Genomic DNA, 55,727 nt, shown 5'->3' on the forward strand with positions numbered 1-55,727 from the left:
CTGTAGTTCATGGAGGCCGCGCGCGTTCCGGCATCATTGCGGCGCAGCGCGGCGTTGCTGTTCCATGAAACCGACAACTGGTCGTACAGGAACAGCGGAGAATCCAGCGTGAGGCCGGCGTTGATCTGTTCCTTGCCGGTGGACTCCATGCCGCCGTTGTCACCGCCCAGATAGGCATGCCAGCGCTTGCCGCTGCCGGGCTTGATGAGGATGTCGGAGTCGCCGACGCTCGGACCTGGCTCCACGTCTATGGTGGCATCGGCCTGGCCGCCAAGCCGCCGGATGTTTTCCAAGGCCTGGTCCAGATCGCGCTGATTCAGTTCGCCGCCCGGGCCGGTCGGCAGCGCCGTGCGCCACCAGCCCGCAGCGCCCTCGCTCTGGACTGCCGAAATGCGGCCTGGCACGTAACGCAACTGCAACTCGCCTGCGGCCAAGGATTGCTCCGGCACCAGTACGCGCGCGGTGATCAATCCTTGAGCGATGAGCAGCGCGTGCAAATGCTCCTGCAACTTCTTCAAACCCTGTCCGCCCAGGCAGGGGCCGATGGCGGACTCGGCCGCGCGGCGCAGCGCCGACGGCGGTTCGGGGGAGTCCCATTGCACTTCGCGCAGCACGAAGCACCGGCTTTCCTCGGGAAAGACCAGCGGCCCTTCCCCCGCGGCCGGCGCCTCGGGCGCGGACAGGACGTCTGGACGCTGCGCGGCGCGCGCGCGCTGCGCCTCGAGCTCCTGTTCCTGGCGGCGCTGGATCTCGGTGGCGCGGTCAGCGGCCGCGGGCAGTATGGGTTGGGCTGCCAAGGGGGATGCGAACACCGCCAGCAAGGCCACTGCGGTCAGCTTCATATGAAAGCCATTGCTTCTGGATTTTTCTTAATGAAACCGCCCGCGGATGCAGCGATTGCGCCTACCTGCAAAGGTCTGTTCGTTTTCATTTGGGAGGGACTACGTGCAAATGCGCGGTTCTGGTTGTTTGGCGCAATGCACGAATTCTGGTCAGCAAGATTTGTCGCAAGTTAAGCGAATGGCAGGCCGTTCCGCACCAGAAAATTCTGATAGTTGACAGTAGAAGAGCGCTTTTTCGGCCCTCAATGCCCCGCCCGGCGTCCTCGGAAGGCTGTGCCACAATTGCGCCCATGCACCAGGACAACCGCCTACTCCACTCCTCCCTGGCCACTCAGGCCGCGCAGCTCTCCTCCGCCTGGAAAGTCGCTTTCGAGACACGCGCCGTGGCCGACGCGCTGGCCGGCGTGATCGCCCATGTGGACAAGCGCCTGGAAGAAGGCGCGGTGGTCTATCCGGCCACGCCTTTCCGCGCCCTGCACGGCCTGGAGCCGTCGGACGTGCGCGTGGTGATCCTGGGGCAGGATCCCTATCACGGGCCGGGCCAGGCCCAGGGGCTGGCCTTCTCGGTGCCGGACGACTGCAAGCGGCCGCCCAGCCTGCGCAACATCTTCAACGAAATCGCCCAGGAGTTTCCGGGCACCCGCGTGCCGGCCGGCAACGACCTGAGCGTTTGGGCGGAACAGGGCGTGCTGCTGCTGAACACCGCGTTGACCGTGGAAGACGGCCAGCCGGCCTCGCATGCCAAGCGCGGTTGGGAAACGGTGACGGACGCGTTGATCTCGCTGGTCGCGCGCGACCCGTCGCCCAAGGTTTTCATGCTGTGGGGCGCGCATGCCCAGGCCAAGCGGGCGTTGCTCCCGGACAACAGCGGCCACCTGGTCCTGATGTCCAACCACCCCTCGCCCCTGTCCGCCAGAAGGCCCCCAGTACCCTTCCTGGGCTGCGGCCACTTCCTGGCCACCAATCAGTGGCTGACCAACCAAGGGAAAAACCCTATTGATTGGGAGCTGGACAAAAAAATAATTCCCATGCAGGGCGAATTCGGGTTATGATCGCCGCACTGCACAAAACGAGTTCGGCATTTACCGCCTTGATTTAGCGGAAATTTTCGCAGTCTGCCGGGTGACACAGCCCCGGCCCCATGCCGAACATCATCGATTCCTGACCTCCTTTCCTTTCGCCCTGCGTTCCACTCAGTACACGAGAACGCGCCACGCGCACGGTTGATTCGGTCGGCACGATGCTCCATCAACCGTCGCCTGGATCCGGCCGCCTAATCCCCTGGCCCGACCAAGCACTGCGTCGCATTGATTGCGGCAAGGGAAAGTAATGTCTTTCGAAAACCTGGGTCTTGCGCCCGCTCTGTTGTCGGCCATTCAAGACGCTGGCTTCACCTCCCCCACTCCCGTCCAAGCTTCGGCCATTCCGCAAGCGCTGGCTGGCCACGACCTGATGGTGTCCTCGCAGACGGGTAGCGGCAAGACCGCGGCCTTCATGCTGCCGGCCCTGCACCGCATCGCCCAGATGCCCGCCAACAAGGGCGTCGGCGTGCAAGTGCTGGTGCTGACCCCGACCCGCGAACTGGCCCTGCAAGTCACCGACGCCACCGCCACCTACGGCCGCAAACTGGCCGACCTGCGCACCGCCACCGTCGTCGGCGGCATGCCTTACGGCGCGCAGCTGAAGGCGCTGTCGCGCCGCGTGGACGTGCTGGTCGCCACCCCCGGCCGCCTGATCGACCACCTGAACTCGGGCCGCGTCAAGCTGAACACCGTGCACACGCTGGTGCTGGACGAAGCCGACCGCATGCTGGACATGGGCTTCATCGAAGATATCGAGACCATCGTCAGCCGCCTGCCGGAAGGCCGCCAGACGCTGCTGTTCTCGGCCACGCTGGACGGCACCGTCGCCAAGCTGGCCTCGCGCATGATGCGCGAGCCGCAGCGCATCGAGATCGCCGGCGCCAAGGAAAAGCACACCAACATCACGCAAAGCCTGCTGTACGCGGACGATGCCAGCCACAAGATGCAGCTGCTGGACCACGTGCTGCGCGACGCCTCGCTGGACCAGGCCATCGTCTTCACGTCGACCAAGCGCGGCGCCGACGATCTGGCCGACCGCCTGGCCGACCAAGGCTTTGCCGCCGCCGCCCTGCACGGCGACATGAACCAGCGCCAACGCACCCGCACGCTGTCGCAACTGCAGCGCGGCCAACTGCGCATCCTGGTCGCCACCGACGTGGCTGCCCGCGGCATCGACGTGCAAGGCATCAGCCACGCCGTCAACTTCGACCTGCCGATGCAAGCCGAAGACTACGTGCACCGTATCGGCCGTACCGGCCGCGCCGGCCGCAGCGGCCTGGCCTTCACGCTGGCAACGCATTCCGAGCGCCATAAGGTCCGCCGCATCGAGCACTACATCGGCCAATCGATCACCCCCGAAGTGATCGCCGGCCTGGAACCCAAGCGCACCCCGCGCCCCTCGGCTGGCGGCGCCGGCCCGCGTGGCGGCAAGCCGTTCGGCAAGCGTCCCGGCGGCGGCTACCAGGGCAACCGCGAAGGCCGTTCCTTCGGCGGCCCGCGTGGCGAATTCAAGCCGCGTGAAGGCGGTTATCAAGGCAACCGCGAGGGCGGCCCGCGCGAAGGCGGCTACCAAGGCAATCGCCCGTTCGGCGACCGCCCGGCCCGTTCCTTCAGCGATCGTCCGAGCTTCGGCGACCGTCCGCAGCGTGAAGGCGGCTACCAGGGCAACCGCCCCTTCGGTGACCGTCCGCAGCGCGAAGGCGGCTTCCGCGGCGGCGACCGCGATTCGCGTCCCAGCTTCGGCGACCGTCCCAGCTTCGGCGACCGCCCCAGCTATGGCGACCGCCCCCAGCGCGATGCCCGCCCGTTCAGCGAGCGCGGCCCGCGTGAAGGCGGTTTCCGTGGCGGCGACCGCGACTCGCGCCCCAGCTACAACGACCGCGCCAGCTTTGGCGACCGCCCGAGCTTTGGCGACCGTCCGCAGCGTGAAGGCGGCTTCCGCGGCGGCGACCGTCCGGAAGGCGGTTTCCGTGGCAAGCCCTCGTTCGACAAGCGCCCCGGCGGCCCCGCCAAGCGCTTCGGCAAGTCGGCTGACCGCCGCGGCTAATCCGCCCGCTTGAACCCAACACAAACCCCGCGCCTGTCGCGGGGTTTGTTTTTTGGGAAAATGACCGCTTGTCCACGCACCGCCCGACCATGCAACGATCCGCCCCCGCCAACCTGCCCGCCCTTACTCCCGCCGCCCAGGAACACAGCGCAGCCGCTGCCGCGCATCTGCGCGCCACCATCGCCGCCCATGGCGGCTGGCTGTCGTTCGACCACTGGATGGCGCAGGCTCTATACGCGCCCGGGCTGGGCTATTACGCGGCCGGCAACGTCAAGCTGGCCGAGGCCGACGGCGACGTCCGCACGCCTGCCGGCGACTTCGTCACCGCGCCCCAGCTGACGCCGCTGTTCGCCCGCACGCTGGCCCGCCAGGCCGCCCAGGTGCTGCGCCAGACGCAGACCGACGCCGTGCTGGAATTCGGCGCCGGCACCGGCGCCCTGGCCGAAGGCGTGCTGCGCGAACTGGATGCGATGGGCCTGGATCAAACCCGCTACCTGATCCTGGAAGTGTCGGCCGACCTGCGCGCCCGCCAGGCTGAAAGGCTGGCGGCATTCGGCGAGCGCGTGCAATGGCTGGACGCGCTGCCCCAGCGCTTTGCCGGCTGCGTGCTGGCCAACGAAGTGCTGGACGCGATGCCGGTGTCGATCTTCCGCTGGAGCGATACGGGCGAGGTGCTGGAGCGCGGCGTGGCGGTGGACGCCGCGCAAGGCTTCGTCTGGGAAGACCGCCCGGCGCCGCCGGCGCTAGCCGCCGCTGTCGCCGCCCGCATGCCGGCCCTGCCCGGTTACGTGTCCGAGATCAACCTGCAAGGCGAAGCCTGGATCGCCGCCATGGGCGGCTGGCTGGAACGCGGCGCGGCGCTGCTGCTGGACTACGGCTTTCCGCGCAGCGAGTACTACCATCCGCAGCGGGCAGGCGGCACGCTCATGTGCCACCTGCGCCATCACGCCCACGGCGATCCGTTCACCGCGCCGGGCCTGCAGGACATCACCGCGCACGTCGATTTCACCGCCATGGCGGATGCCGCGCTCGAGGCCGGCATGCAAGTCCTGGGCTATACCTCGCAGGCCCGCTTCCTGATGAATGCGGGGCTGATGGATCTGTTGGCGCAACTGGATCCGAGCGACGTGCAGCAATACGCGCAAGCCGTGGCGCCCGTGCAGAAGCTCTTGTCCGAATCGGAGATGGGCGAACTGTTCAAGGTATTGGCGGTGGGACGCGGCATCACCGAACCGCTGGCAGGGTTCTCGCGCGGCGACCGGTTGGGCAAGCTGTAGGAACGCGTGGCGGCCTCATAGGCATGGCCGCCACGTTTTCAGATCCATAGCGGAATCACTGCGCCCGCAGGCGCTCCAGGCGCGCGGCGCGCACCTGCTCCTTGATGCGCGCCGGCTCTCCGGCGCAAGCTTTGGCGATAGCTCCGGCGTCCACGCCGCGCACGATTGCCACGCGCGATTGCCAGGCCGCTCGGTCCACGGAGCGCAGCACGGCCGCCGCATCCAGCAGATCCAGAAAGCGTTCCGGCTTGCGCAGCGCATCGGCGCGCTCCATCAGCGCCAGTTGCGCGTCCGCGGGATCGGCGCCTTGCTCCACCGCGTCCAGCCCCGCCAACACTTCCGGCAACAGCCGCGCGTAATCGTTGCATTCCGTGGGCACGCGCAGGCGGCGGCCCATGGCGTCGCGCTCAGGCGTCAGTCGACACAGCAAGGCATAGCGCCCCGGCAGCGACAGGCCCTGCGCGGCCGCGCGGTCCACATCGGCCGCGGTCTGCTCCACCCCTTGCAGCTCGGGCATCACGCGCGCCAGCGCGCCGCATTGCTGCAGGATACCCAGCATGCGCGACGGCGCCGCCGCCATCAGGCCGCGCGACAATTCCTTCCAGACCCGTTCTGCCACCAGCGCGTCGGCCTCGCCGGCCTCGACCATGCGGCGGCACAGCGCCAGGGTCTCGGGCGCCACCGAAAAATCGGCAAAGCGGGCCGCGAACCGGGCCAGCCGCAGAATGCGTACCGGATCCTCTTCGAAGGCCTCGCCGACGTGGCGGAAGATGCGGTCGCGCACGTCGGCGGCGCCGCCCAGGGGATCAACCAGTTCGCCGTCCTGCTTCTGCGCGATGGCGTTGACGGTCAGGTCGCGGCGGCGCAGGTCTTCTTCCAGCGTGACGTCGGCGCCCGTATAGAACGTGAAGCCCTTGTAGCCCCGCCCCGACTTGCGTTCGGTGCGCGCCAGCGCGTATTCCTCTTTGCTGCGCGGATGCAGGAACACCGGAAAGTCGCCGCCGACCGGCACGAAACCGCGGCGCGCCATGTCCTCGGGCGTGGCGCCGACCACGACCCAGTCGTGGTCTCCGGGCGTCAGGCCGAGCAGCGCATCGCGCACCGCTCCGCCCACGATATAGACCTGCAGGCCGTCCGTGGCCGGATCCCGCGTCATGGGATCGAAGTGCTTTCCGCGCCCAGCGGCACAATGTTGCCCAGGCGTTCCTTCAGGGACTGGGGCTGGCCGGTGAACATGGCGGCGTAATACACCGAGTTGGACATCACGTTCTTGACGTAGGTGCGCGTCTCGTTGAACGGGATGGTCTCGGCAAAGATCGCGCCTTCCACTGGATGCGTGAAGGTCGAGCGCCAGTTGTGCGGACGGCGCGGGCCGGCGTTATAGCCTGCGCTGGCCAGCATCTGCGAACCGTTCAGGTCACGCAGCACCATGTTCAGATAGTTGGTGCCGAGTTCGGTGTTGGTGTCGAAGTCGTTGACGCTGTCGGGCGTGAAGTTGCTCATGCCGATCTTGCCCGCGACCCACTTGGCCGTGGCCGGCATCAGCTGCATCAGGCCGGACGCGCCGACGTGCGAACGCGCGTCCATGATGAAGCGCGATTCCTGGCGGATCAGGCCATAGACCCAGGCCGGATCCAGCGCGATGGCGTTGGCCTTGGCGGTGACGCGGCCTTCGAAGGGCGCGATGAAGCGCTGGCTGAAGTCGAACTCTTTTTCCGTGCGGTCGGAGGTGTTGACCACGCGGTCATAGATGTTCTCGGCGCGCGCCAATTCGGCGGCGGCCATCAGTTGACGATCGCTCATGCCGCGCAGCGTGAAGTTCCATTCCGGCACGGCTTCGGCGCGCCAACCCAGGCGGAAGAGCTGGATCGCGCGGCGCAGGCCGGGGTTGGCGCGGGCCTCGGTGATTTCCTGGTCGCTGAGGGGCGCGGGGCGCGGCGGCACGGTGATGCGGCGGCCCAGTTCCTCGGCAGCCAGCTGGCCGTAAAAGTCGAAGCGGTCGGCAATGCTGGCGTAGGCGGTGGCGGCCTGTTCCTTGTTGCCGCGCGCGGCCTGGCCGCGGGCCTTCCAGTAGATCCAGGACGAATCGGCCTGCTGCGAGGCGGGCATCTGGTCGATGGATTCCATGACCCATTTCCAGTCGATCTTGGGCTGGCGCAAGGCGGCGCGCACCTTCCAGGCGGCGTTGTATTCCGTCATGCGGATGTGGCCGGCCTCGTGGTACCAGTCGTCGGCGCGGCTGTCGAGATTCAGCGCGGCGACCAGCGCGTACTGGCCGCGGACCCAGGCCAGGTTCGACTTGGCCATGGACTTGGACCAGTCCCCGGACTTGCCCCATTCGCGGCGCAGGTAGGAATCCGCCACGCTGACGTCGGAACGCGCCAGGCGCGCCAAGGCGATCGTCACCAGTTCCTTCTCGTTGCGGCCCACGGGTTGACGGCTCTGGCGCGTCAGCCACTTCATGGGGTCCTTCATGAGCTGGTCATAGGTTTTCAGGTCGCCCGGCTCGAACATGTACTGCGCGAACTTGCGCGCGTCGGCGGTCTTGTTGGCTTCGATGGCGTCGCGCAGCTGGGGTTCCAATTGCTCCCAACCCATGATGCCGTCGGCGACCAGCTGGTCGTACAGCGCCCAGCAGGCGCCGCCCGGCGCGAACACGGCCGCGGCCTGCGCCGCCGTGGCGCGCTGCCCGGTCATGTGCTTGGCATCGAGGATGGCGCACTCGATCTGCGCATTGCTGTTCTTCACGGGCGCGAGCTTGCGCACGGTTTCGAAGTCCCCGCTGCGGGCCGCGGCCAGCAGCCAGTCGCCGCGCAGGCGGTCGGCCAGGTAGGCGTCGGAATTGCCGCTGATGAACTTCTGCAGGTCGGCGGTGGGCCGGCCGGTGGCGGGCGGGGTCCACAACTGATAGCGCAGCAACCAATATTCGGGATACATGCCCAGCGGATCCGGCTTGGCCTGCGGCACCAGCGCGCCCAGCACGGACCACTGCTTGCGGTTCATGGCTTCGCGCGCAGCGACCACGGCGGCGAGCGCGGGGGTCTGGGAAGTCGGCGGCAGGCCGGCCAGCACCGCGGGCGGCACGGAAATGGCGGGTTGCGCAGCCTGAACGGCGGGCTGAGGCTGGGGCTGGGTATTGACCGACGCGCTGCGCTGCTGCGCGTCCACCGGCGCACAGGCCGCGGTGAACAGCGCCAGCAGCGGCAGCCAGCGGCGCAGGCCGGGAGCGGCCTCGGTGGCGGCGGCGGACCCGGATTTCCGCGCGGTTTTCTGATACCGTCCGGGTTGCAGAGTCTGTGTCATGCCCTGTCCCTCATACACTGGCCTTGCCGTACGCCAGCATGCCGGCAATCCACATGTTCGTCCGCATGCGTCCGCACATTCGCCATCATTTGTCCATCCCTCTTACAGCCACCGCATGACTACGCAAAATACTCCAGAGGATACCGCAGTACCGCTACGCGCGCGATTGCGGAAACTGCGCGCTGAACTGCCGGAAGATCAGCGTAGCCGCGGCGGCCTGCTCATGCGCGCACGCCTGTTCACCTGGCTGAATGTGGCGCGCGATGAAGCCGTGCGCGCGGGCCGCCCCGCGCCCGCTACCGTGGCCGCCTTCTGGCCCATGGCCGACGAACCGGACCTGCGCCCGTTGCTAGAACAATGGGTGGAAAACGGCGTGACCGTGGCCCTGCCCGTGGTGCGCGAACGCAATGCCCCGCTGGCCTTCCTGCCCTGGACGCCGGATGCCGAATTGCGTGCCGGCCCCTACGGCATCCAGGAACCCGTCGCCGGCGCCGAACTGCTGCCCGACGTGGTGCTGGTCCCCACCCTGGGCTACACCGAACAGGGCGACCGCCTGGGCTATGGCGGCGGCTATTACGACCGCACCCTGGCCGCGCTGCGCGACCGCGGCCACCCGTTCATCGCCATCGGCATCGCCTGGAGCTGCGGCGAGCTGGACGCCGGTTATGAACCCGCCGCCCACGACTTCCCGCTGGACGCGGTACTGACCCAGGACGGCTGGGTGCCCCAGGCGCCGCTGGAACAAGGCGGCACCAGCGGCACCACGCTGCACAGCTTCCGCATGAACTGACGCACCAGTTCTGCTCCACCAGTTTGCACCAATACGGTGCACGACCTATCATAGGGACTGCTGCCGGGCCTAGCCCAGACCCCGGCCGCAGCACGCAGCGCCCGCGCACTTCCGTGCGCTTTCTTCGGCAGCGCCGCCCCACCCGTTCCCCTGGCCAGGCATTTCCGCGCCAGCCCCGCTGACCCCGATCCACCCGCCAGCCCCGGCCAATCCGCGCCTGGCGCCCACGCCATCCCCTGGCCTCAGCCGCCGCGGCGATGGCGCCGCAACGCCCTTCGGAGGATATTGGTCCTCAGGGGCGCCCCCCGCGCGTGCCGGCCAGGCTGGCATGCGGGTTGCTTAATCCATTGCAACCGGCCGGACATTGGCCGGACGGCGGCCGTGCGCGAGCCGGCTGCCAGCACCTGTACCGGAGGAGCCATGAAGGACAGATCATCCCGTCCCGCCGCCTATGACGAAATGCGCGACAGCGCCGGCGGCATACGCTCCCACTACCAGGCTTTCGAGCGCTGGCATGACGAGCAGTCCGCGCAGGCCATGGCCGCGCGCCGCCTGGAAGCGGACCTGAGCTTTCGCCGGGTCGGCATCACGTTTTCGGTGGCGGGCGACGCGGCCGGCACCGAACGCCTGATCCCCTTCGACCTGATCCCGCGCGTCATCCCCGCCGCCGAATGGCGTCTGCTGGAAGCCGGCCTGAAGCAGCGGGTACGCGCGCTCAATATGTTCATCCACGACATCTATCACGGGCACGACATCGTGCGCGCGGACGTGGTGCCCGCCGAGCAGGTATTCCTGAACGCCCAGTACCGCCCCGAGATGCAGGACGTGGACGTGGCCGAGGACATCTACTGCCACATCGCCGGGGTGGACATCGTGCGCGCGGGCGCGGGCGAGTTCTATGTGCTGGAAGACAATCTGCGAGTGCCGTCCGGCGTGTCCTACATGCTGGAGAACCGCAAGATGTCGATGCGGCTGATGCCCGACGCCTTCAGCCGCATCAAGGTGGAGCCGGTGGCGCACTACCCGGACCTGCTGCTGGACAACCTGCGCGAAGTCGCGCCGCACGGCGGCGACGATCCCACCGTGGTGGTGCTGACGCCCGGCATGTACAACTCGGCCTACTTCGAACACGCCTTCCTGGCGCAGCAGATGGGCGTGGAGCTCGTCGAAGGCCAGGACCTGTTCGTCGAGCAGAACACCGTCTACATGCGCACCACGCAGGGGCCGCGCAAGGTGGACGTGATCTACCGCCGCCTGGACGACGACTTCCTCGATCCGCTGTCATTCCGCGCCGACTCCGCGCTGGGCGTGCCGGGTCTGCTGTCGGTGTACCGAGCCGGACGCGTAACGCTGGCCAATGCCATCGGCACCGGCATCGCCGACGACAAGTCCACCTATCTCTACGTGCCGGACATGATCCGCTTCTATCTGGGCGAGGAGCCGATACTGTCCAACGTCCCCACCTGGCGCTGCAACCGGCCCGACGAGCTGTCGCACGTGCTGGCCCACATGCACGAACTGGTGGTGAAGGAAGTCCACGGCTCGGGCGGCTACGGCATGCTGGTGGGGCCGTCTGCCTCGCGCGCCGAGGTCGAGGCCTTCAAGGACCGCGTGCGCGCCAACCCCGCCAATTACATCGCGCAGCCCACGCTGGCGCTGTCCACCGTGCCGACCTACGTGGAATCGGGCGTGGCGCCGCGCCATGTGGACCTGCGCCCCTACGTGCTGTGCGGCAAGGACATCCGCACCGTGCCGGGCGGCCTGTGCCGCGTGGCGCTGACCGAGGGCTCGCTGGTGGTCAACAGCAGCCAGGGCGGCGGCACCAAGGACACCTGGGTGCTGGAGGAGGACTGAACATGCTGAGCCGAACCGCCGACAATCTGTTCTGGATGTGCCGCTACACCGAACGCGCCGAAAACACCGCCCGCATGCTGGACGTGAACCTGCAGATGTCGCTGCTGCCGCAGGACGCGCAGCGGCGCGAAGGCTCGTGGCTGGGCGTGCTGCGCATCTCCGAGCTGCAAGGCCTGTACCAGAGCAAGTACGCCTCCATCTCGCCGCACGACGTGCTGCAGTACATGGTGCGCGATCCCGAGAACCCCTCGTCCATCTATTCCTGCATGCGCGCCGCCCGCGAGAACGCGCGCGCCGTGCGCGGCAGCCTCACCACCGAGGTCTGGGAAACCTACAACACCACCTGGCTGGAACTGCTCAAGCACCTGCACACGGGCTTGCTGGAACGCAACCCGGGCGAGTTCTTCGAATGGGTCAAGTTCCGTTCGCACCTGGCGCGCGGCGTCACCATCGGCACCATGCTGGAGGACGAGGCCCTGTACTTCCTGCGCATCGGCATGCACCTGGAACGCGCCGACAACACCGCGCGCATGCTGGACGTGAAGTTCCATGAACGCGGGTCCAACGGCCACGATAGCCGAACCGAGGGAGCCGGCGCGGCGGCGCTGCAAAGCGAGTTCTACCGCTGGTCGGCGCTGCTCAGCTCGGTGTCCGGCCTGGAGATTTACCGCAAGGTATATCGCGACGTCATCACCCCCGACCGCGTGGCCGAACTGCTGATCCTGCACGGCGACATGCCGCGCTCGCTGCTGGCCTCGATGCGCGCGGTGGCCGACGACCTGGCGCGTGTCTCCAACCAACGCTCGACCGAAACCGAGAGGCGCGCCGGCATGCTGTGCGCGGAACTGCAATACGGTCGCGTCGAGGACATCCTGGACAGCGGCCTGCATCAATACCTGGAGCACTTCCTCGACCGCATCAACGATCTGGGCAACCGGATCAGCCAGGACTTCCTGGTGCCGCTGTCGGCCTAGGCAGGAGAGCAGAATGAAACAGATCATCACCCACGTCACTCACTACCGCTATACCGCCCCGGTCACCTACAGCATCCAGACCTTGCGGCTGACCCCGCGCGACGACGAACACCAGCGCGTGCTGCGCTGGCACATCGAAGCGCCCGGCGAGCTGGACAAGCAAGTAGATGCCTACGGCAACATCACGCATACGCTGACGCTCAACCAGCCGCACACCGACATCGAGCTGCGCGTGGTCGGGCAAGTGCTGGTGGCGCCGCTGGAACGCGGCCTGCTGGGCAGCGAGGACAGCCGTCTGCCAGTGCACGCCTATTGCGTGCAGACGCCGCTGACCCAGGCCGACGACACCGTCATGGCCTTCGTGCGCGACGCGCTGCCGGGCGGTCTGCATACGCCGGACGACGTGCTGGCCCTGGCCACCGCGGTCAGCGACCGCGTCGCCTACGAGCCCGGCACCACCGATGTCACCACCGCCGCCAACCAGGTGCTGGCCATGGGCCACGGCGTCTGCCAGGACCATGCCCACCTCTTCCTGGCCTGCGTGCGCGGCCTGGGCGTGCCCGCGCGCTACGTCAGCGGCTACCTGTACACCACCGCCGAACACGCCGCCAGCCACGCCTGGGCCGACGTCTGGCTGCCCGACGTGGGCTGGACCAGCGTGGACATCACCAACCGCCAGTTCGCCTCGGACTGCCATTGCCGGCTGGCGGTGGCGCGGGACTACGACTCGGCTTCGCCGGTGCGCGGCGTGCGCAGCGGCGGCGGCCAGGAATCCATGGAGGTCAGCGTGCAGGTCCAGACCAGCGCCCAGCAGTAACATCCCGCCAGCCGCGCCGCAATACAATGCGGCGTGGTTTTCCCTAATTCTGATCATGACCTACTGCGTCGCAGCCCGCCTTGATTCCGGCCTGGTATTCCTCGCCGACTCCCGCACCAACGCCGGAGTCGACCAGATCAGCGTCTTCCGCAAAATGACCGTGTTCGAGCGCCCGGGCGACCGCGTCATGGTGCTGATGAGTTCGGGCAACCTGGCGGTCAGCCAGGCGGTGCTGAACGCGCTGGCGCGCCAGCACGACGAAGGCGGCGAAACCGTCTGGAACGCGCCCGACATGTTCGAGGCCACCCGCCGCGTCGGCGCCGCGGTGCGCTCGGTCTATCACCACGAAGCCCCGGCCCTGCGCGAGCAGGGCGTGGACTTCAACGTCAACCTGATCTTCGGCGGCCAGATCGGCGCCGAACGCTGCCGCCTGTTCCAGGTGTATTCGGCCGGCAACTTCATCGAAGCCGGCCAGGAATGCCCGTACTTCCAGATCGGCGAAGCCAAATACGGCAAGCCCATCCTGGACCGCGTGCTGCGTCCCGACACCTCGCTGGACGAAGCGGCCAAGTGCGCCCTGATCTCCATGGACTCCACGCTGCGCTCCAATATCTCGGTGGGCCTGCCGCTGGACCTGCTGGTCTACGACACGCACTCGCTGCGCGTCACGCATTTCGCCAGCATCGACGAGCACAACGAGTACTTCCGCATGATCCGCGGCACCTGGGGCGAACGCCTGCGCCAGGTCTTCGCCGAGATCCCGGACCCGCTGTGGACCAATCCCGACTCGCCCGATTCGCTGGTCCCTCCCAGCCGCGTGCACCAGCCGCTGCGCGCGGAGCCGATGGATGCGCCCGTGTCGAACTATCCGGCGCCGCAGGTGTTGGCTGAAGATCCGGGGAAGGATCAGGCGAACTAGGGGCGGTTTCCGGCAGGAACATGCCAAGCCTCCCAGGCCAGAACCCGGGACTCCGTCTGATACCGCAGGCTTCCGCGCGCATTTATGTGTTCCGGACGCCTTGATCCCTTGCAGCACGACCGGAATCTGCTTTACAGTTTCTTCAACGTATATGCACGCCATATGCCCACCTTCCGAGGCCCGCGCAATTCATTGCTGCGGGCTTTCGTGTTTTTGTGCGGCATGAATCGTTGCCATTTTGAATTTGGGTGCGATCTTTCCATTCACTGAAGGAAAGCCAGCCGTCTCCCGCGCCCTACACTGCTTCGATTCGTATGCAAGCCACGTGTCGGACAAAGGGTTACGTCATGCATTACGTCATGTATCTGGACGAGTTCGGCCACATTGGCCCATTCGTCTCTCGTGATCACGACAAGCACCGGACAAGCCCGGTGTTCGGCTTCGGGGGGTTGGTCCTGCCTGTTGAATCCGTGCGCGAGTTCGCCATCTACTTCTACAAACTGAAATGCCATCTATTGAAGTTCGAACTGGAACGGCAAGACCAACCTGCGTACCGCTGGGAAAAGAAGGGCGCGCAACTCTATACCGTCCGGAATGTTGAAAAGTACCAGCAGTTGCGGACCGCAACGGGGCGTTTGCTGAACCGGATCAGACAGATTGGCGGACACGTGATTTACAGCGGCGAGCAAAAGACAACAGACGCGGCATCGCATCAACCCGCGGAGATCTTCAAGCAGCAATTGCTACGCATAGTCCGGCGCGCGGATCGCTTTTTCTCGGCAAGGCAGGCCACCTTCATGCTTTTGATCGACGAGCAACAGGCGGGCAGCCGATGGCGCGAAATGAATGTCGAAGCCTGCACGCTGGCGATGTTCGAAGATGCCACCGACCGATGCAGAACGCTGGTCGAGCCGCTGATTCAAGGTGAGAGCCACCTGTTCCAGACCCTTCAATGTGCTGACTGGATCTGCAGCTTGGTGGGCCGGCTGTGCGCCTTCCAGGTGGCGTCCGCGCAGTACAGGGACTGGGAGATTTTTCACCGTTACTTTCATGACCGCGTGCAAGCCGCGGCCCTCCCGTGCAGCGGACTCGGTTCGCAGGAAGAGCAGGAAAATCCCCCGCTCATATCGCCTTCCGCGTAAACCCTCCTTTCCAGCAGCCGAAACCCGGCTTGCGGAACCGCGAATTCTCATCCGGGCGCTGTCGCGCCACACTGGTGTCCGGCCGTCATGCTTTGCCTTGGGGGCCCCGACAACACCACAAGGAGCGAGACATGCCCCCTATCTACGCGCGCGCCCTCAAGCGTGCAGCATGGCCCATGCTGGCCCTGTCCTGCCTGGTTTCTGGCACCGCCGGCGCGCAAGGCGCCTATCCCAACCATCCCATTTCGCTGGTCGTGCCGTTCGCAGCGGGCGGGCCGACCGATGTCGTGGCGCGCAGCCTGGGCGCGTCCATGTCCAAGACGCTGGGCCAAAGCATCATCATCGAGAACCGCACCGGTGCGGGCGGCACGCTGGCGTCCCAGCACGTGGCGCGCGCCGCGCCCGATGGCTACACCTTCCTGATCCACCATAACGGCATGGCCACCGCGCCGGCGCTGTACCGCAAGCTGTCATTCAACCCGCTGACGGACTTCGCCTATGTCGGCCAGGTGGCCGACGTGCCCATGACGCTGCTGGGCCGCAAGGACCTGCCCGCGGACGGCATGAAGGACTTCATCAAGTACGCCAAGGAAAACGGCAACAAGATCAACCTGGCCAACGCCGGCCTGGGCGCGGTGTCGCAGCTCTGCGGCATGCTGCTGCAGGAATCGCTGGGCGTGCAGTTCACCACCGTGCCCTATGCCGGCACGGCGCCGGCGATGACCGCGCTGCTGGGCGGCCAGGTGGACGTGCTGTGCGATCAGACCACCCAGACCATTCCGCAGATCAAGGCCGACCGCGTGAAGCTGTACGGCGTCACCACGCTGGAGCGCATCAAGACGCTGCCTGATGCGCCGACCCTGCAGGAGAACGGCCTGAAGGGCTTCGAGGTCAAGGTGTGGCATGGCGTCTACGCGCCCAAGGGCACGCCGCCAGAAGCCGTCGCGAAGTTCAACGAGGCCCTGCGCGCCGCGCTGAAGGATCCTGCCTTCACGCAGAAGATGGCGGAACTGGGCGCCGAGATCGTGCCGGAATCCAAGCAGACGCCGCAAGGCCTGCAGACCTGGCTGCAATCCGAGGTCGACAAATGGGGCGGCATCATCCGCAAGGCGGGGGTGTACGCCGACTGATGGCGCGGCGGGCGGCGGCGGTTGCTGCTGCCCGTTCATGAATATATATTCGCGTGCATGAGTACGAACGACGTAAAAAGCGCCAGGCGCGTCCTGGACATCCTGCAATTCTTCGCCGCGACGCGGGCGCCGGCCACGCTGTCGCAGCTTTCGGCCGGACTGGGCATCCCCAAGTCCAGCTGCCTGGCCTTGCTGGACACGCTGGAAGGCGACGGCTACGCGCATCAGACTGCGGGCCGTTATTACCTCACCCGCCGCTGGCTGAACGAGGCCCGCACGGTGGCCGAGCATGACCAGCTGACCACACGCATCCGGCCCACGCTGGAGGCGCTGCGCGACGAATTGGACGAGACCCTGATCCTGGCGCAACGGTCGGGCGACCAGGTGGTCTACCTGGACGTGGCCGAACCCGAACGCATCGTGCGCTTCACGGCCAGGGTCGGCCAGCAAAAACCGCTGCATGCATCGGCCTCCGGGCGTGCCCTGCTGGGCGCCATGCCGCCTGCCGAACGCGAGGCGCTGGTCGCGCGCCTGCCCCTGGACCGCTATACCAGCAAGACGGTCAAGACCCACAAGCAACTGCTGCAGCTGATCGATTCCGAAGCCCGGCGCGGCTGGCACGTCAATCTGGCGGAGCATCAGGCCGATACCCTGTCGGTTGCCGCGCCGCTGGTGTTGTACGGCGCCGTGCTGGCGCTGGTCGTGGGCGCTCCGCTGGACCGTTCCGCCTCCCGCGCCGACCTCATCGGCCAGACCTTGCTTGCCGCCGGCCGCGAACTCACGCAACGCCTGGACAGCCCGGCGCCCGCCGTGACTGCCTACTAAGGCCAGTCCCTAAAAGGGCTTCCGCCGCTCCGGCCGCCTGGCTGCCCCGAGAGGCGCCTGGCGGCCGCGCCTTTACCTCCCCTTCCTGCGTCCCGCCGCGTCACCCGCGCTGGCGGCGCGCGCCTGCGTCCTCCGCGGCTGCGCAGGCTCCTGCGGGTTTACGACTAGCCAAAACCATTGCCCGCCTTTGTTCATAAATATAAACTTTTGTTCAAGAGTAAGAACGCGGATCGGGATTACCGGTAGCGGCCGCTCGAATTCCGGGCCAATACCCCGGCGCTCTCTACATGAAGGAAAGAACATGGCTGGCCTTTATTACGAACAGTTTTCGCCCGGGCAGGCGTTCGAGCATGCCTGGACCCGCACCCTGACCGAAATGGACAACGTGCTGTTCAGTTCCCTGACGATGAACGTGCAGCCGCTGCATCTGGACGCGCATTTCGCCGCGCAGACGGAGTTCGGCAAGCCCCTGGTCAACAGCCTGTTCACGCTGGGCCTGCTGATCGGCATGACGGTCAACGACACCACCTTGGGCACCACCGTGGCCAATCTGGGCATGACCGACGTGAACTTCCCCAAGCCGGTTTTCGCTGGCGACACCTTGCATGTGCACACCCGCGTGCTGTCGGTGCGCGAGAGCAAATCGCGCCCCAACGCGGGCATCGTCGAGTTCGAGCACACCGCGCTGAACCATCGCGACGAAGTCGTGGCCACGTGCAAGCGTTCGGCCTTGATGCGCAAGCGTCCGGCCTGAGTTTGCCGCCGTCCAGGAGGACCACGATGACCCGCTCCCTGCTGTTCGTGCCCGGCGATTCCGGGCGCAAGTTCGATCACGCGGCCGCCAGCGCCGCCGATGCCCTGATCCTGGACCTGGAAGACTCCGTCGCCCCGGACCAGAAGCCTGCTGCGCGCAAGGAAGTCCGCGCCATGCTGGAACGCGGCGCGGCAGGCAAACAACTATGGGTGCGCATCAACGCGCTGGAGGGCAACGACGCCCTGGCCGATCTGGCCGCCGTGATGCCCGCCGCCCCCTACGGCATCGTGCTGCCCAAATGCGCCGGCCGCGATGGTCTCCTGCACCTATCGCACTATCTGGACGCCTTCGAGGCCACGGCCGGCACGGCCCCAGGCGTCACACGCATCCTCGCCATCGTCACCGAGACCGCGCAGTCCCTGTTCAGCCTGCACGACTACCGCGACGCCACGCCGCGGCTGTGGGGGCTGTCCTGGGGCGCGGAAGACTTGGCCGCCGACGTCGGCGCGCTGCGCAACCGCGAGGCGGGCCGCTACACGGAGCCCTTCCGTCTGGCGCGCTCGCTATGCCTGATGTCGGCCGCCGCGGCCGGCGTGCGCGCCATCGACACGGTCTGCGTCGACCTGGACGCGCCCGAGGTTCTGGCAGCCGAGGCCGGCGAAGCCTTTCGCGACGGCTTCGTCGGCAAGATGGCCATCCATCCGCGCCACGTAGCCGCGGTCAACGCGGCGCTGAGCCCGGACGACGGCCAATTGCAATGGGCCCGCGCGGTCATTGCCGCCTTCGCCGCCAACCCGGGCGCGGGCACCTTGCGGCTGGACGGCAAGATGATCGACCGCCCGCACTTGCGCCTGGCGCGCCGCCTGCTGGGGGAGGACTGAACATGCCCGGACCACTGCACGGCATACGCGTCGTCGACATGACCAGCGTCGGCATGGGGCCCATGGCCACCCAGATGCTGGGCGACATGGGCGCCGACGTCATCAAGGTGGAATCCGCCGAGGGCGACGTGTTCCGTCACGTCACCCCCCAGCGCCATGCCGCCATGAGCCATACCCATCTGAACCTGAACCGCAATAAGCGCAGCGCGGTGATCGATGCCAAGACCCCCGAAGGCCGTGCGCAACTGGACGCGTTGATCGGCGGCGCCGACGTCTTCATCTCCAACATGCGCGCCCCGGCGATGCGCCGCCTGGGCCTGGATTACGCGACACTGCAGCCCCGTTTTCCCGAACTGGTCTATTGCGCCTGCTATGGCTATTCGGAGCAAGGCCCTTATGCGGGACGCGCCGCCATCGACGACACCATCCAGGCCGCGTCCGGCATGGCCTGGCTGCAAGGCGGCGCAGGCGCCGAGGCGCCGCGCTACGTCAATTCCGTGGTCGCCGACAAGGTGGTGGCACTGTACGTGGCCAACGCCGTCACCAGCGCCCTGTTGGCGCGCGAGCGCGGCGCGGGCGGCCAGGCCGTGGAAGTGCCGATGTTCGAATGCATGGTGGCCTTCCTGGCGCCGGAACATCTGGCGGGGCTGACCTTCGTGCCGCCCGAAGGGCCGGCGGGCTATACGCGCCTGCTCAATGAGTACCGCCGTCCGTTCCGCACGCAGGACGGCTACATGAGCGTGGTGCCTTACACCACGCCGCAATGGCAGCGCTTCTTTGCGCTGGCCGGCAACCCCGAGATGGCGCAGGACCCGCGCTACCTGACGCTCAACAGCCGCAGCAAGCATTTTCCCGAGCTGTACAGCTACGTCGAAGGCGTGCTGGGCAAGCGCACCACCGCGCAATGGATCGAACTGCTGGCGACCGCCGACATCCCCTATGCGCCGGTCAACGGCTTCGAGGAACTGCTGGCCGACCCGCACTTGCGGGCCACCGGCTTCTGGCATGAATCCGAGCACCCCACCGAAGGGCGCCTGATCCAGGCGGGCCTGCCCGTCCGCTTCAGCCGCACGCCGGCAGAGATCCGGCGGCATCCGCCCGGCCTGGGCGAACACACAGCCGAGATCCTGGCGGAAGCCCAGGCCGGCCGGACGTCCTAAGGTTCCAAAGCACGAGGAGACAGACATGAAAAACAACATCCGATCCGCCCTGATCGCCGCCGCGCTGTGCCTGCCGTCCCTGACAGGCGCAGCCCCCGGCTATCCGCAGGCGGACAAGCCCATCCATTTCGTGGTCGGCTTTCCCGCTGGCAGCACCATCGACAACGTCTCGCGCGTGGTGGTGGACGATATCCGCGCCCGCACCGGCGCGCAGATCATCGTCGAGAACAAGCCCGGCGCGCTGGGCGTGCTGGGCGTGGACACGGTGGCGCGGGCCGCGCCCGACGGCTACACCATGATGCCGAGTTCCAGCGCCACCAGCTCGTCCGGCCCCTACCTGTCCAAGGCCTTCCAGCGCTATGACGCCATGAAGGACTTCACCCAGGTCGGGCGTGTGGTGCGCTTCGACGTGGTCATCGTCACGCGCGCCGCAGGCCAGCATGGCGACGCGCGCCAACTGGTGGCGACAGCCAAGGAAAAGCCGAACTCGGTGACCAGCGGCTATGGCTCCGGCACGGGCCAGGTGGTGGCGGCGGCGTTCAGCCGCGCAGCCGGCGCCGAGGTGCTGGCGGTGCCCTACAAGGGCCAACCGGCCGCCATCACCGACCTGCTGGGCGGGCGCATCGATTTCGTGGCGGCCGACCTGGGGGCCGTGCTGCCGCAGATCCGCGCCAAGAACCTGAACGCCGTGGCCCTGGTTTCCAACAAGCGCTCGACCATCCTGCCCTCCGTTCCCACCGCCCAGGAACTTGGCATGGGCAGCCTGGACCTGACCGGCTGGATCGGCGTGGCCGGCCCCGGCGGCCTCGCGCCCGAGGCGGCGAAGTGGTGGTCCGAGCAACTGACGGCCACGATGCGCGAGCCTGCGATCCAGGAAAAACTGCGCGCCATGGGCATGGAGCCCGACCTGGCCACGGGTGATCCCTTGCAGCAATTCGTGCGCGGCCAGTACGACGCCTGGGGTCAGCAGATCCGGCAGGCGGGAATCCAACCCGAGTAAGCAGCGGGCTGCCCAAAGAAAAGCCCACCCTCGCGGGTGGGCTTGGCCTTTATGGCGAGTGCAGCCTGTTACGCCTGCACCGCTAGCTCCTTCCACACCGCCAGCGGCGCTTCCGCGTGGTTCAAGGTGTAGAAATGCAGGCCCGGCGCGCCGTTGTCCAGCAGCGTCTGGCACAGCTCGGTCACCACGTCCACGCCGAAGGCGCGGATGGAGGCCTTGTCGTCGCCGAACTCGGCCAGGCGCAGGCGGATCCAGCGCGGCACTTCCGCGCCGCACATTTCCGAGAAGCGCAGCAGCTGCGTGTGGTTCGTGATGGGCATGATGCCCGGCACGATGGGCACGTTCACGCCCTTGGCCTGGGCCCGGTCGACGAAGTCGAAGTAGGCGTCGGCGTTGAAGAAGTACTGCGTGATCGCGGCGTCGGCGCCGGCTTTCACCTTGTTCACGAAATGGTTCAGGTCGGCGGAGGGATTGGCCGCCTGGGGATGCATTTCGGGATAGGCCGCCACTTCGATGTGGAACCAGTCGCCCGTTTCCTCGCGGATGAACGACACCAGCTCGTTGGCGTAGCGCAGTTCGCCCGCATCGCCGCCCATGCCCGAGGGCAGGTCGCCGCGCAGGGCCACCACGCGCCGCACGCCCTCGTTCTTGTAGGCCTGGAGGATGTCCCGCAGATCCTGGCGCGTGGCGCCGACGCACGACAGGTGCGGCGCCGCCTCGCAGCCCAGGTTGCGCAGCGTGCGCACGGCATCCGCCGTGCCGGCGCGGGTGGAGCCGCCCGCGCCGAAGGTCACGCTGACGTACTTGGGCTGGATGGCCAGCATCTGCTTGGCCGCGCGCACCAGCCGCTCCTGGCCGGCCAGGTCGCGCGGAGGGAAGAATTCCAGACTGAAAGCGGGAGTAGTCGAGTCAGACATTAGGGGATCAGCTTCGTGAGCAGGCCAGAGATGATGCTGTACAGGATCGCACCGCCCACGGCCCACCAGAACCCGTTGACCTGGAAGCCCTTCAGCACGGAGCCGACGAACCAGAACAACAAGGCGTTGATGACGATGAGGAAGAGACCGAGAGTGACGATCGTGATGGGCAGTGTCAGCAGCACCAGCACCGGTTTGACCAGCATGTTCACCAGGCCCAGCACCAGCGCGGCGATGAGCGCCGATCCGAAGCTGGCCACGGTGATGCCGGGCAGCAGGTAGGCCACGGCCAGCAGGGCCACCGCGTTCAGGATCCAGACGAGTATCAATGCCATGTTCGATCTCCTGTTGTGAGCCCGCTGGCCCTGCCGCGGCGATACGTACGCGACAGGGGTCCTGCGGACCGGAAAGCCCGCGCCGGCATGGCGCGGCACTTTCCTATTTTGCTACAACCATCAATAGCGGTAGTGCTCGGGCTTGTAGGGGCCTTCGACCGGCACGTTGATGTAGTCGGCCTGATCCTGGCGCAGCGTCGTGAGCTTCACGCCCAGCTTCTTCAGGTGCAGGCGGGCGACCTTCTCGTCCAGGTGCTTGGGCAGCACGTAGACCTGACCCGACTGGTAGGCTTCGTTGCGCGTGAACAGCTCGATCTGGGCGATGGTCTGGTTGGCGAACGAGGACGACATCACGAACGACGGGTGGCCGGTGGCGCAACCCAGGTTCACCAGGCGGCCCTGGGCCAGCAGGATGATGCGCTTGCCGTCCGGGAAGATGACGTGGTCGACTTGCGGCTTGATCTCTTCCCACTTGCAGTCGGCCAGGCTGGCGACGTCGATTTCGTTGTCGAAGTGGCCGATGTTGCACACGATGGCCTGGTCCTTCATGGCGTTCATGTGCTCACGCGTGATGACGTGGTAGTTGCCGGTGGCGGTGACGAAGATGTCGCCGTGCGCGGCGGCTTCTTCCATGGTCACGACCTTGAAGCCTTCCATGGCAGCCTGCAGGGCGCAGATCGGATCGACTTCGGTGACCCAGACCTGGGCGCGCAGCGCGACCAGCGCCTGGGCGCAGCCCTTGCCCACGTCGCCGTAGCCGGCCACGACGGCAACCTTGCCGGCGACCATCACGTCGGTGGCGCGCTTGATGCCGTCGACCAGCGATTCACGGCAGCCGTACAGGTTGTCGAACTTGGACTTGGTGACCGAGTCGTTGACGTTGATGGCGGCAAAGGCCAGCTCGCCCTTTTGCGACATCTGGTACAGGCGATGCACGCCGGTGGTGGTTTCTTCCGTCACGCCCTTGATCAGGGCCAGGCGGGTCGAATACCACTTGGGATCGCGCTTGAGGGTTTCCTTGATGGCGGCGAACAGGATGCGCTCTTCGTCGCTGCCCGGGTTGGCCAGCACCGAGATGTCCTTCTCGGCCTTGGTGCCCAGGTGCAGCATCAAGGTGGCGTCGCCGCCGTCGTCGAGGATCATGTTGGCGTTTTCGCCATTGGGCCATTCGAAGATCTTGTGGGTGTACTGCCAGTACTCTTCCAGCGTTTCGCCCTTGACGGCGAAGACCGGGGTGCCCGACGCGGCGATGGCGGCGGCGGCGTGGTCCTGCGTGGAGAAGATGTTGCACGAGGCCCAGCGCACTTCGGCGCCCAGGGCCACCAGCGTTTCGATCAGCACGCCGGTCTGGATGGTCATGTGCAGGCTGCCGGCGATGCGCGCGCCCTTGAGCGGCTGCTTGGCGGCGAATTCCTCGCGGATGGCCATCAGGCCGGGCATTTCGGTTTCGGCGATGGCGAGTTCGCGGCGGCCCCAGCCGGCCAGCGACATGTCGGCGACGAGGTAGTCGGAGAAGGATTTATCGGTCACAGCGTTCATGGTGTGTAGGCTCCACGTGAAATACGAACGGCGCAGGATATGGCCGGACAACGCGAAGGCACCACGAAGGTCGAGTGCTCGCCTTTCCCGCCATATGCGACAAAGGTGAGCGCCGTTGCTGTAGCGCCGCGCAAGGCGCGCCGCTTGAACAAGGATTCCTGAGCCTGGCGAGCCTGGCTCCGCTTGCCGTGCCGGCTGGCGGGAACCGCAGGGTCGTCGCAACGCTCCTCAGGATTGCCGGGCATTGTACCCGGGAACCGTGCGCCAGGGATCAAACCCCTGGCTCCCTGGCGGGCATTTCGCCACCCGGCCGCCGCGCAAGCATGGCCCCTTCAGGGACGCACGACGCCTCGGCATGTTCCGCGCCGCGGGCGCTCCCATCCAGCGGCACCAGTGCAGCCAGCAGGGTCGCGGCCACCGAGTCCCAGCTGCGCGTCAGGGCATGTTCGCGCACCGCATGGCGGTCCAGCGACAGGGCCGAGCGGCAGGCATGGGCCAGGTCTTCGTCCAGGAAACCGGTGACGCCCTGGGTCACCACCGCCAGCGGCGCTTCGCTGCGGAAAGCGGCCACCGGCGTGCCGCAGGCCATGGCCTCCAGCATGACCAGACCGAAGGTGTCCGTCAGGCTGGGGAAGACGAAGGCGTCGGCCGACCCGTAGAGCGCCGGCAGCGCTTCGTCTTGCCGCATGCCCAGGAAAATCGCGTCGGGAAAGCGCTTCTTCAGCCGCGCCTCATCCGGCCCCGCCCCCACCACTACCTTGCTGCCCGGCAGGTCCAGCGACAGGAAGGCGTCCAGATTCTTCTCGCGCGCCACGCGGCCCACGCTCAGGAATACGGGACGGGGCAGGTCCGGGAAGGCCTCGCCCGCCCCCGGCTGGAACTTGCGCGGGTCCACCCCGCGCGACCAGATCTGCAGGTTGGCGAGGCCGCGCCGCGCCAGCACGTCGCGCACCGTGGGCGTCGGCACCAGCACCCGCTGCGAGGGCCGGTGAAACCAGCGCAGATAGCGCCAGGGCAAGGCCGCCGGGATGCCCATGCGCGCCTGCAGGTAGTCCGGGAACATAGTGTGGAACGAAGTCGTGAAGCGCCAGCCCCGCGCCAGCGCCATGCGGCGGGCGGCCAGTCCCAGCGGACCTTCGGTGGCGATATGCAGGGCGTCGGGCACGAGGTCGCCCAGGATGCGGCGCAATTGCCGGCCGGGCTGCAGACACAGCCGCAGGTCGGGCTCCGAAGGCGCCGGCACGGTGCGGCTGCCCTGCGGGTTCACCACGATCAGCTCGTGGCCCCATTCTCCGAGGATCTGCTGCATGGTCGTCCAGGTGCGGACGACGCCATTGACTTGCGGATGCCAGGCATCCGTGACCAGGACGATGCGCATGATGGAGCCGGAAGTGGGCAATAGCGCGATTTAGCCCGCGCCATGTGACATGCCCAAGACGGCCTGCGCGGCCGCCGGCTAGTTGTTGCGGCGGGGATACCCTTGCGCCGTGATGCGCACCCAGACTTCGCGCTTTTCCTCTTCCGTCATGAACACCCAGTTGGCGACTTCCATGGCGGTGCGGCCGCAGCCGCGGCAGATGTCGTCAAACAGCGTGGAGCAGACGGCCACGCAGGGCGAATCCGAAGCCTTGAAGGCGCGTTGCGCGTCTTCGGCGTCGGGGAGTTTGGAGAGGTCGACGTGGTGCTGATTCATCGGGCGTAGGTTAACACCGGCAGTGCGTCCCCTTTTAGAAGGCCCTATGCCCCGCCCGGACTTGAATGCCTGTCCGCGCGCGGGGTGCTACATGCGGGCCGAGCCCTGCCGCTAGCGCCAGCCGAAGAACTCTCCGGCCTGCGCCAGCAGCGCGTCCGGGCACTCTTCCGCAAGATAGTGCGCGCCCGGCAACGGGCCTCCGGACACCTCGTCGGCGATCGCGCGCCACAGCGCCAGCACGTCGAAGTTCCGGCCCACCGCGCCGCGCTCGCCCCACAGCGCACGCAGTGGCATGCGCAGGCGTTCGCCGGCCTCCCGGCCGGCGCGGTCGTGCTCCAGGTCCAGCGTGGCGGAAGCGCGGTAGTCCTCGCAGATGCCCGTGGCCCAGCCGGGCAGTTGCGCCGCGCGTTCGTACTCGGCCATGGCCTCGGCGGAAAAGTGCGCCAGCCCGCCAGGCCGTCCGCCCATCACGGAACGCAGGTAGAACACCGGGTCGCGCTGGATCATGGTTTCGGGCAGCGGCGCCGGCTGGATCAGCCAGAACCAGTGGAAATAGGCCTGGGCGAAGGCGCGCGTGGTGCCTTCGTACATGTCCAGCGTGGGCGCGATGTCCAGCAGCATCATGCGGCTGACGGCGGCGGGATGGTCCAGCGCCAGCCGGTGCGCCACGCGCGCGCCGCGGTCGTGCGCCAGCACCTCGAAGCGCTCGTGGCCCAGGGCGCGCATCAGCTCGATCATGTCGGCCGCCATCTCGCGCTTGGAATGGGCAGAATGGTCCGGCGATGCGGCAGGCTTGTCGCTATCGCCGTAGCCGCGCAGGTCCGCCGCCACGCAAGTGCGGTGGCGCGTCAGTTCCGGCCAGACGCGATGCCAGATGGCGTGGGTCTGGGGATGGCCGTGCAGCAACAGCAACGGCGGGCCAGCGCCGTCGACGCGGGCTGCGATCTCGATGCCGTTGGCCACGATGCGGCGCACGGGCAGGTCGAAGAATGCGGTCATATGGCCTCTCGGTCCAGGCGGTCGCGCACGCGGCGCGCCAGGTCTTTCATCCAGGGGTGCCGCGCCCAATGCCCGGCCTCGAAACGTTCCACCTCGTCCAGCTGCTGCAATGAGGCGCCCACCATGTCCTGCCCCTGCACGTACATGCGGCGGTGACGTTCTGGCAGCGTGAACGCCGCTGTCCAGCCGTCCATGGCGGTGACGCTCCCTGCCGCCACATCGATGCTGACGCGGTTGGTGGCCGTATTGGACACCCTGGCGAGCAAGGCGTCGATCTCGGCCGGCGCCAGGCTGATCAGCAGCAGGCCGTTGTTTACGGCATTGAAGTAGAAGATCTCGCCGAAGCTGGGCGCGATCACCGCGCGGATGCCGAACTGCTGCAAGCCCCACACCGCATGCTCGCGACTGGAGCCGCAGCCGAAATTCGGCCCCGCGACCACGATGGACGCCCCGGCATAGGCGGGCTGGTTCAGCACGAAATCGGGCCTGGGCGCGCCGCCCGCATCAAAGCGCAGGTCATGCAGCAGGCCGCGGTCCAGCCCTGCCTTGTCGATGATGCGCAGAAACTGCTTGGGCATGATCTGGTCGGTGTCCAGATTGGAAAAAGGCAGCGGCGCGGCAACGCCCTCGATGGTTGCGGTCATGCGTGTTGCTCCCAGACGCGGACGTCGACAATGCGGCCGGCCAGCGCGGCGGCGGCGGCCATCGCCGGAGACATCAGGTGCGTGCGGCCCGCGCGCCCCTGCCGGCCTTCGAAATTGCGGTTGGTGGTGGAGGCGCAGCGCTCGCCCGGGCTGAGCACGTCGTCGTTCATGGCCAGGCACATGGAACAGCCAGGCTGGCGCCATTCGAAGCCGGCCTCGATCAATTGCGCCGCAATGCCTTCGGCCTCGGCCTGTGCGCGCACCGCACCCGATCCGGGCACCACCATGGCCCGCACGCCGGCCGCTACCTTGCGGCCGCGCACCACGGCTGCCGCCGCGCGCAGATCCTCGATGCGTCCGTTGGTGCAGGAGCCGATGAACACGCGGTCTATCGGCACGCCGGCTATCGGCGTACCCGGCGTCAGGCCGATATAGTCCATGGCCTTCTCCAGCGCCAGGCGGGCCAACGCGTCGGGCTCGGCCTGCGGGTCCGGCACCACGCCATCCACCGGCATGGCCTGATCCGGGCTGGTGCCCCAGGTGACGAAGGGCGCGATCGCGGCGGCATCCAGCACGTGCTCGGCATCGAACACGGCGTCCCCGTCCGAGCGCAGCGTGGCCCAATAGGCGCGGGCCTGGGCCAGCGTCTCGCCTTGAAGTTCGGGCGCATGCGCGGCGACGTAGGCCTCGGTGGTGGCGTCCGGCGCGATCAGCGCGGCGCGGGCGCCGGCTTCCACCGTCATGTTGCACAAGGTCATGCGGGCCTCGGCGGACAGCGCGGCGATGGCCTCGCCGCAGAACTCCACCGCATGGCCGCGCGCGCCTTGCGCGCCGATGCGGTGCACGACGCAGATCACCAGGTCCTTGGCGGTGACGCCGGCCGGCAGCGCGCCATCGACGCGAATGCGCATGTTGCGCGCCACGCGGTACGCCAGCGTCTGCGTGGCCAATATGTGTTCGACCTCGGACGTGCCGATGCCGAAGCCCAGCGCGCCCAGCGCGCCGTAGGTGGTGGTGTGGCTGTCACCGCACAGCACCACCATGCCCGGCAGCACCATGCCATGCTCGGGCGCGATCACGTGTTCGATGCCTTGCAGCGGATCGGTGGTGTCGAACAGCGCGATGCCCTGCTCGTCGCAATTGCGCTTGAGGTTCAGCGCCTGGCGCGACGAAGCGTCGTCGGCGATCACGCGCAGTGCCGCCGGCACCGGATGCGTGGGGATGATGTGGTCCACCACCGCCATCTGCTGCCCGGGGCGCAGCACGCCGCGCCCGCGCGCGGCCAGGCCGCTGAAGGCCTGCGGGCTGGTGTATTCGTTCATGATGTGCAGGTCGACGTAGAGCAGGATGTGCTCGTCGTCGATCCGGGCCACCTCATGGCTGGCCACCAGTTTGTCGTACAGCGTCTTGCCGGGCATGTCTTGCGTCCTTCGTAGTTGGGTCTTGCGGCCCGGTCAGTTGGCCTGGATGCCGGCGTCCTTGACGATGCCAGCCCAGCGCGTCATCTCGGCGGCTACCATGGCGTCCGTCTTGGCGGGCGAGGAAATCAGCGGATCGAAGCCCTCGCGGCCCATGCGCTGCGCCAGCTCCGGCGAACGCAGGGCTTGTTCGAGCTTGGCGTTCAGCGTGTCGATCACGGCTTGCGGCGTGCCCGCGGGCGCGCTGATCACGAACCAGGTGTTGAACTCGTAGCCGGGCAGCCCGGACTCGGCGATGGTGGGCACGTCGGGCAAGAGCGGCGAACGCGTGGTGCCGGTCACGCCCAACGCCTTGAGCTTCTTGCCGTCGACCTGTGGCTTGGCTGCGGACAGCACCGGAAAGCTCATCTGCACCTGGCCGCTGATGGTGTCCACCATGGCCGGGCCGCCGCCCTTGTAGGGCACGTGCAGGATCTGGGTCTTGGACACCGACTTGAACAGTTCCGCGGCCATGTGGAACGTGCTGCCCGTGCCTGCCGAACCGAAGCTCAGGTCGTTGGCGGGCCGCGCGCGCACATAGGCCAGCAGCTCGCTCACATTGGCCACGGGCAACTGGTTGGTCACCGTCAGCACATGCTGCGACGTTCCTATCGTGCCGACCGAACGCAGGTCCTTGGCCGTGTCGAACGGCATGTTCTGGAACAGCGCTGGGTTGATCGCCAGCGACATGGTGTTGACGGCCAGCGTGTAGCCGTTGGGCTCGGCGCGCGCCACTGCGGCCATGCCGATGTTGCCGGAAGCGCCGGCGCGGTTCTCCACCACGACACTCTGCCCCAGGGCGCGGCCCCAGGCGTCCGAAATCAGTCGCGCGGCGATATCCACGCTGCCGCCGGGCGCGAACGGCACGATGAGCGTCACGGCGCGCTGGGGAAAGGCGTCGGCGGCGGCGGCCGGTTGGGTCCAACAGGATGCGGCAATGGCCGCGCATAGAACGCCGGCCGCTTTGTTGATCTTCATTCCTGGTCTCCTCGGTTGGCCGCGCAGGCGGCTCTTTAGTGGTGAGGCCAGTGTATAAGCGGGTCTTCTTCTTATAATTGCTAATCCAGATAAAGCTTTATTAAATTCAGTTTATAAATAAGCGCATGGACGCCCTCTCCGATCTCGCCTTCTTCTCACTGGTAGTGAAGCACGGCAATCTGTCCGCCACCGCCCGCGAACTGGGCCTGACGCCGCCCGCGGTCAGCACGCGCCTGGCCAAGCTGGAGCAGCGCCTGGGCGTGCGGTTGCTGAACCGCACCACCCGCCGGGTCAGCGTCACGCAGGAAGGTGAGCTATATCTGGCCGAGGGCGCACGTATCCTGACGGACCTGGAGGCGCTGGAACGTTCCGTATCGAGCGCCCGCGCCCGTCCCCAAGGGCTGCTGCGGCTGAACGCCACGTTCGGCTTCGGCCGCGCCCACATCGTGCCCGCCGTGTCGGACTTCGCCCGCCAGTACCCGGAAGTGGAAGTGCAGATGCGGCTGACCGACAGGCCGCTGAACCTGATCGAGGAAGGCTTCGACGTGGCGGTGCGCTTTGGCGACCTGCCCGATGCGCGCCTGACCGCGCGCAAGATCGCCTCCAATCGGCGGCTGCTGTGCGCGTCGCCGCGCTACCTCGAAATCCATGGCGAGCCGCGCGCGCCGGGCGACCTGCAACGCCACCGCTGCATCGTGGTGCGCGAGAACGACGTGGCCTACGGCACCTGGCGGCTGGAATCGGGCCAGCGCGCGGAGACCGTGAAAGTGCGTGGTCCGCTCAGTTCCAACGACGGGCAAAGCGCCCTGGAATGGGCGCTGGACGGCCACGGCATCGTCATGCGTTCGGAATGGGAAACGGCCGAGCACCTGCGCGCCGGCCGCCTGCGCGCGGTGCTGGCCGACTGGCGCACGCCGCCCGCGGACATCCACGCGCTGTATCCCGAACGCCTGAACCTTCCGGCCAAGACGATCGCTTTCGTGGAGTTCCTGTCGCAGCGCTTCGCCCGGCATCTGCGCGCGCCGGGTTCGGACGACGCGGTCTGGTGAACACGCCGCGTCATATTCCGCACTGACGGGGACGCAACGCTACGCGTCCGCCCCCAGCCGCGCGCCGGCGCGCACGATGCCGCAGCGCTTGTGCGCCCGCATCACCACGCCGACTTCGCTGTTCAACACGCCATCCAGCTCGCCCAGGCGGCGCGTCACCACGTCCCACAGGTGCAGGCTGTCGCGGCACAGCACGTGCCAGAACAGCTGCGACGCGCCGCTGGTGCCGAACAGGCAGCGGGTGTTGGGATCCAGCGCCAGATGCGCGGCCAGCGCGTCCACGGCTTGAGGGCGCACTTGCACGGAGATAACCGCCTCCACCGGAAAGCCGACCAGCGCCGGCTCCACTTCCACACGGAAACTCAGCGCGCGGCGCTCCACCATGTTGTGCAAGAGACGCTGCGCGGTGGGCTCGCTGACGCCAGCCTGCTCGGCCAGTTCGGCCAGGCTGGCGCGGCCATCACGCATCAGCCAGGCCACCATGCGCTGCTCGGCGTCCGTCAACGCCGCGGGCGGCTGCGCCATGGCGGACTCGGCCGCCGCTGCGTCGGGCAAGGCCTGGATGCGCCACTGGCCGGCGCGCCGGAACGGCCGCAGCACCAGCCGCGCCTCCACGTGCTCCACCCCGTCGATGGACGGCAGCACGCGCGTGACCACGTCCGGCATGTCGGCCGCGTCCGCCAGCGTCAGCTCGGCCATCAGGTCGGCCGAACCGGCCAGCGTGACCACCAGCTGGCTCAGGTCCAGCCGCGCCAGCTGATCGGCCACCTCGGGCACGCGGCCCGACCGGCAGCGCACCCAGGCGTGCAGCACCACGCCGCGGCCGGTGGCCAGGGGATCGGGTTCCGCGATGACACGCAGGGCATCGGCATCCATCAGGCGCTTGATGCGGCGCGCGACAGTGCGCTCGGGAATGCCGGTGGCGGCTCCCAGCTCGCGCCAGGACGCGCGCGGGTCCGCCTGCAGCGCGATGAGACAGGCGAGATCGGTGTCGTCCAGCCCCGGAGCTAGGGGCTTACCCTTACTTGACGTGTCCATATTCATTAAATTAACGTTCGCGCATTGATAAAAACATAAAATTAAACGGTCTTTTTGACCAAAAATAAATTCTTATTTGAGGTTTTCATGAGCAGCACTTCAGCGCCCCTGCGCAAGCCGCAGGGGGCAGCCGCCTCGGCCGGCACCGCGCCCGTTTCCCGCTCGCGCACCATTCTGGCCGGTAGTGTAGGCAATGCCGTCGAATGGTTCGACTGGACCATCTACGCGTCCTTCGCCATCTTCTTCTCCAGCCAGTTCTTCCCCGAAGGCAATGAAACCACGGCCCTGCTGGCGACCTTCGGCATTTTCGCGGTGGGCTTCTTCATGCGTCCGGTCGGCGGCTGGCTGCTGGGCATCTTCTCCGACCGCTACGGCCGCAAGGCCGCGCTGGGCCTGACCATCCTGATGATGGCCGGCGGCTCGCTGATCATCGCCGTCACCCCCACCTACGCCTCCATCGGCCTGGCCGCTCCGTTGCTGCTGACCGCTGCGCGCCTCTTGCAAGGCCTGTCGCTGGGCGGAGAGTATGCCTCGGCCACGACCTTCCTGGCGGAAATGGCGCCGCCCAACAAGCGCGGCTTCTATTCCAGCTTCGTGTTCTTCAGCGCCGCCGTGGGCATCCTGGCCGCCTCGGCCATCGGCTGGGTGCTGACCTCGACCTTGACCAAGGTCGAGATGGCCGCCTGGGGCTGGCGCATTCCGTTCTTCCTGGGCGCGCTGGGCGGCCTGGCCGGCATGTGGATCCGCCGCTCGATCCCGGAGACCGAAGCGTTCTCGCACGCCAAGAAGGCTGGCGTCGAAAAGCAGCCGCTGCGCACGCTGCTGCGCGACCATCCGCGTGAAGTGCTGCGCATCGTGGGCTTCTCCATCCTGACCACGTTCGCGTTCTACATCTTCGTGGCCTACGTGCCCACCTACGCCATCCGCCAGGTGCATGCCGACCCAAAGACCGCGTTCGCCGCCAACACCGTCGCGCTGATCGTGTTCATGCTGGTGCAGCCGCTGTTCGGCATCCTGTCCGACCGCATCGGCCGCAAGCCGCAGCTGATCTTCTTCGCCGCCGGCTACCTGGTGTTCTTCTATCCGCTGATGACCACGCTGGGCCCGTCGTTCGGTTCGATCCTGGCGGTGGAGCTGTTCGGCCTGGTGCTGTACGCCATGTACACCTCGATCGCGCCGGCCATCATGTCGGAACAGTTCCCCACCAGCGTGCGCGCCGTCGGCATCGGCACGCCGTACAACCTGGTAGTGGCCCTGCTGGGCGGCACCACGCCCTACCTGCTGACCTGGCTGCAAAGCAAGGGCATGGAGCGCTGGTTCTTCTACTACGTGCTGGCGGGCGCCGTGATCACCCTGATCACCTTCATCCGCATGCCGGAAACCAAGGGCCAGAGCCTGAAGTAAGCAGAGAGAACGAACGTCACGCAATAGCGCTTTCCGGTTCCCGCGGGACCGGAAAGCTTTTTCTTTTCCGATGAGACCCATGCCAGCACTAGACACCGCCCTGCACTTCCAAGACGCCCAGGCCCTGGCCGGCGCCATCCGCCGGCGCGAACTGAGTTCGCGCCAGGTCACCACCCACTTCCTGGACCGCATCGAGCGCGCCCCCGCGCTGGCCGCCTATAGTGAAGTCACGGCCGAGCGCGCGCTGGCCCAGGCCGACGCCGCCGACCGCCTGCTGGCCGCGGGCATTGTGCTGGGTCCCCTGCACGGCGTGCCCGTGGCGGTAAAGGACAGCGTGCAATGGGACGGCGTCAGCGCCAGCCTGGGTTCGCTTGCCTTGCAAGGCCGGATCAGCGGTGAAACGGCGGTGCCGCTGCACAAGCTGGCCGCCCAAGGCATGGTGGTGCTGGGCAAGACCCGCATGACCGAGTTCGCCTTTGGCCTGTCGGGCCAGAACCCCACCCAAGGCACGGCGCGCAACCCTTGGGACGCGCAGACGGCGCGCGCGCCGGGCGGCTCGTCCAGCGGCGCCGGCGTGGCCGTGGCCGCGGGCCTGGCGCCGCTGGCGCTGGGTGGCGACACCGGCGGCTCGGTGCGCGCGCCGGCGGCTCTGAATGGCCTGGTGGGCTACAAGCCGTCCACCGGCGTGATCAGCCGCGCCGGCTGCCTGCCCTTGTCGGACACGCTGGACGTACTGGGTCCGATCACACGCACGGTGGCGGATGCCCGGCTGCTCACCCGACTGCTGGCCGGCCCCGACATCGGCGACGCGGCCACGCTGGAATTTCCCGCAAGCGCCATCGCCGCCTTGCGCCAGCCCGCCGCGCGCGCCCCCGGTCCGGTGGCGGTGCTGGCGCCCGACGCCTGGCCCGCTTCCTTGGCCGACGCCGGCCTGCGGGCCTGGCGCGAAGCCGAGGAAAACCTGGCGCGGGCCGGCTACACGCCCACGCCCTGGCATCCGCCCGCGGCCCTGTCCTTTGCCCGCATGGCCGACGACAACTCGCTGGTGCTGGCCTATGAGGCCTACCGCTATTACGGCGCGCTGGCCGAAGACCCGGCCACGCCGCTGTGGGAAGTGGTGCGCAAGCGCATCGCGGCCGGCGGCCGCATCGCGCAGGCCGACTACGAAGCCGCGCTGCAACGCCGCGCCGCCGACATGGCAGCGTTCGCGCAAGCGATGCAAGGCCTGGACGCCCTGCTGATGCCCGCCTGCGACCAGGCCGCGCAAGCGCTGGACGCCGACGATACGCGCCACGCCGGACTGGGCAAGCTGCTGCGTCCCGCCAACTTCCTGGGCGCGGCCGCCATCTCGCTGCCCGTGGGCTTCGATGCCGAAGGCATGCCCATGGCGGTGCAATTGCTGGCGCCGGCAGGCGGCGACGCGGCAATGCTGGATTGCGCCGCGGCGCTGGAGCCGGTGCTGGCGCCTAAGCTGCGCCGGCCCGATCTGTCGGCCTGGGGACTGTAAGGTCCCTGCCGCAATGAAAAAGCCCCCGCGTTTTTTCGCGGGGGCTTTTCTTATTCAAGCGCCAGGAAGGTTACGCGCTCTTCTTCAGCGCCTGCACCTTGTCCGTGGCTTCCCACGAGAATTCCGGCTCGGAACGGCCGAAGTGGCCATAGGCCGCGGTCTTGGCGTAGATCGGGCGCAGCAGATCCAGCATGTTGACGATGCCCTTCGGACGCAGATCGAAGTGCTCGCGCACCAGCTTGGCGATCTGGTCGTCGGGGATGACGCCCGTGCCTTCCGTGTAGACGGTGATGTTGATGGGCTCGGCCACGCCGATGGCGTAGCTGACCTGCACCTGGCACTGGCGCGCCAGGCCGGCGGCCACGATGTTCTTGGCCACGTAGCGGGCGGCGTAGGCGGCCGAGCGGTCGACCTTGGAAGGATCCTTGCCCGAGAACGCGCCGCCGCCGTGCGGGCATGCGCCGCCGTAGGTGTCGACGATGATCTTGCGGCCGGTCAGGCCGCAATCGCCTTGCGGACCGCCGATGACGAAGCGGCCGGTCGGGTTGACCAGGAACTTCGTTTGCGGCGTGATCAGGCCTTCGGGGAAGCTGGGCTTGATGATGTCTTCGATCACCGCTTCGCGGATGGTCTCTTGCGAGACCTCGGGCGCGTGCTGGGTCGACAGCACAACGGTGTCGACTTCAGCCGGGCGGCCGTCGATGTAGCGGAACGTCACCTGCGACTTGGCGTCGGGACGCAGCCACGGCAGACGGCCGTCCTTGCGCAGTTCGCTCTGGCGCTGCACCAGGCGGTGCGCGTACCAGATCGGGGCCGGCATCAGGTCGGGGGTTTCGTCGCAGGCATAGCCGAACATCAGGCCCTGGTCGCCCGCGCCCTGGTTCAGGTAGTCCTCGGAGCTGCGGTCCACGCCCTGGGCGATATCCGGCGACTGCTTGTCGTAGGCGACCAGCACCGCGCAGCCCTTGTAGTCGATGCCGTATTCGGTGTTGTCGTAGCCGATGCGGCGGATCGTGTCGCGCGCGACCTGGATGTAGTCGACGTTGGCGGTGGTGGTGATTTCGCCAGCCAGCACTACCAGACCAGTGTTGCAGAGGGTCTCGGCTGCGACGCGCGCATTCGGGTCCTGCGTGAAGATCGCGTCCAGGATCGAGTCGGAGATCTGGTCGGCAACCTTGTCGGGGTGCCCTTCGGAGACGGATTCGGAAGTAAAGAGAAAGTCGTTGTTGGCCACAGATGCGTCCTTGGTGGCCGGCGTTGCCGGCGCATAGGTTCACGAGGCGCGTTGCACCCCTGACCGCAAGACATACGCAAATCTGGGCGCGACGCTTTAGCGGATTTGGCAAGAGGCGCGCAAAGCGCTATACCCTTGCCGTCGCCCCGCAAGTTGTCGGTTAACTCGGCGACTGCGCTATTTTAAGCGAAAATGCGGTTCTGCCGCCAAAGCTGGGGGACGTATGCATATAGACCCAGACCCAGGCGCACTTTCTGTCCGTCCCATTTTTCTGCCGCATGCTGCTCTTCCTGTTCAGATCATTCGCCGCCCTGCCCCTTTCCGTCGCGCATGCCGTGGGGCGGCTGGCCGGGCGTGCGATCTACGCCTGGCCGGGCAAGTATCGCCGGCGGCTGCAGGCCAACGCGGCCCAGGCCGGCTACCCCGATCCGGCCTTCGCGCGACGCGCGGCGGGCGAAATCGGCGCCATGATCCTGGAGAGCCCGCGGGTCTGGTTCCGCAATGAACAAAGCCTGGCCCAGGTGATCTCGGACGACAACGACGTGGTCAGCGCGGCCCGCGCCGAGAACCGCGGCATCCTGTTCCTGACGCCGCATCTGGGCTGCTTCGAGATCACCGCGCGCTACCTGGCCCGCCAGATGCCCATGACCGTCATGTTCCGGCCGCCGCGCAAGGACGTCCTGGCCCCGCTGCTGGAAACCGCGCGCAACACCTCGGCCGTCAACGCCGTGCCGGCCACCATGCAGGGAGTGCGCGAATTCGTGCGCGCCCTGCGCCGCGGCGAATCCGTCGGCATGCTGCCCGACCAGGCGCCCAGCGTGGGCGACGGCGTCTGGGCGCCGTTCTTCGGGCGCATGGCCTACACCATGACGCTCCCCGGCAAGCTGGCCACGCAGACGGGCGTGCCCATCATCCTGACCGCAGGCGAACGACTGCCGGGAGGCCGGGGCTGGCGCATCCACTATGTGCGCGTGCCCGAGCCGCTGCCCGCCGACGCCGCCGAGCAGGCCGCGCTGCTCAACGCCGCCATGGAAACGCTGATCCGCCGCTGCCCGGAGCAATACCTCTGGAGCTACAACCGCTACAAGACGCCGCGCGGCGCGCCGCCGGCTCCCGCCGCCGACACTGCTACTCCGGCAAGCTGAACCGCCGCGCCCTGTCCGCTCCCTATTACCGACCATGACTGATTTCAAAACGCGCGCGCTGACATCCCTGTTGAAATGGTTCGGCCGCATCAAGCCGTCGACCCGGCAGCGCATCGGCGCAACCCTGGGCTGGCTGGCCCCGCGGCTGGCCAAGTCGCGCGCCCGAATCGTGCGCCGCAATCTGGAACTGTGCTTTCCCGACCAGCCGGAACACGTGCGCGAACAGTGGGTCGCGGACCATTTCCGCGCGCTGGCGCAATCCATCGTCGACCGCGGCGTGCTCTGGTACGGCACGCCCGAAGCCATCAAAGACATGGTTACGCAAACTGGCGCGGACCGCATCAACGCGCTGACCGCGCAGGGCCGCCCGGTCATCCTGCTGGCGCCCCATTTCATCGGGCTGGACGCGGCCGCGACGCGGCTCACCATGGAGGTGCCCAGCGCCGCCACCATGTACACGCCCCAAAGCGACCCCCAGGTCGACGCCATCGTGGCCGCCGGCCGCAAGCGCTTCAACGAGGTCTTTCTGGTCAGCCGCAAGGACGGCGTGCGCGACCTGATCCGCCACCTGCGTGAGCCCCGCCCCGTCTACTACCTGCCGGACATGGACTTCGGCCGCCAGGGCGCCACCTTCGCGCCGTTCTTCGGCGTGCCTGCGGCGACGTTGCTCGCCACCGCCCAGCTGGCCAAGAAATGGGATGCCGCCGTGCTGCCCATCCTGGACTTCTGGAACCCGGATACCGGCCGCTACCACGTCGAAGTGCTGCCGCCGCTGGCCGACTTCCCCGGGACCGAATCGCTGGAAGACGCCACCGCGCGCCTGAACCGCGAGCTGGAATCCTGGGTGCGCCGCTGCCCCAGCCAGTACTACTGGGTCCATCGCCGCTTCAAGACCCGTCCGCCGGGCGAACCCAAACTCTACTGAGTCCGCAGCTCGCGCCCCAATATGGGCGATAATCCAGTGATGAACTGGAACTTCACCAAAATGCATGGCGCGGGCAACGATTTCGTCGTGCTCGACGGGGTCCGCCAGACCATCGAAATGACGCCCGAGCGCGCCCGCGCCTTGGGCGACCGGCATTTCGGCATCGGCGCCGACCAGATCCTCCTGGTCGAACCCGCGACCCGGCCCGATGCCGATTTCCGTTACCGCATTTTCAATTCCGACGGCAGCGAGGTCGAGCACTGCGGCAATGGCGCGCGCTGCTTCGTGCGCTTCGTGCACGAGCAGGGCCTGTCCGACCGCAACCCGCTGCGCGCCGAAATCGCCACCGGCATCCTGGTGCTGGACCAGGGCGACGACGAGCAGGTCACCGTCGACATGGGCAGCACGCGCTTCGAGCCCGCCGCGCTGCCGTTCGACACCGCAGGCCTCGCATCGCGGGTCGAAGGCCAGGACGCGCTGTGGGAACTGGAACTGGACGCGCCCGCCGGCCTGCCGCGCACCGTTGCGCTGTCCGCCGTGGCGATTTCCAATCCGCACGCCGTGCAGGTGGTGGACGACGTCGACACCGCGCCCGTGTCCGTTCTCGGTCCCCTGATCGAAACCCATCCGCGCTTCCCGCGCCGCGTCAACGCCGGCTTCATGCAGATCGTGGATCGCAACAACATCCGCCTGCGCGTGTTCGAACGCGGCGCCGGCGAAACCCTGGCCTGCGGCACGGGCGCCTGCGCCGCCGTCGCGGCCGGCATCCGCCGCGGCCTGCTGGACTCGCCGGTGCGCGTGCAAGCGCGCGGCGGCGTGCTGACCGTCGCCTGGAACGGCGAGCAATTGCGCATGACCGGCCCTGCCGAGTCCGTCTTCACGGGGCAGGTCGATATCGACAAGCTCGTCTTCTCCATGGGGCTGAACCGATAAGCCATGACTGATACCGCTATTACCGCTCAGGACGTCGCTGATTTCCTGCAAGAGAACCCCGGCTTCTTCGACGATCACGCTGACGTCTTCGCCACGTTGCAGGTGCCGCATCCGCATGGCTCGCGCGCCATTTCGCTGGGCGAACGCCAGATCCTGACGCTGCGCGAGCGCAACCGCGAACTCGAATGGCGCCTGAACGAACTCGTGCGCAACGCCACCGCCAACGAAAGCATCGGCACCCATGTGGCCAAGTGGTGCTGCCGCCTGCTGTCCGAATGCGATCCGCAGCATGTACCAGGCGAAATCGCCCTGGGGCTGGCCGAACAGTTCGAGCTGAACCATGTGGCGCTGCGCCTGTGGGACCTGTCGGAACTGCCCGCAACCGGCTACGGCGAACCCGTCACGCAGGACGTACGCACCTTTACCGACAGCCTGAAGACGCCGTACTGCGGCACCGACACCGAATTCGAAGCGGCCGGCTGGCTGGATGCCAAGCCCAAGTCGCTGGCGCTGGTGCCGCTGCGCCTGGAAGCGGACGGCCCCGCCGTCGGCCTGCTGGTGCTGGGTTCGGACGACGCCGAGCGCTTCACGCCTGAAATGGGCACGACCTTCCTGGAATCCATCGGCCAGCTGGCTTCCGCGGCGCTGCATCGGCTGAATCCGGCCTCGCCCAAGGCCTAGCGGTGACACGGGCGGACGCCATGCCGACAGTCACGCAAGCGCAAGACGCGGCCCCGCCCGATACTCCCCTGCCGGACGCCATGAGCGCCTGGCTGCGCCATCTGGAAACCAACCGGCGCTACTCGCCCCACACACTGGACGGCTATCGCCGCGAACTGCATTTCCTGCGCGAGCTTGCCGACCAGGCCAAGCTGCCGCTGGACAAGATCGGCAACGGCCACATCCGCCAGTTCGTGGCGCGCCTGCATGCCCAGGGCCGCGGGCCCCGCAGCCTTGCGCGCACGCTGGCGGCCTGGCGTGGCTTCTATCAATGGTGGGCCCCGGCCATCGAGCTGGCCGGCAATCCGGTGGCCGGCGTGCGCGCCCCCAAGGCGCCGCGCGGCCTGCCCAAGGCCCTGTCCGTGGAGCAGACCCAGGCCTTGCTGGACCGCGCGCCCGCGCAAGTGGCGAACGAACCCGCGGCGCTGCGCGACCAGGCCATGTTCGAACTGCTCTATTCCAGCGGCCTGCGGCTGTCGGAGCTGGTCGGGCTGGACCTGCGCTATGAACGCTCCGGCAATTACGAATCGCGCGGCTGGCTGAGCCTGGAAGAGGCCGAGGTCATCGTGCTGGGCAAGGGCGGCAAGCGCCGCTCGGTGCCGGTGGGCCAGGCGGCTCTGGCCGCCCTGCGCAAATGGATCGCGGCGCGCCCGCAGCTCACGCCCTTCACGGCGCAGCCCGAGGACGCAGCCGCGTTGTTCCTGGGCGCGCGCGGTCGGCGCATCTCGCCGCGCGTGGTGCAACTGCAGCTGGCTCGCATCGCGCAGCAGGCCGGCGTGCCCACGCACGTGCACCCGCACGTGCTGCGCCACAGCTTCGCCAGCCATGTGCTGCAATCCGCGCAGGACCTGCGCGCGGTGCAGGAAATGCTGGGCCACGCCAACATCTCCACCACACAGATCTATACGCGGCTGGATTTCCAGCACCTGGCCCGCGCCTACGACCAGGCGCATCCTCGGGCCGGACGCAAATCCTGAACGCGTCGGGTCCGACGCATTCTGGTGAAACAGCTACGCAAATTCGCGCGACCGTTCCCTAGCCGCCTCCCGCGATCACGCCGCCCAGCAGCATCACCCCCAGCAACAGCACCGCCAGTGCCGCCAGCGCTTCCACGCCATAGCGCAGGCGCGCCGCGCCAACACCGGACAGTCGGCTGCCGACGCGCGTGGCCGCGCCCCCGGCCGCAACCGCCAGGCACGCCAGCGCCGCCACCGTCAGTCCGGTACCCAGGCCCATCGCCAGGGCCGAAGCCACGCCGGCCAGAAAAAAGCCCTGCGCCAGCGCGAACACCAGCACGATCAACGCGCCGCTGCACGGGCGCAAGCCCACGGCCAGGATCGCCGTTGCCGCGCGACGCCAGTTCAACGGGCCAGACACCTGCGCCGGCGCGGGCACATGTGCGTGGCCGCAGCCGCAATCGTGATCGTGATCGTGGTGATGATGGTGAGTGTGCTCATGTCCATGCCCATGGCCGTGCTCTGGCATCGACCCCGTAGACGCCCGTCCAGCACGGGTCCGCAACAGCGGACGAACCGCCTTGACCCACACCAGCCACATGCCCAACAAGGTCACCAGCGCATAGGAGCCGAGTTCCAGCCAGCGCGTCGCGTTGTTCATCGTGGCCGCGGTGGCGTTGAAGATCAGCGCCAACACCGCCACCAGCGCAATCGCCACCAACGCCTGGATCAGCGCGGACGCCAGCGCCAGCAGCGCGCCGTTGCGCGCGGTCTGGCGGTTGGCCAGCACGTAGGAAGAGATCACGGCCTTGCCATGTCCCGGCCCCAGGGCATGGAATACGCCATAGGCAAAGGACAGGCCGATCAAGGCCCAGGCCGCGCCGCCTTCGGCCTGCCAGGCGCGCACCGCGCCCGTCAGCTGCCGGTAGAAATGGCTTTGCCAGACCGATACCTGACCAAAAAAGCCGGCCAGCCAACCCGGCCCGCCCGCGCCCGCCCCGCTCTCCGGCACGCCGAAGGGGTGCGCGCCCTGGGCCGCGGCCGCGCCCGCACCGCCCAGCAGCAGCACGGCCAGCAGCGCGAGCATTACCCGCAACGCACCTCGATGCGGTGCGTCAGCCCCTTGGTGATCGCAAAAAGCTCGTCCGGCAAGGCGTCCGGGTCGGCCGGGATCGCGGCCAATTGCTGCATGGTTTTCCAATCCAGTTCCTTGGGCTTGCGGTAGGCGGACGTGCAGGTCTTGGCGCCCTGTCCGCCCAGCGATACCGCGCCGCTCTCATCGAAGGCGTAGGCCACGAAATAGGTGGGATCGTAGATGTCCACCTGCGCGCCGCCTGCGTCCGGCGCCACTGGCGTGGCCAGCGGCAAAGTGAAGGACAGCGTCAGCCGCGTGGTCTTTGGGTTCCAGTCGACGCGCGCATCTTGCGGGGCCGCGAAAGCCAAGGTCTTGCCGTCCACGGTGACGCGGGTGAAGTAGTGCGAGATCGGTTCGCCCAACGCCTGCATCCAGTCCCGCGCCATGCCCTGCAGGATCTCGGGCGACAGCGAACCGTCCTTGCCCTTCTTCAATCCCTGCGTGGCGTAGGCGCCGAACATCTCGTCAAACAGCCAGACCTGCCGCACCGCCGTGATGCGCTGCTGTCCATCGATATCGATCGCCGCGCGGGCATCGATCCACATATGCGGGTGCGCGCGGGCGGCGCCTGCCGCCAGCAGCATCGCCGCCGCGGTCAGGGCTGCATGGCCGCGGCGAGCTGACGTGCGTTCCATTCAAACATTTCCAGGTAGGTGGCGCCGGGCTGTCCGGGCTTGGACAGGGCGTCGGAATAAAGCGTACCACCCACCTTGGCCCCGGTTTCGCGGGAGATCTGCTGGACCAGCTTGGGGCTGCTGATGTTCTCCACGAATACCGCAGGCACACGCTCGCGCTTGACCTGTTCGATGATGCGGGCCACCTCGCCTGCGGCGGGTTCCGCATCCGTCGACACGCCCATCACGGGAATGAACGCCACGCCGTAGGCATCGCCGAAGTAACCGAAGGCGTCATGGGAAGTCACGATCTTGCGGCGCTCGGCCGGAATCGCGGCAAAGGTCTTGCGGACCTGCGCGTCCAGCGCCTGCAGGCGCGCGATATAGGCTTGCGCGCGCTGGCGGTAGGCGTCGGCATGCGCGGGATCGGCGGCAGCCAACCCTTCGGCCACATTGCGGGCGTAGATGACGCCATTGGCCAGGTTCTGCCATGCGTGCGGATCGGCGCCGCCGTGATGGTGATGACCATGACCATGGCCATGGTCGTGGTCGTGGTCGTGGTCGTGGTCGTGCCCATCATCATGCCCGCCGCTCGCGAACGTGCGCGTCTTCACGCCCTGGGACGCGACCACGGTAGCGCCGGCAAAGCCCGACGCCTTCGCCAGGCGCGGCATCCAGGTCTCGAAATCCAGGCCGTTGACGAACAGCACACGCGCGGCAGCCAGCTTCTTCGCATCGCCCGGCGTCGGCTCATATTCGTGCGCGTCGCCATCGGGCCCCACCAGCGTGGCCACGCTGACGTCGGCGCCGCCCACTTCCCGCACGATGTCGCCCAGGATGGAAAAGCTGGCCACGGCCTTCAACGGTTCGGCGGCCTGCGCGGTTCCGAACAGCGCCGACAGGCACAGGCCGGCCGTGGCGAGCAGCGCGCGGCGGCGCGCCAGGGAATGGAAACGCATGGCGTATCTCCTATTGGATGAGTCAGGCGCGGCGCATGCGGCGTCGCGCCGGCAGCAGCCCGCCTTGCGGGCCGCCCACGATGGAAAACAGATAAAAGGCGCCGGCCGCCAGGATGATCGCGGGCGAGGCCGGCACATTGAAGTGGTACGAAATGAGCAGACCGGTCGTCGAGGCTGTCACGCCCAGTCCCGCGGCCAGCGGGATCTGGCGGGCGGCAGAACGGACCCAGAAGCGCGCGGCGGCGGCCGGCAGCATCATGATGCCGACCACCATCAACGTGCCCAGCACCTGAAAGCCCGCCACCAGGTTCACCACCACCAGCACCAGGAAAGCCATGTGGACCCAGCCTCCGCCGCCGCCGCTGGCGCGCAGGAAACCCGGGTCCAGGCATTCGGCCACCAGCAGCCGGTAGATCGCGGCCAACGCCAGGAGGGTCACGCTGGCCGTGGCCGTCACCAGCAGCAATGCCGCGTCGTCCAGCCCCAGCACCGTGCCGAACAACACGTGCAGCAGATCCATATTGGAGCCGCGCAGGGACACCAGCAGCACGCCCAGCCCCAGCGATATCAAATAGAACGCGGCAAAGCTGGCGTCCTCGCGCAGCGGCGTCATACGCGCCACCAATCCCGCCAGCAACGCCACGGCCAGCCCCGTGACGATGCCGCCCAGCATCATTGCGCCCAGCGACAGTCCGGCCAGCAGAAAGCCCGCTGCCACGCCTGGCAGGATGGCATGCGACATGGCATCGCCCATCAGGCTCATGCGCCGCAGCACCAGGAACACGCCCAGCGGCGCCGCGCCCAGCGACAGGGCGCAGGCGCCGGCCAGCGCGCGTCGCATGAAACCGTAATCCAGGAAGGGCGACGCCACCCATTGCGCCAGGCTCATGCGCGGACCTCCGCCAACCACTGCCGCGCCCGCTTCAGATGCGCGTCGTTCAGCGTGTGCTCGGTGTCTCCCCAGGCCACCACCGAACCGGACAGCAGCAGGCACTCGGGGAAATGGTCACGCACCAGATCCAGGTCATGCAGCACCGCAATCACGGTGCGGCCCTGGCCATGCAGGCCGCAAAGCAGGGCCATCAGGTCGTCCGCCGTGTGGCTGTCCACGGCGGCGAAGGGTTCATCCAGCAGCAGCACGGGCGCGTCCTGCACCAGCATCCTCGCGAACAGCGCACGCTGCATCTGCCCGCCCGACAGCGCGTCCACGCCGCGTCCGGCCGCGTCGGCCATGCCCACGGTCTCCAGCGCGTCCATGCAGCGCTCGAGCTCCTGGTTCGCATATCTGCGCCATCCCCCCACTCGGCGCCAGGCGCCCATTGCCACCAGGTCCAGCACCGACACCGGGAACGAACGGTCCAGCTCCGCGGCCTGGGGCAGCCAGGCCAGTTCCGAACGGCCCGCGCCGCTGATGCGCACGCTGCCGGCCATGGGACGCAGCACACCCATGATGCCCTTGATCAGCGTGGACTTTCCCGCTCCGTTGGGACCCACTACGGCGGTCATGCCGCCCGCGGCGAAACGCCCCGACACCGATTTGAGCGCGGCGTGCCCATGCCAACCGAAGGACGCGTCGTCCAGCTCGATGGTGACCGGCGCGTTCATCGCACCCACCAATCCAGCGCCCAACCGGTCAAGGCCCACAAGGCCGCCGCAGCGACCACGGCCGCGGCCATGCGGCGCCAGGCGGAGACCAGGAAGGCGGAACGCGGCGGGAGTGTTTGCCGCGGCGCGGCACCGGGCCGCCGGGGCAAAAGCGTGAAATGGGACATGGAAAGAATGCGGAGGCAAATAGCGGCTACAGCCAGTTTTATTATGTTATATCATAACTAAACGGCTTGATTCCACGGCGTTCGCCCGCATCTGGATGTTTTCTGCTACCTTCCAGGCATCTCGCGCGCATCGCGCGCGTTTTCCATAGAGATAAAGCCAGCCATGTCCGCACCGCCCCGCACCCCTCGCAGCGATACCGTCGGCGCCCAGCTCAGCGTCGCCGAAGCGCTGTGCGAGCAGCGCGGGCGCCGCCTCACCCCCATCCGCCGCAAGGTGCTGGAACTGCTGCTGCGCCATGGCCGCAGCCTGAAGGCCTATGAATTGCTGGATGCAATGCGCGCCGTGCATCCGGGCGCCGCGCCCCCGACCGTGTACCGCGCCCTGGACTTCCTGATGGACGAGGGCCTGATCCACCGCCTGGACGCCGTCAACGCCTGGAGCGCCTGCCACGACGCGGGCGGCGCGCCCCACGACCTGCTGGTCGTCTGTACGGGCTGCGGCGCAGTCGCGGAAGTGTCCGACCCCGCCATGAGCCGCCAACTGGCCGAACGCGTCGCCCAGACCGGCTATGCCCTGGCCACCCACGAAACCGAAATCCGCGCGCTGTGCCCCCAATGCCAGCAGAAGCAGCCCGCCGCGGACGCCGGCCACGGCCACCACCATCATTAAGAACTAGTGCTGGCGGGCAGCCCGCCCGTGGTTCTCCGCCATCGGCAGCAAGCCCGTACAGGCCGTTTCATCCGGATGCGCGCATCGCGCTCTTGAAATCGGACAAACCGCCCCCAAATAGTGGTATCGCCCGATACTTGACGGCGTACGGACGCCATCTGGATGGCTACGGCCCCAGGGTTGACCCTGGGTTTGCCCCCTGCCCCCGACTGTGCTGTAATCCTGCGTCCGGCCGCTGCAGGCGGCCCACGCAGCCTGCGGCAAACACCCTCCGGCAAAGACTGGGAAACCCCGTCCAAACGTCGCAAGACGGCGTTGCAAGACAGGGTTGCGATCCCCGCCGAGAGTTCCTGTTTAACGCCTTGACTTCACGCTAGCAGCTTCGCCATGAACACCCCGCGCAGTTTGGACAAAATGGTTCCCGTCACCATCCTCACCGGCTTTCTCGGTGCGGGCAAGACCACCCTGCTCAAACGCATCCTGACCGAATACCATGGCCGCCGCGTGGCGGTCATCGAAAACGAGTTCGGGCCGGAAAGCATCGACAACGACCTGCTGGTGCAGGACCGCGACGAAGAAATCATCGAGCTGTCCAACGGTTGCGTCTGCTGCACGGTGCGCGGCGACCTGATGCGCACGCTGGGCGAACTGCGCGCCAAGCGCGAAGCCGGCGAACTGTCTTTCGAACGCGTCATCATCGAAACGACCGGCATGGCCAACCCCGGCCCCGTCTGCCAGACGTTCTTCATGGATGACGACATTGCCGAGTACTACCGCCTGGACGCGGTGGTCACGGTGGTCGACGCCAAGCACGGCATGGCCACCCTTGACGCCCAGCCCGAAGCCCAGAAGCAAGTCGGTTTCGCCGACCGCATCCTGATCTCCAAGCGCGACCTGGTCAACGAAGTCGACTACGAAGCGCTGCGCCACCGCCTGGTTCACATGAACCCGCGCGCGCCGATCACGCCGGTCAACTTCGGCGAAGTCGACCTGAAGTCCATCATCGACATCAGCGGCTTCAACCTGAATTCCATTCTGGACATCGACCCGGATTTCCTGGCCGATGAGCACCCCGACGCCGCCCATGACCACGGCCACGATCACGACCATGGGCATGACCATGGCCACGATCATGACCATGATCACGAAGGCGACTGCGGGGCGCATTGCAATCATGCCCACCATCATCACCACCACCAGCACGACGACGAAATCGGCGCGTTCGTGTTCCGTTCCAACAAGCCGTTCGATCCCGCGCGCCTTGAGGAATTCCTGGGCGGCGTGGTGCAGGTCTATGGTCCCGACCTGATGCGCTACAAGGGCATCCTGTACATGAAGGGCATCAACCGCCGCATGTTGTTCCAGGGTGTGCACATGATGATGGGCGCCGAACCCGGCAAGCCGTGGACCGCAGCCGAAAAACCGTCCACCAAGATGGTTTTCATCGGCCGTAAGCTGCCCCAGGAGATTTTCACCCGGGGCTTGGAGCAGTGCCTGGCGGGGTAATCCCCCTTCCTGACGTGACGTGATGCGACGAAGGCAGTACTGTGAGGTACGAATAGCGTAGGCAACAAGTAATACGGACCGGGAATGAACGCCCGCGCCAGGATCGATTCATAGTGGAGTGTTTTCATGGCTACCAAGGCAGCAACCAAGAAATCAAGCAAGTCGACGAGCGATACGGCGATTGATCTGCCCAGCGAGAAGGAATTGCTGGCCATGCCCGAGTCCGACTATATGAACGAACGCCAGCTGGCTTTCTTCAAGGAACGGCTCAAACAACTCGAGCAGGACATCCTGGCCAACGCCGGCGAAACCACCGAGCACCTGCGCGAAACGCAGTTCGTGCCCGATCCCGCCGACCGCGCCACGATCGAGGAAGAACACGCCCTGGAGCTGCGCACCCGCGACCGCGAGCGCAAGCTGCTGAAAAAGGTGCAACAGTCCATCGCCCGCATCGACAGCGGCGAATACGGCTGGTGTGAGGAAACCGGCGAACCCATCGGCATCCCGCGCCTCTTGGCCCGCCCCACGGCCACCCTGTCGCTCGAAGCGCAGGAACGCCGCGAGATGCGCCAGAAGCTCTACGGCGACTGATCCGTCCCGTATTCAAGCCCTACGCTGAAAGGCTATGCTGGTTTCCAGCATGGCCTTTTTTCTTGGGCCGGCACGCAAAGGGGACGCAACCGTCCCGCCTTGATTTCCCCAGAACCGCCCCCAGCTAATCCCTTCATAGGAAGGAACGCATGGAACAATTTCACGCCACCACCATCGTGTGCGTGCGCCGCGGCAACCGCGTCGCACTGGGCGGCGATGGCCAGGTCACCCTGGGCAACATCGTCATCAAGGGCACCGCCCGCAAGATCCGCCGCCTGTACCACGACAAGATTCTGGCCGGCTTTGCCGGCGCCACCGCCGACGCGTTCACCCTGCAGGAACGCTTCGAGGCCAAGCTGGAAAAACACCAGGGCAACCTGATGCGCGCCGCGGTCGAACTGACCCGCGACTGGCGCACCGACCGCGTCCTGCGCCGCCTGGAAGCCATGCTGATCGTGGCCGACGCCGAGCACACGCTGGTGTTGACTGGCAACGGCGACGTGCTCGAGCCGGAACACGGCCTGGCGGCCATCGGCTCTGGCGGCGCCTATGCGCAGTCGGCCGCGCTGGCGCTGCTGCGCAACACCGAGCTTTCGCCGGAAGCCGTCGTCAAGCAATCGCTGGAAATCGCCGGCGACCTCTGCATCTACACCAACCAGAACCACGTCATCGAAACGCTGGGCGACTGACGCCCGCCACGCGGCGCGCCTGTCGCGCCGCGGCCGCCACCCCAGCCCGCCCTAGCTTCAAGGATCCGCCCTCATGTCCGCATCCAACATGACGCCCGGAGAGATCGTCTCCGAACTCGACAAGTACATCGTCGGCCAGAACCGCGCCAAGCGCGCCGTGGCCGTGGCGCTGCGCAACCGCTGGCGCCGCCAGCAGGTCGCCGAACCCCTGCGCCACGAGATCCACCCCAAGAACATCCTCATGATCGGCCCCACCGGCGTGGGCAAGACCGAAATCGCGCGCCGCCTGGCCAAGCTGGCCAACGCGCCCTTCATCAAGATCGAAGCCACCAAGTTCACCGAAGTGGGCTATGTGGGCCGCGACGTCGACACCATCATCCGCGACCTGACCGAATACTCGATCAAGCAGACCCGCGAACTGGAAATGCGCCGCGTGCGCACCCAGGCAGAAGACGCCGCCGAAGACCGCATCCTGGACGCCCTGGTGCCGCCCCCGCGCGGCGCCTCCGGCGAGCCGGAACGCGGCGAAGACAACAGCGCCCGCCAGACCTTCCGCAAGCGCCTGCGCGAAGGCAAGATCGATGACCTGGAAATCGAAATCGAAGTCGCCCAGGCCGTGCCGCAAATGGACGTCATGACGCCCCCCGGCATGGAAGAAATGGCCGAGCAGCTGCGCGGCATGTTCGCCGGCATGGCCCGCGACAAGAAGAAGCCCAAGAAGATGAAGGTGCGCGAAGCCTTCAAGCTGATCGTCGACGAAGAAGCCGCCAAGCGCGTCAACGAAGAAGACCTGCGCACCGTGGCGATCAACAACGTCGAGCAGAACGGCATCGTCTTCCTGGACGAGATCGACAAGATCGCGGCCCGCCAGGAATCCGGCGGCGCGGACGTCTCGCGCCAGGGCGTGCAGCGCGACCTGCTGCCGCTGGTCGAAGGCACCACCGTCAACACGCGCTACGGCATGGTCCGCACCGACCACATCCTGTTCATCGCGTCTGGCGCCTTCCACCTGTCGCGCCCTTCGGACCTGATCCCTGAACTGCAGGGCCGTTTCCCGATCCGCGTCGAACTGGAATCGCTGACCGCCGAGGACTTCGTGCGCATCTTGTCCGACACGGACGCCTCGCTGACCAAGCAGTACACGGCGCTGATGGCCACCGAGGACCTGCAGCTGGAGTTCACGGAAGAAGGCGTGCGCCGCCTGGCGGAGCTCGCCTACGAGGTCAACGAAACCACCGAGAACATCGGCGCCCGCCGCCTGTATACGGTAATGGAGAAACTGCTGGACGAACTGTCCTTCGACGCGACCTCCAGCAGCGACAAGCATGTGAAGATCGACGCCGCCTACGTCAACGCGCAGTTGGCCGAAGCCGCCAGCAGCCAGGATCTGGCGCGCTACGTGCTGTAAACCGCGGGCGCGCCTTGCGCGCCCCCAGCAAAACGCCGTCCGCAGCCTAGCGCTGCGCACGGCGTTTTCTTTTGACCGGCAGGCCCGCTGCGCCGCCCGGCGTGCGCGCGGCGCCATCCCGGCGACGCTAGTTGCTGATCGCCGTCACGATGTACTTGCCGTCCTTGCGGACCACCGTGAAGCGCACCTTGTCGCCCGCCTTGATCTTGGCCAGCAGCGCCGGATCCGCTTCATAGACCAGCGTCATCGCGGGCAGGTCCAGCGCCTTGATGGCGTCGTGCTTGATCGTGACCTTGCCGCCCGCGGGGTCCACCCGCCGCACTTCCCCGCTGGCATCGGCCTGCTGCGCGAACGCCAGCGGCGCGGCCAGCGTGACGACGGCCACGGCTGCCGCGGCGGCCATGGGTATTGCATACTTGCGGTCAAAAATCATGCAGATATCCTCCGATTGCAGGGAAAGCACGGAACCGGCGTCCCCGCTTTCCACAGTGCTAGGATACCGCCCTTGTGCAACAGTTCCCTCGCCCGGACGCAACAATTCTGACAGTTGATTGCGGAACCCGCGACGCGCGCCTCCATGTTTCATGGCTGGACGCAAAACCCATACCTTTCGTCACTCATTTCAGGAGCTCCCATGGCCAATCGCTTATCCGTCATCGCCACCCGCACGGGAGACGGCGGCACCACGGGCCTGGGGGACGGATCACGCACGCCCAAAGACGCCCCGCGCATCGCGGCCATCGGCGACGTCGACGAACTGAACAGCGTGATCGGCGTACTGCTGACCGAAGACCTGCCCGCCGAGATATCCGCGGATCTGCTGGCCATCCAGCACGACCTGTTCGACATGGGCGCGGAACTCTGCATCCCTGGCCATACCGCGCTCACGGACGACCACATCGCCCGCCTGGACGCGCGCCTGGCCCACTACAACGCGGCGCTGCCGCCCCTGCGCGAATTCATCCTGCCCGGCGGTTCGCGCGGTTCGGCGCAGGCGCACGTGGCGCGCACGGTCTGCCGCCGGGCCGAGCGGGCCGTGGTGGCGCTGGCCCGGGTCGAACCGGTGAACCCGCCCGTGCGGCAGTATCTGAACCGGCTGTCGGATCTGATGTTCGTGCTGGCGCGTTGTATAAACCAGCATGCGGGACAGAAAGACACGTTCTGGGCGGGCGCCCAGGCGCGCAAGTAGTCTCGCGGCCCTGCCGCGCCTGGCGCCGCAGGGACCTGAGGATTTGAAGAAATGAGTATTGTGGTCACCGGAGGAGCCGGTTTCATCGGTTCCAATTTCGTCTTGGATTGGCTTGCCCGCAGCGACGAACCCGTCGTTACGCTGGACAAGCTCACCTACGCCGGCAACCCCGACAATCTGGCGCCGCTGCGCGGCGATCCCAGGCACACCTTGGTGCAGGGAGATATCGGCAATCAGGAGGCGGTTGCGCGCCTGTTGCGTGCCCATAAACCGCGGGCCGTGATCAATTTCGCTGCCGAAACCCACGTCGACCGCTCAATCGCCGATCCCGAGCCCTTCATCCAGGCCAACATCGTGGGCACGTCCCGCCTGCTGACGGCGGTGCGTGACTACTGGACCGGCCTGCCGGCAGGCGAGCAGGCGCGCCTGCGCTTCGTGCATGTGTCCACCGACGAGGTCTACGGCACACTGGGAAACACCGACCCCGCGTTCACGGAAACGACTCCCTACGCGCCCAACAGTCCCTATTCCGCCAGCAAAGCCGCCAGCGACCATCTGGTGCGGGCATTCCACACCACCTACGGCCTGCCGGTACTGACCTCGAACTGCGCCAATAACTACGGCCCCTACCAGTTCCCGGAAAAGCTGATCCCGCTGGTCATCCGCAACGCGCTCGCCGGCAAGTCCCTGCCGATCTATGGCGACGGCAAGCAGATCCGCGACTGGCTGTATGTGGCGGACCATTGCGATGCGATCCGCAAGATCCTGGAGGCCGGGCAACCGGGCGCGACCTACAACGTGGGCGGTTGGAACGAAAAAACCAACCTCGACGTGGTGCGCCACGTCTGCGCGCTGCTCGATGAACTCAGCCCCAGGGCCGACGGGCAGCCCTATTCAGCCCAGATCAAGCATGTCACCGACCGGCCTGGCCATGACCGCCGCTATGCGGTCGATGCCGGCCGCCTGCGGCGCGAGCTGGGCTGGACGCCCGCCGAAACATTCGAAACCGGCATTCGAAAAACGGTACTCTGGTACCTGGGCCACCCCCAATGGGTGGCGAACGTCGCCAGTGGCGCGTATCGCGACTGGGCCAAAAAACGCTACGAGACTTAGCAAGGGCCGCGTGAAGATCTTATTGCTGGGCAAGGACGGCCAGGTCGGCCGGGAACTGTGCCGCGCCCTGCTCCCCTTGGGAGAGGTCGTGGCGCTGGGCCGCGGCGACGCCGACCTGCGCGACCAGGATGCGCTGCTCACGATTCTGACGCTCCACCGGCCTGACGTGATCGTGAATGCGGCCGCCTGCACGGCGGTGGACCAGGCTGAGAGTGATCCCGACACCGCCCACCAGGTCAATGCGCTCGCGGTGGCCACCCTGGCCCGCCATGCGCGTGCGGCCGGCGCCTTGCTGGTGCACTATTCGACCGACTACGTATTCGACGGCACGCAGGAGCGGCCCTACACGGAGACCGACGCTCCCAACCCCCTGAACGTGTACGGCCGCAGCAAGCTCGAAGGCGAACACGCCATCCTGGCTAGCGGCTGCGATGCATTGATATTCAGAACCAGCTGGGTCTACTCCACGCATGGCGGCAATTTCCTGGCGACGGTGCTGCGCCTGGCGCGGGAACGGGAAAGCCTGGACGTGGTTGCGGACCAGCATGGCGCGCCGACGTCGGCCACACTGATCGCCGACCTGACGGCGCTCGCGATCCAGCGCCGCCGCGCGGACCAGTTGCCCGCAGGCACCTACCATCTGGCCGCCGCCGGCTCCACCAGCTGGCACGGCTACGCACAGTACGTCGTCGCTGGCGCCGCCGCGCGCGGCGCCATCCTGGCGCTGGCTCCCGAGCGGATTCGCGCCGTCGCCACGCGCGACTATCCCACCGCTGCGCAACGGCCAATCAATTCCGTGCTGGACACCGCCGTGCTGTCGCGCGCGCTGCAACGGCAAATGCCGCCCTGGACCGAACAGGTCGACCGTACCCTGGATCAACTCGTCACCCCTGGAGACCCCGCATGGCGCGCAAAGGCATAGTTCTGGCCGGCGGCTCGGGCGCCCGGCTGCACCCGGCGACGCTAGCCATCAGCAAACAACTGCTGCCGGTCTTCGACAAACCGATGATCTACTACCCGCTAAGCACGCTAATGCTGGCGGGCATCCGCGACATCCTGGTCATTTCCACGCCGCAGGACACGCCGCGCTTCCAGCAACTGCTGGGCGACGGCTCGCAGTGGGGGCTGAATCTCGAGTATGCGGTGCAGCCTGCGCCCGACGGCCTGGCGCAGGCATTCCTCATCGGCGCGCCCTTCATCGGCCAGGATGCCTGCGCCTTGGTGTTGGGCGACAACATCTTCTACGGCCATGAACTGCCCCGACTGCTGCAACGGGCCGACGCGCGCACGGAAGGCGCTACTGTGTTCGCCTACCATGTCCAGGACGCGGAACGCTACGGCGTGGCGGAATTCGACCAGCACGGCAAGGTACTGTCCATCGAGGAAAAGCCTGTGCAGCCGCGCTCCAGCTATGCCGTGACCGGGCTGTACTTCTACGACAACGACGTCATTGATATCGCCCACGGCATCCGGCCGTCCGCGCGCGGCGAACTCGAGATCACCGACGTCAACCAGCGCTACCTGGAACAGGGCCGGCTGGCCGTAGAAATCATGGGCCGCGGCTACGCCTGGCTGGATACCGGCACCCATGAATCATTGCTCGAGGCCGGCCAGTTCATCGCCACGCTGGAACATCGCCAGGGACTGAAAGTAGCCTGCCCCGAGGAAATCGCCTTCCGCCAAGGCTGGATCAACGCCGACGCGCTGGCAAAGCTGGCCGCACCCCTGGCCAAGAGTGGCTACGGCGAATATCTGATGCGCATCCTGGTGGACAAGGTATTTTGATGAAAGCCATCCCTCAAGCCATTCCCGATGTGCTGATCCTGGAGCCCAGGGTAGTGGGCGACGAACGCGGCTTTTTCTTCGAGAGCTATAACCGGGCCGCGTTCGAAGCAGCGACGGGGCTGCGCCCCAGCTTCGTGCAGGACAATCATTCGCGTTCGGTACAGGGCGTCTTGCGCGGGCTGCACTATCAGGTCGAACAGGCGCAGGGCAAGCTGGTGCGCGTGTGCGCGGGCGAGATCTTCGACGTAGCGGTGGATCTGCGGCGCGGCTCGCCGACATACGGGAAATGGGTGGGCACGCTACTGAGCGCGGAGAACAGGCGCCAGGTGTGGATACCGGAAGGCTTCGCCCACGGCTTCCTGACGCTGTCCGAGTTTGCCGAGGTGCTGTACAAGACCACGGACTATTACGCCCCGCAGCACGAACGCTGCATACGTTGGAACGATCCGCAGCTGGCAATTGCCTGGCCCTGCGTGCAACCGCCCCTGCTGTCCGAGAAGGACCGCAACGGCGCGCCGTTCGCCGACGCGCCGGCCTGCTGAATCAGTTCACGCCAGCGGCGTGCGCCTGTTCGTCGGCGTGGTACGAAGACCGCACCATCGCACCCACCGCCGCATGCGAGAACCCCATCGCATAAGCTTCGCGCTCGAACATGGCGAAAGTATCCGGATGCACGTACCGCAGCACCGGCAGATGGTGTTCCGACGGCTGCAGATACTGCCCGATCGTCAGCATGTCCACGTTGTGCTCGCGCATATCCCGCATCACCTGCAGGATTTCCTCGTCGGTTTCGCCCAGGCCCAGCATCAGGCCGGACTTGGTGGGGACTTCGGGGTGCAGCTTCTTGAACTCGGCCAGCAGTTTCAGCGAGTGCATGTAGTCCGAGCCCGGGCGCGCCTGCTTGTACAGGCGCGGCACGGTTTCCAGGTTGTGGTTCATGACGTCCGGGGGACCGGCGTTGAGGATGGTCAGCGCGCGGTCCAGGCGGCCGCGGAAATCGGGCACCAGCACCTCGATGCGGGTGCTGGGCGACAGTTCGCGGATGTGCGTGATGCAATCCACGAAGTGGCCGGCGCCGCCGTCGCGCAGGTCGTCGCGGTCCACCGAGGTGATCACGACATAGGACAGCTTCATCGCGGCGATGGTGCGCGCCAGGTTCAGGGGTTCGTTGGTGTCCAGTGGATCCGGGCGGCCGTGGCCCACATCACAGAAGGGGCAGCGGCGGGTGCACTTGTCGCCCATGATCATGAACGTGGCCGTGCCCTTGCCGAAGCATTCACCGATGTTCGGGCAGGACGCTTCCTCGCACACCGTGTGCAGGTTGTGCTCGCGCAGGATGCGCTTGATGTCGTAGAAGCGCGAGCCGGGCGCGGCGGCCTTCACGCGGATCCATTCAGGCTTCTTCAGGCGCTCGGCCGGAACGATCTTGATCGGGATGCGCGCGGTCTTGGCCTGCGATTTCTGCTTTTGCGTCGGATCGTAGACCGCTTCCGCGGGCGCAGCGGCGGATTCGTTCGAGGGAACAGGAGACTCGGCGAGCGTAGACATGGAGCACCTTCATGACCGGCGCGAGCGCGCGCCGGGTCTGAGACAAAAACGGCATTTTACCCTCCGCCGCCCGGATCCGCCGCGCGGGGTCCCGTCCCCCGGGCGGCAAACCTCCTTGGCCGCAGCCGGGCTGGGTTATCGTCACGCCTGACGAATCCGCCGGTTTTGCCCATGTCTTCCCTGCCCCCGCCCCACCCCATCGCCCTGATCGCACCCCGACTGGACTGGGCGCCCGCGGCCCGCGCCATCCAGGCCTGCGCCGGATTGCTGCTGCCTGCGGGCTACTATCTGGCCGCCGGCCCCTGGCATGAGGCCCAGTCACAGCCCCTGCTGGGCGAGCTGCGCCCCGCCGCCGTCCTGGCCATCGGCCCACTGGACGATCCTGCTTTGCGCGCTGCCCTGGCGGCGCTGGAGATCCCCGTCGTGGAGACCTGGAGCCTGTCCGCACAGCCGCTGGACGGCGCCGTGGTGGTCGACA

General features: G+C 67.2%; 55 protein-coding genes and 1 riboswitch (2 of these 56 cut by a window edge). Of the genes, 34 read left to right on the forward strand and 21 right to left on the reverse strand.

Annotated elements, in window-relative coordinates; genetic code table 11:
- On the reverse strand, positions 1-842 hold the 5' end (the start) of the coding sequence (locus IB258_RS20555) for a ShlB/FhaC/HecB family hemolysin secretion/activation protein (protein WP_192353126.1). The gene continues 844 nt to the left of window position 1, outside the view; only the first 842 of its 1,686 coding nucleotides appear in the window; its start codon is at positions 840-842; its stop codon lies off the left edge, out of view.
- A 290-nt stretch (positions 843-1,132) separates the two neighbouring features.
- Here IB258_RS20555 and IB258_RS20560 point away from each other — a divergent pair, with 290 nt between their 5' ends.
- The 3 genes from IB258_RS20560 to IB258_RS20570 all read left to right on the forward strand — a co-directional run bounded on the left by IB258_RS20560 (position 1,133) and on the right by IB258_RS20570 (position 5,248).
- Complete coding sequence (locus tag IB258_RS20560) at positions 1,133-1,894, forward strand: uracil-DNA glycosylase (RefSeq protein WP_175213009.1); 762 nt, start codon at positions 1,133-1,135, stop codon at positions 1,892-1,894.
- Positions 1,895-2,171: 277 nt separating this feature from the next.
- On the forward strand, positions 2,172-3,971 hold the full coding sequence (locus IB258_RS20565) for a DEAD/DEAH box helicase (RefSeq protein ID WP_192353127.1): 1,800 nt from the start codon (positions 2,172-2,174) through the stop codon (positions 3,969-3,971).
- A gap of 89 nt (positions 3,972-4,060) precedes the next feature.
- On the forward strand, positions 4,061-5,248 hold the full coding sequence (locus IB258_RS20570) for a class I SAM-dependent methyltransferase (protein ID WP_192353128.1): 1,188 nt from the start codon (positions 4,061-4,063) through the stop codon (positions 5,246-5,248).
- Between the two features lie 55 nt (positions 5,249-5,303).
- Here IB258_RS20570 and IB258_RS20575 read toward each other — a convergent pair whose 3' ends face one another.
- On the reverse strand, positions 5,304-6,404 hold the full coding sequence (locus IB258_RS20575; RefSeq protein WP_125471140.1) for a CCA tRNA nucleotidyltransferase: 1,101 nt from the start codon (positions 6,402-6,404) through the stop codon (positions 5,304-5,306).
- On the reverse strand, positions 6,401-8,551 hold the full coding sequence (locus tag IB258_RS20580) for a lytic transglycosylase domain-containing protein (protein WP_192353129.1): 2,151 nt from the start codon (positions 8,549-8,551) through the stop codon (positions 6,401-6,403). Before IB258_RS20580 ends, IB258_RS20575 begins: the two co-directional genes overlap by 4 nt.
- Positions 8,552-8,666: 115 nt before the next feature.
- Here IB258_RS20580 and IB258_RS20585 point away from each other — a divergent pair, with 115 nt between their 5' ends.
- The 12 genes from IB258_RS20585 (at position 8,667) to IB258_RS20640 (ending at position 20,797) form a co-directional block, all read left to right on the forward strand.
- A complete protein-coding gene (locus IB258_RS20585; protein ID WP_054456975.1) occupies positions 8,667-9,341 on the forward strand; it encodes a 5-formyltetrahydrofolate cyclo-ligase in 675 nt (224 codons plus the stop codon).
- A 420-nt stretch (positions 9,342-9,761) separates the two neighbouring features.
- Positions 9,762-11,195: a circularly permuted type 2 ATP-grasp protein gene (locus IB258_RS20590; RefSeq protein ID WP_119450165.1), complete on the forward strand. Its 1,434-nt coding sequence runs from the start codon at positions 9,762-9,764 to the stop codon at positions 11,193-11,195.
- 2 nt (positions 11,196-11,197) lie between these two features.
- A complete protein-coding gene (locus IB258_RS20595; protein WP_175162373.1) occupies positions 11,198-12,169 on the forward strand; it encodes an alpha-E domain-containing protein in 972 nt (323 codons plus the stop codon).
- Positions 12,170-12,182: 13 nt separating this feature from the next.
- Complete coding sequence (locus IB258_RS20600; protein WP_054456981.1) at positions 12,183-12,986, forward strand: transglutaminase family protein; 804 nt, start codon at positions 12,183-12,185, stop codon at positions 12,984-12,986.
- A gap of 55 nt (positions 12,987-13,041) precedes the next feature.
- Positions 13,042-13,905 (forward strand): proteasome-type protease, encoded by an 864-nt coding sequence (locus tag IB258_RS20605; protein WP_054456984.1) that lies wholly within the window; start codon positions 13,042-13,044, stop codon positions 13,903-13,905.
- Positions 13,906-14,252: 347 nt separating this feature from the next.
- On the forward strand, positions 14,253-15,047 hold the full coding sequence (locus IB258_RS20610; protein WP_175181522.1) for a DUF3800 domain-containing protein: 795 nt from the start codon (positions 14,253-14,255) through the stop codon (positions 15,045-15,047).
- A gap of 131 nt (positions 15,048-15,178) precedes the next feature.
- The gene (locus IB258_RS20615; RefSeq protein WP_119450164.1) at positions 15,179-16,177 is read left to right on the forward strand and encodes a tripartite tricarboxylate transporter substrate-binding protein; all 999 of its coding nucleotides are present in this window, start codon (positions 15,179-15,181) and stop codon (positions 16,175-16,177) included.
- 57 nt (positions 16,178-16,234) lie between these two features.
- Positions 16,235-17,002, forward strand: coding sequence for an IclR family transcriptional regulator (locus IB258_RS20620; RefSeq protein ID WP_054456990.1), 768 nt, complete (start codon positions 16,235-16,237; stop codon positions 17,000-17,002).
- 301 nt (positions 17,003-17,303) lie between these two features.
- Positions 17,304-17,756 carry a MaoC family dehydratase gene (locus IB258_RS20625; RefSeq protein WP_054456992.1) on the forward strand — a complete coding sequence of 151 codons (453 nt, stop codon included), beginning with the start codon at positions 17,304-17,306 and terminating at the stop codon, positions 17,754-17,756.
- A gap of 26 nt (positions 17,757-17,782) precedes the next feature.
- The gene (locus IB258_RS20630) at positions 17,783-18,637 is read left to right on the forward strand and encodes a CoA ester lyase (RefSeq protein WP_192353130.1); all 855 of its coding nucleotides are present in this window, start codon (positions 17,783-17,785) and stop codon (positions 18,635-18,637) included.
- Between the two features lie 2 nt (positions 18,638-18,639).
- Positions 18,640-19,797 (forward strand): CaiB/BaiF CoA-transferase family protein, encoded by a 1,158-nt coding sequence (locus IB258_RS20635; RefSeq protein WP_192353131.1) that lies wholly within the window; start codon positions 18,640-18,642, stop codon positions 19,795-19,797.
- Between the two features lie 25 nt (positions 19,798-19,822).
- Positions 19,823-20,797 (forward strand): tripartite tricarboxylate transporter substrate binding protein, encoded by a 975-nt coding sequence (locus tag IB258_RS20640; RefSeq protein ID WP_119450160.1) that lies wholly within the window; start codon positions 19,823-19,825, stop codon positions 20,795-20,797.
- 68 nt (positions 20,798-20,865) lie between these two features.
- Here IB258_RS20640 and metF read toward each other — a convergent pair whose 3' ends face one another.
- The 9 genes from metF to IB258_RS20685 all read right to left on the reverse strand — a co-directional run bounded on the left by metF (position 20,866) and on the right by IB258_RS20685 (position 29,359).
- Positions 20,866-21,714, reverse strand: coding sequence for a methylenetetrahydrofolate reductase [NAD(P)H] (gene metF, locus IB258_RS20645; RefSeq protein ID WP_119450159.1), 849 nt, complete (start codon positions 21,712-21,714; stop codon positions 20,866-20,868).
- On the reverse strand, positions 21,714-22,049 hold the full coding sequence (locus IB258_RS20650) for a phage holin family protein (RefSeq protein WP_006389784.1): 336 nt from the start codon (positions 22,047-22,049) through the stop codon (positions 21,714-21,716). Before IB258_RS20650 ends, metF begins: the two co-directional genes overlap by 1 nt.
- 120 nt (positions 22,050-22,169) lie before the next feature.
- Complete coding sequence (gene ahcY, locus IB258_RS20655; RefSeq protein WP_054457001.1) at positions 22,170-23,588, reverse strand: adenosylhomocysteinase; 1,419 nt, start codon at positions 23,586-23,588, stop codon at positions 22,170-22,172.
- Positions 23,589-23,688: 100 nt separating this feature from the next.
- Positions 23,689-23,824: riboswitch (S-adenosyl-L-homocysteine riboswitch) on the reverse strand.
- Positions 23,825-23,859: 35 nt separating this feature from the next.
- Positions 23,860-24,966, reverse strand: coding sequence for a glycosyltransferase family 1 protein (locus IB258_RS20660; protein ID WP_175162368.1), 1,107 nt, complete (start codon positions 24,964-24,966; stop codon positions 23,860-23,862).
- Positions 24,967-25,044: 78 nt separating this feature from the next.
- Complete coding sequence (locus tag IB258_RS20665) at positions 25,045-25,281, reverse strand: DUF1289 domain-containing protein (RefSeq protein WP_054457003.1); 237 nt, start codon at positions 25,279-25,281, stop codon at positions 25,045-25,047.
- 111 nt (positions 25,282-25,392) lie between these two features.
- Positions 25,393-26,280, reverse strand: a complete 888-nt coding sequence (locus IB258_RS20670; protein WP_192353132.1) for an alpha/beta fold hydrolase — start codon at positions 26,278-26,280, stop codon at positions 25,393-25,395.
- Positions 26,277-26,924: a 3-isopropylmalate dehydratase small subunit gene (gene leuD, locus IB258_RS20675; RefSeq protein ID WP_054457007.1), complete on the reverse strand. Its 648-nt coding sequence runs from the start codon at positions 26,922-26,924 to the stop codon at positions 26,277-26,279. Before leuD ends, IB258_RS20670 begins: the two co-directional genes overlap by 4 nt.
- Positions 26,921-28,342 (reverse strand): 3-isopropylmalate dehydratase large subunit, encoded by a 1,422-nt coding sequence (gene leuC, locus IB258_RS20680; protein WP_192353133.1) that lies wholly within the window; start codon positions 28,340-28,342, stop codon positions 26,921-26,923. Before leuC ends, leuD begins: the two co-directional genes overlap by 4 nt.
- 36 nt (positions 28,343-28,378) lie before the next feature.
- Positions 28,379-29,359: a tripartite tricarboxylate transporter substrate binding protein gene (locus IB258_RS20685; protein WP_054457011.1), complete on the reverse strand. Its 981-nt coding sequence runs from the start codon at positions 29,357-29,359 to the stop codon at positions 28,379-28,381.
- Positions 29,360-29,484: 125 nt separating this feature from the next.
- Here IB258_RS20685 and IB258_RS20690 point away from each other — a divergent pair, with 125 nt between their 5' ends.
- Positions 29,485-30,408 (forward strand): LysR family transcriptional regulator, encoded by a 924-nt coding sequence (locus IB258_RS20690; protein WP_054457013.1) that lies wholly within the window; start codon positions 29,485-29,487, stop codon positions 30,406-30,408.
- Between the two features lie 39 nt (positions 30,409-30,447).
- Here the strand turns inward: IB258_RS20690 and IB258_RS20695 are convergent, their stop codons facing one another.
- Positions 30,448-31,452, reverse strand: coding sequence for an Lrp/AsnC family transcriptional regulator (locus IB258_RS20695; protein ID WP_192353134.1), 1,005 nt, complete (start codon positions 31,450-31,452; stop codon positions 30,448-30,450).
- Positions 31,453-31,533: 81 nt separating this feature from the next.
- On the opposite strand from IB258_RS20695, the gene IB258_RS20700 reads away from it, so the two are divergent.
- Positions 31,534-32,850, forward strand: a complete 1,317-nt coding sequence (locus tag IB258_RS20700) for an MFS transporter (RefSeq protein ID WP_054457017.1) — start codon at positions 31,534-31,536, stop codon at positions 32,848-32,850.
- Positions 32,851-32,929: 79 nt separating this feature from the next.
- A complete protein-coding gene (locus IB258_RS20705; RefSeq protein ID WP_054457019.1) occupies positions 32,930-34,357 on the forward strand; it encodes an amidase in 1,428 nt (475 codons plus the stop codon).
- 70 nt (positions 34,358-34,427) lie between these two features.
- On the opposite strand, the gene metK is transcribed toward IB258_RS20705, so the two are convergent.
- Positions 34,428-35,591, reverse strand: coding sequence for a methionine adenosyltransferase (gene metK / locus IB258_RS20710; RefSeq protein ID WP_059374170.1), 1,164 nt, complete (start codon positions 35,589-35,591; stop codon positions 34,428-34,430).
- Between the two features lie 278 nt (positions 35,592-35,869).
- Here metK and IB258_RS20715 point away from each other — a divergent pair, with 278 nt between their 5' ends.
- Genes IB258_RS20715 through xerC form a run of 5 tightly spaced genes read left to right on the forward strand, consistent with a single transcriptional unit; the run spans position 35,870 to position 40,291 of the window.
- On the forward strand, positions 35,870-36,736 hold the full coding sequence (locus IB258_RS20715; protein WP_192353135.1) for a lysophospholipid acyltransferase family protein: 867 nt from the start codon (positions 35,870-35,872) through the stop codon (positions 36,734-36,736).
- Positions 36,737-36,770: 34 nt separating this feature from the next.
- Positions 36,771-37,661 carry a lysophospholipid acyltransferase family protein gene (locus IB258_RS20720; RefSeq protein WP_054457026.1) on the forward strand — a complete coding sequence of 297 codons (891 nt, stop codon included), beginning with the start codon at positions 36,771-36,773 and terminating at the stop codon, positions 37,659-37,661.
- Between the two features lie 21 nt (positions 37,662-37,682).
- A complete protein-coding gene (dapF, locus tag IB258_RS20725) occupies positions 37,683-38,594 on the forward strand; it encodes a diaminopimelate epimerase (protein ID WP_054457028.1) in 912 nt (303 codons plus the stop codon).
- A gap of 3 nt (positions 38,595-38,597) precedes the next feature.
- Positions 38,598-39,275: a DUF484 family protein gene (locus tag IB258_RS20730; protein ID WP_054457030.1), complete on the forward strand. Its 678-nt coding sequence runs from the start codon at positions 38,598-38,600 to the stop codon at positions 39,273-39,275.
- Positions 39,276-39,295: 20 nt separating this feature from the next.
- Positions 39,296-40,291 (forward strand): tyrosine recombinase XerC, encoded by a 996-nt coding sequence (gene xerC, locus IB258_RS20735; RefSeq protein WP_192353136.1) that lies wholly within the window; start codon positions 39,296-39,298, stop codon positions 40,289-40,291.
- A gap of 58 nt (positions 40,292-40,349) precedes the next feature.
- Here xerC and IB258_RS20740 read toward each other — a convergent pair whose 3' ends face one another.
- Genes IB258_RS20740 through IB258_RS20760 form a run of 5 tightly spaced genes read right to left on the reverse strand, consistent with a single transcriptional unit; the run spans position 40,350 to position 44,583 of the window.
- On the reverse strand, positions 40,350-41,357 hold the full coding sequence (locus IB258_RS20740; RefSeq protein ID WP_192330335.1) for a nickel/cobalt transporter: 1,008 nt from the start codon (positions 41,355-41,357) through the stop codon (positions 40,350-40,352).
- The gene (locus IB258_RS20745) at positions 41,357-42,040 is read right to left on the reverse strand and encodes a DUF1007 family protein (RefSeq protein WP_225590465.1); all 684 of its coding nucleotides are present in this window, start codon (positions 42,038-42,040) and stop codon (positions 41,357-41,359) included. The genes IB258_RS20740 and IB258_RS20745 overlap by 1 nt, the downstream gene beginning before the upstream one ends.
- The gene (locus IB258_RS20750; RefSeq protein WP_225590466.1) at positions 42,001-42,978 is read right to left on the reverse strand and encodes a metal ABC transporter substrate-binding protein; all 978 of its coding nucleotides are present in this window, start codon (positions 42,976-42,978) and stop codon (positions 42,001-42,003) included. Before IB258_RS20750 ends, IB258_RS20745 begins: the two co-directional genes overlap by 40 nt.
- A gap of 22 nt (positions 42,979-43,000) precedes the next feature.
- Positions 43,001-43,867: a metal ABC transporter permease gene (locus tag IB258_RS20755; protein ID WP_054457039.1), complete on the reverse strand. Its 867-nt coding sequence runs from the start codon at positions 43,865-43,867 to the stop codon at positions 43,001-43,003.
- Positions 43,864-44,583: a metal ABC transporter ATP-binding protein gene (locus IB258_RS20760; RefSeq protein WP_119450151.1), complete on the reverse strand. Its 720-nt coding sequence runs from the start codon at positions 44,581-44,583 to the stop codon at positions 43,864-43,866. The genes IB258_RS20755 and IB258_RS20760 overlap by 4 nt, the downstream gene beginning before the upstream one ends.
- 330 nt (positions 44,584-44,913) lie before the next feature.
- Here IB258_RS20760 and IB258_RS20765 point away from each other — a divergent pair, with 330 nt between their 5' ends.
- The 5 genes from IB258_RS20765 (at position 44,914) to hslU (ending at position 49,614) form a co-directional block, all read left to right on the forward strand.
- Positions 44,914-45,420 carry a Fur family transcriptional regulator gene (locus IB258_RS20765; RefSeq protein WP_013396835.1) on the forward strand — a complete coding sequence of 169 codons (507 nt, stop codon included), beginning with the start codon at positions 44,914-44,916 and terminating at the stop codon, positions 45,418-45,420.
- A gap of 387 nt (positions 45,421-45,807) precedes the next feature.
- On the forward strand, positions 45,808-46,926 hold the full coding sequence (locus IB258_RS20770) for a GTP-binding protein (RefSeq protein ID WP_054457043.1): 1,119 nt from the start codon (positions 45,808-45,810) through the stop codon (positions 46,924-46,926).
- Between the two features lie 126 nt (positions 46,927-47,052).
- A complete protein-coding gene (gene dksA / locus IB258_RS20775; protein WP_006389752.1) occupies positions 47,053-47,517 on the forward strand; it encodes an RNA polymerase-binding protein DksA in 465 nt (154 codons plus the stop codon).
- A 149-nt stretch (positions 47,518-47,666) separates the two neighbouring features.
- The gene (gene hslV / locus IB258_RS20780) at positions 47,667-48,206 is read left to right on the forward strand and encodes an ATP-dependent protease subunit HslV (RefSeq protein ID WP_013396837.1); all 540 of its coding nucleotides are present in this window, start codon (positions 47,667-47,669) and stop codon (positions 48,204-48,206) included.
- Between the two features lie 73 nt (positions 48,207-48,279).
- A complete protein-coding gene (gene hslU, locus IB258_RS20785; RefSeq protein ID WP_054457045.1) occupies positions 48,280-49,614 on the forward strand; it encodes an ATP-dependent protease ATPase subunit HslU in 1,335 nt (444 codons plus the stop codon).
- A 127-nt stretch (positions 49,615-49,741) separates the two neighbouring features.
- Here the strand turns inward: hslU and IB258_RS20790 are convergent, their stop codons facing one another.
- Entirely contained in the window at positions 49,742-50,047 is a 306-nt protein-coding gene (locus IB258_RS20790; RefSeq protein ID WP_192353137.1) for a copper-binding protein, read from the reverse strand.
- Between the two features lie 201 nt (positions 50,048-50,248).
- Between IB258_RS20790 and IB258_RS20795 the strand changes: the two genes are divergently transcribed.
- Genes IB258_RS20795 through rfbC form a run of 5 tightly spaced genes read left to right on the forward strand, consistent with a single transcriptional unit; the run spans position 50,249 to position 54,243 of the window.
- Positions 50,249-50,803 (forward strand): cob(I)yrinic acid a,c-diamide adenosyltransferase, encoded by a 555-nt coding sequence (locus tag IB258_RS20795; protein WP_192353138.1) that lies wholly within the window; start codon positions 50,249-50,251, stop codon positions 50,801-50,803.
- A gap of 51 nt (positions 50,804-50,854) precedes the next feature.
- Positions 50,855-51,916, forward strand: coding sequence for a dTDP-glucose 4,6-dehydratase (rfbB, locus tag IB258_RS20800; protein ID WP_192353139.1), 1,062 nt, complete (start codon positions 50,855-50,857; stop codon positions 51,914-51,916).
- A 10-nt stretch (positions 51,917-51,926) separates the two neighbouring features.
- A complete protein-coding gene (rfbD, locus tag IB258_RS20805) occupies positions 51,927-52,838 on the forward strand; it encodes a dTDP-4-dehydrorhamnose reductase (RefSeq protein WP_192353140.1) in 912 nt (303 codons plus the stop codon).
- Positions 52,820-53,701, forward strand: a complete 882-nt coding sequence (gene rfbA / locus IB258_RS20810; RefSeq protein WP_175164190.1) for a glucose-1-phosphate thymidylyltransferase RfbA — start codon at positions 52,820-52,822, stop codon at positions 53,699-53,701. Before rfbD ends, rfbA begins: the two co-directional genes overlap by 19 nt.
- Positions 53,701-54,243, forward strand: a complete 543-nt coding sequence (gene rfbC / locus IB258_RS20815; RefSeq protein WP_192353141.1) for a dTDP-4-dehydrorhamnose 3,5-epimerase — start codon at positions 53,701-53,703, stop codon at positions 54,241-54,243. The genes rfbA and rfbC overlap by 1 nt, the downstream gene beginning before the upstream one ends.
- A gap of 1 nt (position 54,244) precedes the next feature.
- Here the strand turns inward: rfbC and lipA are convergent, their stop codons facing one another.
- Complete coding sequence (lipA, locus tag IB258_RS20820; protein WP_054457058.1) at positions 54,245-55,249, reverse strand: lipoyl synthase; 1,005 nt, start codon at positions 55,247-55,249, stop codon at positions 54,245-54,247.
- 171 nt (positions 55,250-55,420) lie between these two features.
- On the opposite strand from lipA, the gene IB258_RS20825 reads away from it, so the two are divergent.
- On the forward strand, positions 55,421-55,727 hold the start of the coding sequence (locus IB258_RS20825) for a substrate-binding domain-containing protein (protein ID WP_192353142.1). 506 nt of this gene lie beyond the right edge of the window; the window shows 307 of its 813 coding nt (coding positions 1-307); the start codon lies at positions 55,421-55,423; its stop codon lies off the right edge, out of view.

This window comes from Achromobacter sp. ACM02 (assembly GCF_014851605.1).
Lineage (GTDB): Bacteria > Pseudomonadota > Gammaproteobacteria > Burkholderiales > Burkholderiaceae_B > Achromobacter > Achromobacter aegrifaciens.

What these genes read in the sequence shown, in the direction of transcription:
- lipA (WP_054457058.1), bottom strand. Translation starts at nt 55,249, where the DNA reads ATGTCTACGCTCGCCGAGTCTCCTGTTCCCTCGAACGAATCCGCCGCT.
- IB258_RS20585 (WP_054456975.1), top strand. Translation starts at nt 8,667, where the DNA reads ATGACTACGCAAAATACTCCAGAGGATACCGCAGTACCGCTACGCGCG.
- IB258_RS20635 (WP_192353131.1), top strand. Translation starts at nt 18,640, where the DNA reads ATGCCCGGACCACTGCACGGCATACGCGTCGTCGACATGACCAGCGTC.
- IB258_RS20750 (WP_225590466.1), bottom strand. Translation starts at nt 42,978, where the DNA reads ATGCGTTTCCATTCCCTGGCGCGCCGCCGCGCGCTGCTCGCCACGGCC.
- IB258_RS20650 (WP_006389784.1), bottom strand. Translation starts at nt 22,049, where the DNA reads ATGGCATTGATACTCGTCTGGATCCTGAACGCGGTGGCCCTGCTGGCC.
- IB258_RS20560 (WP_175213009.1), top strand. Translation starts at nt 1,133, where the DNA reads ATGCACCAGGACAACCGCCTACTCCACTCCTCCCTGGCCACTCAGGCC.
- IB258_RS20755 (WP_054457039.1), bottom strand. Translation starts at nt 43,867, where the DNA reads ATGAGCCTGGCGCAATGGGTGGCGTCGCCCTTCCTGGATTACGGTTTC.
- IB258_RS20740 (WP_192330335.1), bottom strand. Translation starts at nt 41,357, where the DNA reads ATGCTCGCGCTGCTGGCCGTGCTGCTGCTGGGCGGTGCGGGCGCGGCC.
- IB258_RS20685 (WP_054457011.1), bottom strand. Translation starts at nt 29,359, where the DNA reads ATGAAGATCAACAAAGCGGCCGGCGTTCTATGCGCGGCCATTGCCGCA.
- IB258_RS20660 (WP_175162368.1), bottom strand. Translation starts at nt 24,966, where the DNA reads ATGCGCATCGTCCTGGTCACGGATGCCTGGCATCCGCAAGTCAATGGC.
- IB258_RS20565 (WP_192353127.1), top strand. Translation starts at nt 2,172, where the DNA reads ATGTCTTTCGAAAACCTGGGTCTTGCGCCCGCTCTGTTGTCGGCCATT.
- hslV (WP_013396837.1), top strand. Translation starts at nt 47,667, where the DNA reads ATGGAACAATTTCACGCCACCACCATCGTGTGCGTGCGCCGCGGCAAC.
- IB258_RS20795 (WP_192353138.1), top strand. Translation starts at nt 50,249, where the DNA reads ATGGCCAATCGCTTATCCGTCATCGCCACCCGCACGGGAGACGGCGGC.
- IB258_RS20595 (WP_175162373.1), top strand. Translation starts at nt 11,198, where the DNA reads ATGCTGAGCCGAACCGCCGACAATCTGTTCTGGATGTGCCGCTACACC.
- IB258_RS20720 (WP_054457026.1), top strand. Translation starts at nt 36,771, where the DNA reads ATGACTGATTTCAAAACGCGCGCGCTGACATCCCTGTTGAAATGGTTC.
- IB258_RS20765 (WP_013396835.1), top strand. Translation starts at nt 44,914, where the DNA reads ATGTCCGCACCGCCCCGCACCCCTCGCAGCGATACCGTCGGCGCCCAG.
- metF (WP_119450159.1), bottom strand. Translation starts at nt 21,714, where the DNA reads ATGTCTGACTCGACTACTCCCGCTTTCAGTCTGGAATTCTTCCCTCCG.
- dksA (WP_006389752.1), top strand. Translation starts at nt 47,053, where the DNA reads ATGGCTACCAAGGCAGCAACCAAGAAATCAAGCAAGTCGACGAGCGAT.
- leuD (WP_054457007.1), bottom strand. Translation starts at nt 26,924, where the DNA reads ATGACCGCAACCATCGAGGGCGTTGCCGCGCCGCTGCCTTTTTCCAAT.
- IB258_RS20580 (WP_192353129.1), bottom strand. Translation starts at nt 8,551, where the DNA reads ATGACACAGACTCTGCAACCCGGACGGTATCAGAAAACCGCGCGGAAA.
- IB258_RS20610 (WP_175181522.1), top strand. Translation starts at nt 14,253, where the DNA reads ATGCATTACGTCATGTATCTGGACGAGTTCGGCCACATTGGCCCATTC.
- IB258_RS20640 (WP_119450160.1), top strand. Translation starts at nt 19,823, where the DNA reads ATGAAAAACAACATCCGATCCGCCCTGATCGCCGCCGCGCTGTGCCTG.
- IB258_RS20705 (WP_054457019.1), top strand. Translation starts at nt 32,930, where the DNA reads ATGCCAGCACTAGACACCGCCCTGCACTTCCAAGACGCCCAGGCCCTG.
- xerC (WP_192353136.1), top strand. Translation starts at nt 39,296, where the DNA reads ATGCCGACAGTCACGCAAGCGCAAGACGCGGCCCCGCCCGATACTCCC.
- rfbC (WP_192353141.1), top strand. Translation starts at nt 53,701, where the DNA reads ATGAAAGCCATCCCTCAAGCCATTCCCGATGTGCTGATCCTGGAGCCC.
- IB258_RS20605 (WP_054456984.1), top strand. Translation starts at nt 13,042, where the DNA reads ATGACCTACTGCGTCGCAGCCCGCCTTGATTCCGGCCTGGTATTCCTC.
- rfbA (WP_175164190.1), top strand. Translation starts at nt 52,820, where the DNA reads ATGGCGCGCAAAGGCATAGTTCTGGCCGGCGGCTCGGGCGCCCGGCTG.
- IB258_RS20620 (WP_054456990.1), top strand. Translation starts at nt 16,235, where the DNA reads ATGAGTACGAACGACGTAAAAAGCGCCAGGCGCGTCCTGGACATCCTG.
- IB258_RS20790 (WP_192353137.1), bottom strand. Translation starts at nt 50,047, where the DNA reads ATGATTTTTGACCGCAAGTATGCAATACCCATGGCCGCCGCGGCAGCC.
- IB258_RS20745 (WP_225590465.1), bottom strand. Translation starts at nt 42,040, where the DNA reads ATGGAACGCACGTCAGCTCGCCGCGGCCATGCAGCCCTGACCGCGGCG.
- IB258_RS20695 (WP_192353134.1), bottom strand. Translation starts at nt 31,452, where the DNA reads ATGAATATGGACACGTCAAGTAAGGGTAAGCCCCTAGCTCCGGGGCTG.
- rfbB (WP_192353139.1), top strand. Translation starts at nt 50,855, where the DNA reads ATGAGTATTGTGGTCACCGGAGGAGCCGGTTTCATCGGTTCCAATTTC.
- IB258_RS20730 (WP_054457030.1), top strand. Translation starts at nt 38,598, where the DNA reads ATGACTGATACCGCTATTACCGCTCAGGACGTCGCTGATTTCCTGCAA.
- IB258_RS20575 (WP_125471140.1), bottom strand. Translation starts at nt 6,404, where the DNA reads ATGACGCGGGATCCGGCCACGGACGGCCTGCAGGTCTATATCGTGGGC.
- IB258_RS20715 (WP_192353135.1), top strand. Translation starts at nt 35,870, where the DNA reads ATGCTGCTCTTCCTGTTCAGATCATTCGCCGCCCTGCCCCTTTCCGTC.
- IB258_RS20570 (WP_192353128.1), top strand. Translation starts at nt 4,061, where the DNA reads ATGCAACGATCCGCCCCCGCCAACCTGCCCGCCCTTACTCCCGCCGCC.
- IB258_RS20690 (WP_054457013.1), top strand. Translation starts at nt 29,485, where the DNA reads ATGGACGCCCTCTCCGATCTCGCCTTCTTCTCACTGGTAGTGAAGCAC.
- leuC (WP_192353133.1), bottom strand. Translation starts at nt 28,342, where the DNA reads ATGCCCGGCAAGACGCTGTACGACAAACTGGTGGCCAGCCATGAGGTG.
- IB258_RS20760 (WP_119450151.1), bottom strand. Translation starts at nt 44,583, where the DNA reads ATGAACGCGCCGGTCACCATCGAGCTGGACGACGCGTCCTTCGGTTGG.
- IB258_RS20615 (WP_119450164.1), top strand. Translation starts at nt 15,179, where the DNA reads ATGCCCCCTATCTACGCGCGCGCCCTCAAGCGTGCAGCATGGCCCATG.
- IB258_RS20670 (WP_192353132.1), bottom strand. Translation starts at nt 26,280, where the DNA reads ATGACCGCATTCTTCGACCTGCCCGTGCGCCGCATCGTGGCCAACGGC.
- dapF (WP_054457028.1), top strand. Translation starts at nt 37,683, where the DNA reads ATGGGCGATAATCCAGTGATGAACTGGAACTTCACCAAAATGCATGGC.
- ahcY (WP_054457001.1), bottom strand. Translation starts at nt 23,588, where the DNA reads ATGAACGCTGTGACCGATAAATCCTTCTCCGACTACCTCGTCGCCGAC.
- IB258_RS20625 (WP_054456992.1), top strand. Translation starts at nt 17,304, where the DNA reads ATGGCTGGCCTTTATTACGAACAGTTTTCGCCCGGGCAGGCGTTCGAG.
- IB258_RS20770 (WP_054457043.1), top strand. Translation starts at nt 45,808, where the DNA reads ATGAACACCCCGCGCAGTTTGGACAAAATGGTTCCCGTCACCATCCTC.
- IB258_RS20600 (WP_054456981.1), top strand. Translation starts at nt 12,183, where the DNA reads ATGAAACAGATCATCACCCACGTCACTCACTACCGCTATACCGCCCCG.
- hslU (WP_054457045.1), top strand. Translation starts at nt 48,280, where the DNA reads ATGTCCGCATCCAACATGACGCCCGGAGAGATCGTCTCCGAACTCGAC.
- IB258_RS20700 (WP_054457017.1), top strand. Translation starts at nt 31,534, where the DNA reads ATGAGCAGCACTTCAGCGCCCCTGCGCAAGCCGCAGGGGGCAGCCGCC.
- IB258_RS20590 (WP_119450165.1), top strand. Translation starts at nt 9,762, where the DNA reads ATGAAGGACAGATCATCCCGTCCCGCCGCCTATGACGAAATGCGCGAC.
- IB258_RS20665 (WP_054457003.1), bottom strand. Translation starts at nt 25,281, where the DNA reads ATGAATCAGCACCACGTCGACCTCTCCAAACTCCCCGACGCCGAAGAC.
- IB258_RS20630 (WP_192353130.1), top strand. Translation starts at nt 17,783, where the DNA reads ATGACCCGCTCCCTGCTGTTCGTGCCCGGCGATTCCGGGCGCAAGTTC.